The sequence below is a fragment of the Klebsiella sp. 141203 genome (assembly GCF_032601985.1).
GTDB classification, from domain to species: domain Bacteria; phylum Pseudomonadota; class Gammaproteobacteria; order Enterobacterales; family Enterobacteriaceae; genus Klebsiella; species Klebsiella aerogenes.
In genome coordinates, this window is the sequence record NZ_JAQIRL010000002.1 from 970,127 (window position 1) to 1,027,797 (window position 57,671).

The following is a 57,671-nucleotide window of genomic DNA, read 5'->3' on the forward strand; positions in this document are numbered from 1 at the left end:
CGTTCTCTTTAACTCACGCGCTTATCCCCCACGTCGCCGTTTCAGGAGGGGGAGGGCATCGCATTATCAACAGAAAAGAAAGGCTAAATGCGTAATCAGAAAACTGAAACCAAAAACCAGAACGGAGCAAGTGAAAAACAACAGGCGCACTGGGGCGGCGTGTTTGCTATGACGCTGTGCGTCTTCGCCCTAATCGCCTCCGAGTTTATGCCGGTCAGCCTTCTGACATCGATGGCGCACTCCCTAAACGTCACCGAAGGCATGGCCGGGCAGGGGATCGCTATTTCCGGCGCGTTTGCGGTGGCGACCAGCCTGTTTATTTCCCGACTGGCAGGCACGCTTAACCGGAAAAACCTGCTGCTTGGCCTGACGTGCATCATGGCACTTTCGGGGGGCGTCATTGCGATGGCACCTAATTACCTGACCTATATGACCGGCCGGGCCCTGATTGGCATCGTGGTCGGCGGGTTCTGGTCGATGTCGGCGGCGACAGCGATGCGTCTGGTGCCGGTGCACCGTGTTCCGCTGGCCCTGGCCATTTTTAACAGCGGCAATGCGCTGGCAACCGTTGTGGCCGCGCCTCTGGGCAGCTGGCTGGGTTCCGTCATCGGCTGGCGGGGAGCCTTTTTCTGCCTGTTACCCGTCGCCATCGTGGCGTTTATCTGGCAACTACTCAGCCTGCCCTCGATGCCGGTTACCCGCCAGCCAGCGGGGGCCGGCAACGTCTTCATACTGTTACGCCGTCGGGTGGTCATGCTGGGCATGCTGGGGGTGGGGATCTTCTTTATGGGGCAGTTCACGCTCTTTACCTATATCCGGCCTTTCCTTGAGACGGTCACGAAGGTAGACGCCTCAGCGGTGACTCTCATCCTGCTGGTCATCGGGATGGCGGGTTTCATCGGCACCACGCTGATTGGCCGGGTATTGAAGCGCGGATTCTACCCGACGCTAATGGCGATTCCCGTGCTGATGGCGATCGTCGCGCTGGCCCTGATCGTGTTTGGCAGCCAGGTGGCCATCGTGACGGCCTTGCTCGGGCTGTGGGGGTTTATTTCAACCGCCGCGCCCGTGGGATGGTGGGCATGGGTTCCACGCACGTTCCCGCAGAATGCCGAAGCGGGCGGCGGGCTGATGGTGGCGATGGTGCAATTGTCCATTGCGCTGGGATCCACCGTGGGGGGCGTGCTGTTCGACCATCATGGCTACCAGAGCACCTTCCTGGCCAGCGCCGCGATGTTGATTATCGCAACCGTACTGATTTTCCTGACCTCACGTGCAGACGCGTCTGCCGAGGGTTTTTCATCACACTCGTCCTGACAAGGAAACTATCATGAATAAATTTGCGTTAGCCCTGGGAATGTTCATCAGCGCATTTGCCGCCTCGGCGGCGGATATGTCCAGAGGCGCTGATAACTTTTATAAAAGCGAAAAAGTGACGCAGCAGAAAGTCACCTTTAAAAATCAGTATCAAATGAACGTGGTCGGCAGTCTGTTTATGCCGAAAACGATAAATCAGAACGCCAAAAACCCGGCGATCGTCGTAGGTCATCCAATGGGCGCGGTCAAGGAACAAAGCGCAAACCTATACGCGCAGAAGCTGGCGGAGCAGGGGTTTGTTACGCTGGCGATCGATCTCTCGTTCTGGGGAGAAAGCGAAGGCAAGCCGGGGCACCTGATTTCACCGGAAATCTACGCGGATGATTTCAGCGCGGCGGTGGATTACCTCAGTACACAATCGTTTATTGATCCAGAAAATATCGGCGTGCTGGGCATCTGCGGCAGCGGAAGTTTTGTCATCAGCGCCGCGAAAATTGACCCGCGTATGAAAGCTATCGCCACCGTCAGCATGTATGACATGGGAGCCGCCTTCCGTAATGGCCTTAACCACTCTCAGACGCTGGAACAGCGTAAGGCCTTTATCCAGTCGGCCATTGAGCAGCGGTTTGCCGAATTCAAAGGAGGAGAGAAAACTTATATTCCGGGCACTGTGAATAAGCTGGACGCTTCCACGCCGGAAATTCAGCGCGAGTTCTTTGATTTCTACCGTACCGAACGCGGCGGTTATACCCCGCAGGGCGAGGAAGAGGAACTGACGACAAAACCGATGCTGAGCAGTATCGGTAAGTTTATGAACTTCTACCCGTTCAATGATATTGAAACCATTTCGCCGCGTCCGATGCTCTTTATTACCGGTGACCAGGCCCATTCAAAAGAGTTCAGCGAGGATGCCTTTAAACGCGCCGGTCAACCTAAAGAGCTGTATGTCGTTCCGGGGGCTGGGCACGTCGATCTGTATGACCGCACGGACGTGATCCCCTTCGACAAGCTGACGAACTTTTTCCGCAACAACCTGAAATAACGCGTGGAAATGGGTTGTATCAACAGCTACCGGCCTTCGGGTCGGTAGTGGGGCGTAATTTGATCAAAAGGACAAAATGCCGCCGCATCACTGAGAGTTGAAATGTCTGTGTAGGCCAAAGGCGAACAGTTTGGTTTTTGAGCATCCAGTATGCTGCATTATTGAGCAAGAAAATAAGCGCTCAAATTATTTAGCTGAGCGATTTGGTTTTCAGTTCCAGAGGCTTGTTAAATATCGCGATAAAAATGTACGCCTGCTAATTCGTCCGAAATTCGCTATTCAGTCTTAATAAACGTTTGCTCGTCCGCTCTATGCCAGGAGTGGAAATTGGCTGAGTAGAAAGCAGCCGTGATGTGTTTTCATTAACGCTGGTTACGTTAGAATAGCCTCGATAAAAACGAGAGAGCTGGAGTAAAAATGTTTGCTGATTTTGGTATCGTGAATTTCTGGACGTATCTGCTTGGTGCGACACTGATAGTGCTTGCTCCTGGCCCTGAGACCATGTTCGTGATCAAAACAAGCATTACGAGCGGCGTCAAACGAGGCTTTGCTGCAATATTTTCCATTCTGATGAGTGACGTACTTCTGGTTCTGCTGGCATGGTGTGGGCTGGCCGCAGTCATAAGCTCAACTCCAGCCTTATTTAACGCCATCAAATACGCAGGTGCTGCCTATCTTTTCTATCTCGGTGTCCAGACGATACGCGCTATCTTTAAGCCAACTATCGAAACGAGTGAGGAAAAGAAATCTTCAGCTGATGCTAAGGGGATCATCGGGCGTGGAATGCTGGTTACGCTACTGAATCCAAAGACACTGCTGTTCTATATCTCTTTCTTCGCCCAGTTCATCAATGTTCAGGCTGAACATTCCTGGATGGCGTTTATCATTCTGGCTGCGGTGATGTTCGCGATTACTCTCCTTTATTTCGGTTTCCTTGTTTTCTGCGGCTCTTATCTGCTAAGCCGTTTGAAAGGCAACCGTAGATTATCAACCATTGGAAACGCGCTGGTGGGTATGTTCTTCATCGGATTTGCCGCACGACTCGCAAGCGCAACTTCCTAACTAGACAGCTAAACCGCCTCACCGCGGTTTTTTTACGTTCTTACGCCGGATGGGACGACCGCTGTTCGCTCACAGCAAACCTCGCAATGCTTCAGGCGGTCCGCTTAGTGCCAAAAGCGGACATTTTGAAAGCCATAAAGTCCTTAACTTGATGCCCATCGGAATTGTTTACTTTACAATATCAGCCACTAACAGCCTAAATAGAGCCAGGTGATCACGTGCACACCAACATGATTGAATACCTAAATATTTTCATCCAGGTTGTTGAGCAAGGTAGTTTCTCCAAAGCCGCTGACGTGCTTCAAATCCATCGCCCCACCGTGAGCAAAGCGATACAGCAAATTGAGCATGATCTGGGTGTAAAACTGATTAATCGCACAACCCGCAAACTTAGCATTACTGCTGAAGGAGATGAGTTTTATCATCATGCCAGGCATGTGCTGGCCGAAGTGAATGACATGATGGCTAGTTTTTCACCGACCCTTCCCCCTCGGGGGCGGCTCAGACTTGATGTCCCGCTGGCGCTGGCTCACGCCATACTGATCCCTAATCTCAAACATTTCCAGTCTCTATATCCTGATATTGACGTCGTTCTGGTTTCATCGGACAAAAAAACCGATTTGATCGCTGAAGGTGTGGACTGTCTTGTCCGCCTGGGCGAGCTTCAGGATTCGAGTTTTATCTCCAGACGTCTTGGTGACATCAGAATGGTCACCTGTGCAGCTCCATCATACCTGCAACAACATGGACGACCGGAAACACTTGCGGATCTGGAGCAGCATCGGGCAATAAATTTTTTCAGCGATCACAGTCGTGATGTAATGGAATGGAAATTTATTAGGGACGGAAAGATCGTTTCGTTGCGTCCCGTGGGCAGCATGCTGGTTGATAATTCAGATATTCTGCTCTCCTGTGGTCTGGCGGGCCTCGGCATAATCCAGGGCACCTTTAACGCCCTTGCCCCACATATTGCTTCCGGCGCTCTTGAAGAGATTCTGACGCAATACCCTTCTGTGTCTAAGCCCGTGTCGGTGGTGTATCCGGACAGGCGCTACCTTTCTCCCAAAGTACGGGTCTTTATCGACTGGTTCAGTGAAGTTCTGACCATGCAGAACCGCTGAAACCAATGGATTGTTAACAGATAATTAATACTGAAGTTCTCTGTCAGCTATTTTTGGTACGTTTATAGCAGCGTAGATTGTCAGTAAATGAACCGGGCATGTCTTCAACAATATTCTAAAGATGTGCTGATAACTGACGAGAGCTGAATATGTCTAAAGTTGTTACCTTTAACCGCACCGGTGGTCCGGAAGTTTTGGAAGTTGTCGATGTGGAGGTGCCCGCACCAGCAGCGGGTGAAGTTAAGATTCGCGTACATGCTATTGGTCTTAACCGTGCAGAAATCATGTACCGCAACGGCCAATATGTTATTGAGCCGCAATTTCCGGCACGTCTTGGTTATGAAGCGGCTGGCGTTGTGCAGGCCGTAGGTGAGAATGTTGAGGCGTTTACCACTGGAGATCTGGTCAGCGTAATCCCTTCATTTATGTTTAATGAATACGGTATGTACGGCGAAGTGGTCAATGCACCTGTGCACGCTGTTGTGAAGCATCCTGAAAATCTTTCCTTTGAGGAAGCCGCTGCAAGCTGGATGATGTATGTCACTGCATATGGCGCGCTGGTTGAATATGGCAACCTTCAGGCTGGGCAGAATGTTGTGATCCGCGCGGCATCAAGCAGCGTAGGACTGGCTGCCATACAGATAGCCAACATGCTGGGTGCTAAAGCCATTGCGCTTACCCGGACTGCCGAAAAAAGAGACATGCTTCTTAAAGCGGGTGCCGCCACTGCTATAGCTACCGCTGAGCAGGATATGGTTGGGGAAATCAATCATGCGACAGATGGCATGGGCGCCCATATTGTTTTTGATCCTGTCGGTGGTCCGGACGTGGCAAAACTGACCCAGGTGATGGCACCGCAAGGTATGTTCTTCCAGTATGGGGCGCTCGACAGCCGCGACATGCTTGTGCCTGTCTTTGATATTCTCGGTAAGCATCTCACGCTCCGTGGTTACGAGCTGTTTGAAATCACGACGGACCCTGAAAAAATGGCACGCGCAAAATCCTTCGTCACCGAAGGGTTACGTTCCGGCAAACTGAAACCTGTCATTGATAAAACATTCCCGCTTCAGGATATTGCGGATGCACAGCGCTATATGGAAGCAAATGGACAAGTTGGCAAAATCGTCGTGACCGTTGAGTAATCCTTACCGCAACATTTTATAAATGAGACTGGCGCAGCCTGGATATTTTCCAGGCTTTTTATTGTTCGTGACTTCGATGCAATGGCTCAGGCAGGTAATGGCTTCGATTTCCCTCACTTGAAAATTAAATGTCAGTTTCTCGCTCTCAGCGGACCTTCAGCTTCGTTAACACGTCCGCTTAGTGCCAGGAACGGACGTTTATGAAAAGGGTGATAGATAAACATCAGCAATTTTCTCTCCGATTACAGCACCTCAACCACTTCGAATTCTTCTGCGATCAACTCCATATCCTCAGAAAAATGACCTTCACGGATGAAAAATCGCTGATGCTCTTTCTTCCAGTATTCAAGACTTAAATCGCCTTCACCCTCTTTGCGAGCAAACTCCTCATTAATATCGCAAAAACGCACCAATTGTAGCGAAACCAGCCGGATCACGCATACCGGGACATTCTGTCCATCAAGAATTATGTTATAGCTGCCAATCCTCGGAGCAGATTCTTCCTGTTGGTAAGAGGCAAAAGATCCACAAGAGGCCGTTTTGATTCCTTTTTTAATAAGGTTAGCAAGCTCGCTTGCCAGTTCTGGACTGTCTCCCATTTGCCAGGCCCCTGCGCCTGGATATTTCATTTCTATTTCCTTAAGCTTAACCATTAATGCATCTGCCTAATCGTTGATGAAAAAAAAGTAATAATAGTATTAGCATTAATGGGTTCACCATTAACAGTAATACGTTACCTCAGATAGTGTGGTTTGCTCTTCGCTCAGACTGGAGCTTAAACTCAGTTGGTTCATCCGCGCAGTGCCAAAAATTGCCCTTGACTGCTTGTTAACCGCTCCTTCTATAGTATGGATATTTTCTGTACATCAAGATACATTGAGATAGCTATTTAATGGCTTAAACAGTAATAGACACTAAGTTCAGGAAGGAAAAGTGCTGATGCCAATACCTATACTCTATACAGAACGCTTACTGTTAAAACCATTATCCTCAGAAGATGCCTCACAAATTCAGATACTTTATCCTCGCTGGGAGATTGTTCGGTACATGGTCTCATCAGTACCGTGGCCCTATCCGGATAATGGCGCCGAGAATTATGTCAATAACGTTGCCTTGCCTGATATAGCAAATGGAATCGCTTGGATCTGGACTATTAGGCATCGTGAAACACCTGACAACATGGTAGGTTTAATCTGTCTTTATGATGTTGAGGATAACAACCGAGGATTTTGGTTAGCACCGGAGCATCAGGGCAAAGGTTTTATGCGTGAGGCCTGTAACGCAGCTACAGATTATTGGTTCAATTCCTTAAATAAGACTATATTGCGTGCGCCGAAAGCGGCTCTCAATAACCGCTCCAAACGTATCTCACAAAGCAGTGGCATGAGGCTCATTAGGACTGAAAAGAAAGCATATGTCAGCGGTCTGCTGGATTCCGAGCTATGGGAAATCACACGTGACGAATGGAATGCTCGTAAAGGTGGCTGATAAGCTGATGGCATGTCCGCTAAGCGCTCCCAGCGGACCTTCAGCTTCGTTAACACATCCGCTCCGTGCCAAAAGCGGAAGTTAACTACGGATAAAATTCAGCGCCCCACACCCAGAGCCGCTGCATAACGGCAATAAGCTACACTTGTTCATTATTTCCACAACAGGAAAGCCTTCCGCTGCTTCAACGGTGTGTGTTTGACATCGCGCAGTTGGGACATTTTGATCAACAACGAGCATGGCCCGCTAACGATGAAATTGATACTTGTTCGACACGCAGAAACAGAGTGGAATTTGGAAGGAATTATTCAGGGGCACAGCGATAGCTCCTTGACCTGTCGGGGCTTGCGTGAAACATCCGTCCTACTAGCAGCGTTTAGTGCAAGTGAGTATCAAATAGAGCATGTTTACGCTTCTCCGCTTGGACGTGCCTGGCAAATGGGGCAAAGCCTGGCTGAACACTTTCACTGTTCACTGACGGCTGAACCGGCCCTTAAAGAGCAGGCCTTTGGTCAGTTTGAAGGTATGCCGTTAGAACTACTCAGACAAAAACATCCAAACTATGCAAATGCATTATTCAGGCTTGATGCAGAGTATTGTCCACCAGGGGGGGAGTCACTGGCGCATGCTTCTCAGCGAGTTATGCGTTTTTTACAAAACCTGGAAGATACCTCATCACATCAACAAACAATATGTATTGTGTCTCACGGGCATGTCAGTCAGGGCACTCTCGCAATTCTTAAAGAAGGGACTGTCAATAGTTTCCCTCGCTATGCTCATCCCAATGCAAGTTATTCTGTTATCGACCTGATTAATGGAAAATGTATTGGCCTAAAGTGGGGGATTGCTACACATTTACGTCACCTGAATTAGTGGCTACCTTCCAGATATTGAAAACCCATCCTGCCAGAGTCATCATTATTTAAGCACAATGTCCGCTCCTCGCTCATAGCGGACCTCCAGCTCATTAACTTACCCGCGTTGTGCCGGGAGTGCGCATCGCAAACTCATGCTCTTCTGATGACGTAGGTACTTAAAATGATTGTCCAGCTATTGAAACCTGACTTTTTCACACTGACACAATCAATGATTCCAGCCTAATTTAGCTAATGGCATAATCAGGCTGGCGAAAGTGAGGGTGAAATGGATAAAAAAGATAAAAATCAGATAGTAGATAGCGACATTGCACAGTTATTACTAAAGCACAGGAAAGCTCGTAACTGGACGGTAACGGAGCTTGCTCAACGCTCAGGCGTGAGCCAGGCGATGATTAGTAAGATTGAACGAGGCGTCTCCAGTCCCAGCGCGACTATCCTTAGTCGTTTAGCGAACGCCATGAATATTACGCTATCAAAACTTTTCGCCGAGCTTGAGGAACATCAGAATTCGCTGGTTCGTTTCGCTCACCAGCAGCAGCATTGGACTGATGAACAATCAGGCATTATCCGTTGGACATTGTCCCCGGCGGGCGCCAGTCCGGAACTGATAAAAGTTGAAATCCCTGCAATGGGTCAACTGACGATCCCCGCCTCGGCTATTGAGCATCTTTGCGGGCAAACACTTTGGATGCTGAGCGGCAACCTTGATTTTAGGGTCAATCATCAGACCCATCACTTACAAGCGGGTGACTGTCTTGCTCTTACCTTTGCAGGCGAGTGCCAAATGACTAACCCGGATAGCGAACAGAGCTGTACATACATCGTTGCGTTTAGCCAAAAAAACAGATGATATTTTCCCTGCTAAACGGTTAGACGCCATTCCCTTTACTAAGGTGCAGCAGGGGATAAGGTCTTCCCTGACTATCCTGCCCGGAGCGCCCTGAAACCTGGAAACCCATATGTTGATAAAACCCGACGGCCTGTTGGTTTTGTTCATTGACGTCGACGCTTAAATCAGGATGAAGAGCAAGGGCATAGGATATCAACTGTTTTCCGACGCCAAGCCCGCGAGCAGCAGCATCTACGAACAGCGCCTCCAGATGACCATCATGTAAGAACATAAATCCGAGCGGAAGGTCTTCATCATTTGTCGCTACCCATACAGGGGTTTCTGAAAAAAAGCCGACCACCTCTTTTTCGATCTCTTGCCGGTCGTGAGCTGTCAGAAAATCGTGCGTAGCATCGACAGAACTTTTCCAAATTTGGATGATGTCTTCCGCTTCACAAGGTCGTGACATTCTGATTTTTATCATCTTTTCTGCCTTAAAGTGGACATGATTTTGGGTAATTACCTACAAAAAGAATCCACGTAATTTACTATGGTGTAATTAAATTCACAATAGTGATGATGTCGCCATGTCTATCGTTGCTAGCCTCACTTTCAGGTGCAGAATGCCACGACCGGCGCTGGCCCGATAGCGCTCAAACTGGCGTACAAGCCGTTTGAGCGTATGGAAAGCCGCGATGAGTTCCGATTTTATTGTTGTGGAGCTCACCCTATGCATGTCCTCAAGGTCACATTCACTGCCCCGGCTATGAAGCAGACTCGCTACAACTTAGTCGAGTAAGGGGCAGTTGGATAAGGCCTTTCAGGCCGATGTGTTGTACTGACTCAGAAATCTTTTTTACGGAAGCTATCGCGGATGGCGTCCCCCATCAGACAGGTCAGGTTCATCCAGGTAGGCTCGACTGCGAAATTCGCCATGTTTCCAGCCATATTGTCGAACGCTCGCTTGTTGGTGTAGAGCATGTGCCCTGGTGACATAAACTTTGCCTCCATGATCGATTTCTCAACGTTCTCGTAATTGAGTAGGTTGCCAAAGTTGCCGCGGCCAGAAACGAACGTCTTGCCTGCCTCATTTCCACCCCAGGTAAGATAGGGGTTGAGAAAAATGAAGGACGGCATGCTGTTGATGGCGACCGCACCATATTCCAGGTCAGACACCGCCTGCTCGAGTAATTTCTGATGGGCCTTTCTGGTGTCCTCATCGATAAGTATCGCGCTGGCGAGCGTGCCCAGGAGCTGGGTGTTGGCGAACTTGACGGCGCCGGGGAGAAAGTGCGCTGCATTGGCTGGCAGGTCAAGCGGCACCTCAGCGAGCACCAGGCTGAACGCTTCATGCGAAGTGGCGTAGCCACAGGGCTCAACGCCTGTTAGTAATATGACATCGGAATGCGGATACTTGCCGCCCTCGGGGCTCAGTACTTCCGCATCGGGATAGGCCTGGCGAAAACCATCCACGACCTTGTTGGCACCGGGGTAGTACATACCCATGGCTGGAGTAGTCTCCGAGATAGCGACCCGCAGCGCGTCGAGGAATTCCATGCGCTGCGGCCAGTGCTTGCTTGTCACCAGAGTCTGGGGACGACCGCAGTTCGCGCCACCATTGAACTTTGCCATGGTGGCTATCTGCACTGCCTGATGCTCAATTTCCTTCTTTGTCCATGGCCGGTCACCCGGCACGATGATGCATGGGTTATTGCCGCCGCATTCGGAGATAAGCGGCGTCTCTGTGGCTGACATAATAGCCTCGGCCGTTGCGGTTCCACCTGTAAAGTAAATCCGGGAGAGGCGGGGGTCTACTGTCAGGTCTTGTCCCCGATCGGCATCGCAGAAGCTCAGAACGCGCCGATCAATCAGCGGCTGCATGATCTTCGCCCAAATCCTGTCGGTTTCTTCGTTCAGGTGATGCTGTTTGTGTACGACCGCACAGTTCTCGAAGAAGATTGCTTTCAACACCTCGAGCGCTGAGCTGTAGTTACCGGCACCCAGCACGGCAATAATACCCGCGGGCTTTTCCATCGGATTGATTTGTTTCGGCGTGCCTTTCACACGGATGCGACTCTTCTGATCCGCGTACATCAACTTGTCCTTCCGCTCCTGCGGAAAGACATAAATGTCGTAGAGATCCTCACTCACTTTTTCCACGCTCAGCGGCTGTGGCATCTTGCCGTCGAGAATGGATTCATAAAGGATGATGGCTGCCGAGACGGTACTCGCCATAGGAACGACGGTAGCAACCTTAGACATTGGGTATGAAAAAAGAGGCGCACCGAGGATGCCATTCTTCATCTTGCTGTCGGCGAAGGCGAGGTCATCACCGTACTTCTTCAGGTTTGCACGGACTTCCTCCAGCAGACGCAAACGTTCTGCGGGAGATGTTGTGGTCCATTTTTGGGGATCCAGTTGGTCGATAGCTTCGGTAGCATTCATTGGAATTTCTCTATTGCTCAGATTGGACCGCCAGGACAGGTGGAACGTGTCCAGGCTGGTGCGATGTTTACACTCACTATAGGAAGCAAGCCGCGACAACGCTCTGGCAATCCGCGCCAATTTTAATGCGAGAGATGCCAGCACAGGGAGTGAGTCGCGAATGTTACAGGTTGGCGCAACGTGCAGTCATTGTGGCGCGGTTTGAAGGGGGTTAAGCGCACGACTGCTCTATACTCTGAGCGTCGGTTGAATGAGCAATAGTGACGGAGTTCTGAAGGTGCAAAACAAAACTTTTCCCATGGATATTGGCTGGCTGGCAATACTGAAGGACTTAGGTGTTCAGCCTGGCCATGTATTGCGTCGGGCCGGCCTTCCCGACGATTTACTCTCCCGTACAAGACAGGGGCTTTCTGGCGAAGACTATTTTTGTTTCTGGCGCGCTTTAGAGGCTGAGGCAAGTGATGCCATGTTTCCCTTACGCATTGTCGAGACTCTCTCGGCTGATTCTTTCAACCCACCACTGTTCGCTGCCCTGTGCAGCGCGAATCTGGTACAGGCTATGCAGCGCCTCGCCAAATACAAGCAACTTGTGGCGCCCATGAGCCTGGAAGTCAATACGGGTGACGCAGGCGAACTGGTCGTGACGCCTCGCTGGTTGTCGATACAAACCGAGGTACCTTACTCGCTGCAAGTGGCCGAGATTGCGTTTTTCGTGCGACTAGCCAGACTGGCTACCCGTGAGCACATTAAGGCGTATCGCGTTATCCTGCCGCGACTTCCATCCAGTCATTATCTCCGGCGTTACGAGAATTTCTTCGGCGTACCTGTGCAAAAGGGAGAGTATCCAGCAATCGCTTTCGCCGCTGTGGATGCTTTGCGTCCATTCCTGACGGTCAACGAAAGCATGTTTCACGCGTTCGAACCCGATCTTCGCCGTCGGCTCAGTGAACTCGATTCGACGGCGTCAACGGCGGAACGTGTGCGTGCTGTCTTACTGGAGCTGTTGCCTGGTAACGCGGCTACCATTGAGAAGGCCGCGGAACGACTGGGCTTAAGCAAGCGTACGCTTCAACGTCGGCTTGAGGAGGAGGGGGAAAACTTTCGCGCCCTGGTCAATATGGTGCGGGAGAGCCTTGCCCGACACTACCTGGCAAATACCACGATGTCCGGCGCAGAGATCGCTTTCCTCCTGGGATTCGAAGATCCCAATTCCTTTTATCGCGCATTCCAGGGGTGGACTGGGAAAACATCTGACAGCGTCCGTCATGCCAAAGAAGGCCTATTTTGATGTCAATCCAGACAACGTCAGATTCCAGGGAGAAGCTAATCTTCTCCCTGAATTTACCCTCAGGCGTTTGCCGCCGCCTTTAACCGCGCCTTCATCAGGCTATAGGTCGTCCAGGCGTACCGTTCCGCCCAGTCCTGGTCGGCAATAGCCTCTACCTTCACCGCGCAGTACTTGGTTTCCGGCGTTTTCGAGATAGGATCCAGATTATCCTGGGTAAGCTCATTACAGGCGCCGACCCACCACTGATAGGTCATGTACACCGCGCCGGGGTTGATCCGCTCGCTGAGATCGGCGCGAGTCATCACTTTGCCGCGCCGCGAACTCACCCATACCAGCTGACGATCGGCGATACCCGCCCGCTCGGCATCAGCAGGGTGCATTTGGATCCGGCCCGGTTCGTCCGCCAGCGACTGCAGCGCCGCGCAGTTGCCGGTCATTGAACGGCAGGAGTAATGGCCGACTTCGCGCACCGTGCAGAGCACCAGCGGGAAATCATCGTCCGGCGTTTCCGCCGGCGCGCGCCATGGCGCGGCGAACAGTTGCCCTTTGCCCGATGGGGTATCAAAGTGATTATCCTGATACAACCACGGCGTGCCGGGGTGATCGAGCGTCGGGCACGGCCACTGCACGTGGCCCATATCGCCCATTTTCTCCCAGGTTACGCCGTAGAACAGCGGGCAGAGTTCGCGCATTTCATCCCAGATTTGCTGGTTACTGGTGTAATGCATTGGATAGCCCATCTCGCTGGCCAGTAGGCTGATAATTTCCCAATCGCGTTTCACGTTACCTGTGGGCGGAATAGCCTGTTCAAAACGCTGGAAGCCGCGGTCGGCGCAGGTAAAGACGCCGCCGTGCTCGCCCCAGGATGTCGCCGGCAGGAGTACGTCAGCCACTTCCGCCGTTTTAGTCATAAAGATATCCTGCACCACCACAAAATCCAGCGCTTCCATCCCTTTGCGTACCAGACCCAGATCGGCCTCGGTTTGCAGCGGATCCTCGCCCATGATGTAGTAGGCTTTGATTTCTCCCGCCAGCGCTTTATGCGGGACTTCAGTGATACGGGTGCCGATTTGCGTATCCATTAGCGCCGGATCGATGCCCCAGGCATTGGCGAATTTGGCGCGCACCGCGGCGTCGGTGACGTCCTGATAGCCCGGGAACTGGTTGGGTAGCACCCCCATGTCGCAGGCGCCCTGGACGTTATTTTGTCCGCGCACCGGGCCGACGCCGACGTTGGCCCGTCCGAGGTTGCCGGTCAGCAGCGCGAGGCTGGCGAGACCGCGGACGACATCAACCGCCTGGCCGAACTGGGTTACGCCCATTCCCCACATAATGGTGGCGGAAGGGGCGGCGGCGAAGGTGCGCATCGCCCGGCGGATGGCCAGCGCGGGGACGCCGACCAGCGCTTCCACAGCTTCGGGAGAGTAGTCTTTCACCGCCTCGCGGTAGGCCTCCAGCCCTTCGGTATAACGCTCAACGTAATCGTGATTGTAGAGATCTTCTTCCAGCAGGACATAGGCGAAGGCGTTGACCAGCGCCATATTGCTGCCATTGTTGAGTTGCAGATGCTGGTCGGCGATGCGGGCGGTTTCAATGCGCCGCGGATCGCAGACGATGATTTTCGCGCCGTTGTCGCGGGCTCTCAGTACCCGTCTCGCCACGATAGGGTGAGAATCGGCGCAGTTATAGCCAAAGACCAGCAGACATTTTGAGTTCTCAATATCGCTTATCGAGTTGCTCATCGCGCCATTGCCGAGAGAAGCCTGTAGGCCGGCGACCGACGGCCCGTGGCAAACGCGGGCGCAGCAGTCGACGTTATTGGTATTGAGTACCGCACGGGCGAATTTCTGCATCACGTAATTGGTTTCATTACCGGTGCCGCGGGACGATCCGGTAGTCATAATGGCGCGCGGGCCATATTTGGCCTTGATCTCGCGGAGCTTAGCGGCGGTGTAGCGAATCGCTTCTTCCCAGCTGACCGGGGTGAACGGGCCGCCTTTCTGATAACGAATCATCGGCTGCTTGAGGCGAGGCGTGAGAAGCTGCGTGTCGTTGAGGAAATCCCAGCCGTAGTAGCCTTTCAGGCATAGCTGGTTTTGATTGGTGACACCGTCGGCGGCCTCAGCGCGAATGATTTTATCATTTTCGACAACCAATTTGAGTTTACAACCCGCCCCGCAATAGGGGCACACGCTGGTAATTTTATTCATCAGTAACAGACCTGTTAACAGTGAAGATAGGGCGATAGCGCGCCGGGCCCGGCAGGCTACCGTCAGCAAACGCACGACGCTGAACGTCGTGCGATGCACTTCGATTGCATAATGCGTGCCAAAGTGAAGATAGCGCTGATGACGCGGGGTGAAGGTGATGAAGACGCGGGAAAATCACTGACGTCGTCACAAGTGACGATGACGCGGGACGCCGTGGCTGACGATCGCCCCGCGGGGGCTGAGGTTAAGCGTTGACTTCCATGTTCTGCTGCAATTGGTTCAACGTCTCCTGCGACATCCCGGCCTGGCGCGCGGCGGCGCAGATCGCCTGCCAGCTACTGGCATCGAGCGGAATACCGTTTGCCAGCCGCTGCTGACGATTGGCCGCTTCCCACTCACCCGGCGCCAGAATAGGCGTATCGGCATCGTGCGGCGACTGTTTACACCAGTCGATAAAGGCCTCGGTTTCGCGCTGCATCTGCGGCGCATCGAAGGCTTCCGGGCTGAGAATAATGGTAGTCATGCAGTTGAAGATGGCGTCGACGCAGCCCTGCAGGCTATCCTGGTGGGTCGTTTGTCCGCCCGAGACCGCGCCGCCGAGCACCTCGCACAGCGTCGCCAGGGCATAGCCTTTGTGTTGGGCAAAGGTGAGCAGGGCGCCAAGCGGCGAGGTCTGCATCACCGCCGGATCGGTGGTCGGTTCGCCGCGAGAATCAATCAATGAGCCGGCAGGCACCGCTTCGCCTTTATGCCATGCGACGCGGGTTTTGCCAAAAGCGATGGCGCTGGTGGCGTAATCGAGCAGCAGCGGCGGGTGGCCTTCACGCGGGAAGACCACGCAGAGCGGGTTAGTGCCGAAGCGGCTATCTTTGCCGCGAAATGGCGCCACCATCGGGTCGCCGACGACGCTGACGAAATGAATGGATATTAACCCCTGCGCGGCGCACTGTTCCGCCCAGTAACCGATGCGCCCGATATGGTGAGCATTGCGCAGCGCCACGGCGGCCAGGCCGTGCTGTTTGGCTTTTTCAATCCCCAACTGCATGGCTTCATGGGCAACGACCTGGCCGAAACCGGCGTTGCCGTCGAGGGTGACGACGGCGCCGGCGTCTTTCATCACGCTGGCGTGACGGTTAAGTTGCAGAAACCCTTCGCTATGGGATTTTACGTAACTCGGGATCATGCCGACGCCGTGGGAATCGTGTCCGGCAAGGTTGGCTGCGATCAGGTGGTCTGCGACCAGCGCGGCTTCGGTTGGCGTACTGCCCAGCTGCGTGAACAGGGTGGTGACGAAGTGGTGTAGCTCCGTGGGGCGAAATCGATGTCCTGTAGGCACGGATAGTCTCCTCGATGTATGTTGTTGTTTTGTTGCGTTTGCCGTTCCATGCTGCGCCGCAAGGCGCAGAAGATCAAGGAGCTAGCCGTAGAATTTAGGTTTAGAGATAATAAATCGGTATACTTATTAGTGTGAAAAAATAACCGATATATCATATGGATACGATCTTCTTAGCAAAGTGTTGTTTATAGAAGAAAGTAAATAGCGATACCGCCTTTATTTATTGAGGCTTTATATCTAGAGTTATATTTGTGACGCATTAAATGCGCACCAGACATTCGCCTGTATACCAATAAATATGCTCAGAGTATTTTCTTAAAGCATGGAAAACTCACACTAATGATATTCTACCTTATCATATAGAGGTTTATTATGCCGATTTCTGCACAGCAATTATCTCAGGTTGTTATTAATGAGTGGGACAAATGGGGAACCTATCCAGGAACGCCTAATTTAAAATCGCAACATTTGGAGTCACAGGCTAAGTTCTCGCCTATTGTTCATCAATACTGGCAATCTATAGGTGCTGATTTGGACGGAACGAGCCCTTATGCATGGTCGGCTGCTTTTATTTGTTTTTGTATAAAACAGATAGGCTATACTGGCCATGATTTTCCACTAAAATCGTATCATTCCGAATATTGCGCCTATATCTATGCGGGGAAATATCCAAAATTTTCATTGTTAGATCCAGAACTTACCCCGGTGCAAGTAGGCGATATCATTTGTAAAAGACGGCCTGATGCAAATGGCAACTATCATGAGCCATTAACCTACTATAGTGCAATTTCTTTTTATAATAACATTCTTGTTGACGATAATAATAATTTTGATTCTCACAGTGATATTGTTATTGAGGTTAATGATGGTACGATTTTAGCCGTAGGGGGAAACGTTAGCGATGCAGTTGCTTCATCAACCTATGATCTGACAAGTAATGGCGGACTGAACATGAATGATGCTCCTTTTTTAGCTATTATTAGAATAAACTCATAATAGAGCTAAGATAAATGACAGGGGAACATCAATGATGTTCTCCTGGTTTATATCCTAGTTAAGTTTAGTCTCGCATTTTTTCATTTCGTTGAATAGCTCGTTGGTTTCCGCTTGGGACATATCAGAAACAGTATTTGCATTATTTCCTGTAATCACTGGAGTTGGCATTTTATATGGGTTGTTAATAATGGCGATTAATCCAGAAATATCGGGGGTGCCGAGTACCATCGAATATTGCAACTGTCTTAACTTCCCTCTGACATTAGTTAATGAGTCCAGCGCGGCGTTACGAATGGCATGATTATCAGGAAACTTACGGTCTTTGAAAGGAAATGTTGCCATATACAGACACTGCATCGCCTGAGAAGCCAAATCGTAATTATGCGATTGCACTTCAAGGCGGTATCGCTTGCTGTATAGGGTACCTGCCGCACCCACTGACGCGCCGGCAATCACCGTCTCAGGGGATTTAGTGGCTAGTCCGACAGCACTGGCCAGTAATCCGTAAAAGGTTATTTCATCTGCTGTTTGCGACTCCAGCTTTTTGGTATCGGCAACGTGTTCCCATTTTATGGCGAAGGCTTTGTATGCACCAACTACCTTTTTAAAAGAATCCAGACCATCGGCATAATTATGACATGTACGAGCGTTCTGAATACACTCTTTATCGGCATCAATAACCGGAACCGGGAGTGGTGAGCTGCAGGAGATAAGCATTGATAACCCGGACAACAGCCAGTATTTCATAGTTAATGATGCTTGGTGGGGAGTAACGGGAATCCCGGAGTGGCTTTACCGGGCCAAATTTCATACCTGACGGCGATTTCATCAATACCTCCGTGTCGCGGATTTCCGCTTACCCCTAGCGCCTCTGCTGCAGCAATACTTAATTCACCAATACCATTGCCGCTACTATCTGCAACCACGCAATTTATAGATTTATCTTTCCATGTTACTCTCGCCTGGCATCCAATCACTGTGCCTTTTGTTTGCGCGATCACTATCTTTGGTACGGCAATGTAAAGAACTGTCGCTGCATCGATATAAGCTTTGGGGTCATCTAATGAAATATGTTGATAATGTAATGATGTTTTAGATGCAATAATTCCTTGCGGAAATATTTTTGGTTGACCATTGCTTTCTAAGATGGCATTAACTCCACTTGTAGGGTTTATTTTGTGGAATACACCATTGGAATCTATTTTTAAATTAAGGCTAACTAAACGATCGCTGCCGATTTCCTTAAAATGGTCATTTATTTGGTAAGCAGCGGGAGAGCCGTTTTGCCCATTGGCGCCATCCGCATCAATACTGGCATCCGCCGTATAATAGACATATTCTCCTTCCTCACTATTTTCAAGGTGTATATCAACCGGGATTTTGTGCTCTTTATGGACGACATAAAGTGTACCGATAATAGGCATGAGATTTGCTCCAGCTTAAATAGAGATAGATGACTTGTTAAAAGTAAACGGAATTGCACTCGCTTAAAATATTCAACATCAACAGACTGATAGCCGCAAATTGCTATCAGGTGATTTATGAAAAACGGTCAACGAAAAATACGGCAGATAAAAATGTTATTGTCGATTAAAATGAGTCTGGCACAAAAGCAAGAAAATACAATGCTGGCCGTTAAAAATAATTTCGCATAGTAACTTTATGTATTTATAAGAAATTACCATGATGACTGTATAGGCTCGTGACTGAGACCCGCAGTTAGTGGCCGACTATAGGCGCTGGATAAACAGGCTTCAATACGCAGCATTAATCTGTGACCTCGCTCGCTGTTTTCACTATTCGCTGAATAAACTCCATAAACACTACTTTTTAAACTACACCATTGTCACAAAAGCCATAAAAACCCCAACCGCAGCGTTGCAGAGGGTGTTGTAGCACTATATGTTAAATTTGTGTTTAATTATTGATGCTTAAGGGTTGACTTTATGTATAAGAAAATCGGTGGTTTAGTGGTTTCACTGACGACAGTCTTCTCGTACTCCGCGCTGGCGGAGGTGCCGCAGGGCTACCCGGCAGATTATCAAAAAGTCGTTGATGCCGGGGTGAAAGAGGGTAAAGTCGTGGTTTATTCCACAACGGACACCAAAGCGGCAGGGCCGTTAATTAAAGGCTTTGAAGCGCAATATCCTGGGATTAAAGTTGAATATAACGATATGAACAGCACCGAGCTGTACAACCGTTATATTAGTGAACAAGCCGCCGGCGGCGGGAGCGGCGACGTGGTGTGGAGCTCTTCCATGGACACGGCGCTGAAATTAGCCACCGATTATGCGCAAGAGTATGCCTCGCCGGAAGTTGGCAAGCTGCCGAAATGGGCGGTCTGGCAGCAAAAAGCCTACGGCACAACCTATGAGCCGGTGGTCTTTATCTATAACAAACGGCTGATCCCACAAAATGAAGTGCCGGATTCACATACCGCATTGGCCAAACTTATCGCCGGGCAGGCTGATAAATTTAAAGGCAAAGTCACCACCTACGATATCGAGAAATCGGGGCTTGGTTTTATGCTGGCGGTGCAGGATAGCAAAGCTGACGCCAACTACTTCGCCGACCTGGCGAATATCGCCAAAGGCGGCCTGACGGTGCAATCTTCTACCGGCACCATGATGGAGCGCGTCTCCTCCGGTGAAAACCTGATCGGCTATAACATTCTGGGATCCTATGCCGAAGCGCGCGCTAAAACCGACCCGTCATTAGGCATTGCCTATCCGAAAGACTACGTGCTGGTGCTGTCCCGCGTCTCATTTATTACTGCGGAAGCAGGACACCCAAATGCGGCGAAACTGTGGTTCGACTACGTACTGTCGGAAAAAGGGCAAACGATTCTTGCCTCTCAGGGCGATATCCCGTCAATTCGCAACGACGTTGAAGGTAAAAATGATATCGACGGGATGACCAAATTACTGGGCAATGCGCTGAAGCCGATTCCGGTGGATGAAAGCCTGCTGCAATATCTGCAACCCAAACAGCGTCTGGAATTTATTAAGCAATGGCGTGCCGCTGCTGCGAAATAAAGTAATTACCTGTGAAACTCCCCCTGGAATGTATCCGGGGGAATGATCGTATCAGTATTCAGTAAATAAGTACTCATTATCTCTTCTTGATAATTTATCTCTGCACTTTGCCAGGGGAATTAAAGATGAACATTTTACGCAGAAAGTGGCAAGGGCTACCGCGTGGCATGGTGGTATTGATAGCGGCACTGGTAATTTACGTTCCGCTATTATTTATCGTGGCGCAAAGTTTTCTTTCAGCACCATTTTTTGCCCGCTCTAAAGAGTGGAGCCTCGAAGCCTTCGGTTTTATTTTTACCGACCCGGATTTTTACCTGGCCTTACGCTCTGGATTTATCCTCGCTTTTGGTCTTGTCATTATCGCGATTCCGCTGGGCGGAATTCTGGCCTTTTTAATGGTACGTACCGATTTACCCGGTAGGCGCTTTATTGAGCCGCTGATCCTGGTGCCGATTTTCGTCTCGCCGATGGTGTTGGGCTTTGGTTATGTGGTGGCCGCCGGGCCGGTCGGTTTCCTGTCGCAGTGGGCGCAGGCGTGGCTGGGTTTTGTGCCCTGGAATATCTACTCGATGTTCAGCATCGTGGTAATAGCCGGTTTAACGCACGTCCCGCATGCCTATCTTTATATCTCCTCGGCGCTACGTAGCGTCGGTTCGGATGTGGAAGAGGCGGCGCGTACCGTCGGCGCCACGCCGCTGCAGGTGATGACCTCGGTGAGCCTGCCGATGGTACGGCCGTCCATTCTCTACGCCTGCGTGCTGCTGTTCTTCCTCGGCCTGGAGGTCTTCGGCCTGATGCTGGTGCTCGGCGATCCGGAAGGCAACATGGTGCTGGCGACCTATCTCTATAAGTTGACCAATAAACTGGGAACGCCCTCTTACCATCTGATGGCGGCGGTCGCGGTGGTGTTAATCTGCATTACCATTCCGCTGGTCATGTTGCAGCGCCGGTTGATGCGTACCGCCAACCGTTTCGTGACCATGAAAGGTAAAGCATCGCAGTCGCGCGCCTTGCCGCTGGGGAAATGGCGTTGGGTCGCGGGCGCGGTCGTGGTGGCCTGGCTGACGGTGACTATTGGCGTCCCGCTGCTGGGTGTGGCGCTACGGGCCTTTATTTCCAACTGGGGCGTTGGCGTTTCACTATGGGATGAGCTGTCGCTGGCGACTTTCCGCAACATCTGGCAGCAGCCGAATCTGCTGCGGGCGATCGTCAACTCGATGGCGATCGGGATTATCGGCGGCGCGTTGGCGGTGGTGTGCTATCTGTTTGTCGGTATCGCCATGCACCGTAAACCGGATAACGTCACGCGCTTTCTCGACTACAGCGTGCTGGTACCTCGTGCGGTGCCGGGCCTGTTGGCCGGTTTGGCGTTTCTGTGGGTGTTTCTGTTTGTGCCGATGTGGCTCGATCAGTCATTGAAAAATGGCTGGCTCTCGGCGCTGCCGGTCGCCGACTGGCTGCGCGAACACCTTATCGTGCAACTGCGCGCGCTGCGCAACACCATTTTCAGCGTCTGGTTGGCCTATACGGTGGTGTGGATGGCCTACGGCCTGCGCCTTATCTCATCAACGCTGCTGCAGGTGGCGCCGGAGCTGGAGGAGGCCGCGCGCAGTACCGGCGCTTCTCGCGGACAAATCACCCGCCACGTCACCATTCCGCTGGCGCGCTACGGGCTAATCGGTTCCTGGCTGCTGATGTTCCTGATCTTTGAACGCGAGTATTCAACCGGCGTTTATTTGTTGTCGCCAGGCACCGAAACGATCGGGTCGATGCTGGTCTCGTTGTGGGCGGCGGGCGCCATTGATATCGTCGCGGCGCTATCGTTTATCAATATTCTGCTGGTGGTAGTCGGTCTGGGTATCGCCCTGCGCTTTGGAGTGAAATTACATGATTGAGTTATCGGTAGACAATTTGCATCTGACCTATGGCGACAACCCGGTGCTGAAAGGGGTGTCGATGGAGCTCAAACGCGGGGAAGTGGTGTCGCTGCTTGGCCCTTCAGGTAGCGGGAAAACCACGCTGCTACGTGCGGTCGCCGGGCTGGAGAAACCGACCGCCGGGCGGATCACCATCGGCAATAGCGTGGTTTATGACGGTAGTCCGCGTAGCGAAATCCCGGCGGAAGAGCGTAATCTCGGGCTGGTGTTCCAGTCCTACGCCCTGTGGCCGCATAAAACGGTATTCGACAACGTGGCCTATCCGCTGAAACTACGTAAAGTGGCCAGCGGCGAGATTAAACAGCGGGTGCAGAGCGTACTTGATCAGTTAGGTCTGGGACATCTGGGCAACCGGCACCCGCATCAGCTTTCCGGCGGCCAGCAGCAGCGTGTGGCGATAGGACGGGCGCTGGTCTATAACCCGCCGGTTATTCTGCTGGATGAGCCGCTATCCAACCTCGACGCCAAGCTGCGTGAAGAGGCGCGGGTATTCCTGCGCGAGCTCATTATCAAGCTGGGCCTGTCGGCGCTGATGGTCACCCACGATCAGAATGAAGCGATGGCGATCTCCGATCGCATTTTGTTGCTTAACAACGGCGTGATTGAACAGCAGGGGACGCCGCAGGAGATGTACGGCAATCCGGCCACCCTGTTCGCCGCCGAGTTTATGGGCAGTAATAACCGCCTGCACGGTAAGGTGACGGCGCTGGAGGACGGACGCGCGCGAGTTGAAGGCGCCAGCTGGGCGCTATGGGGCCGCGCGGGCGAGGGGGTCAGCGTCGGTCAGCCGGCGACGGCGGTGATCCGCGTCGAACGGCTGCGCCTTGACTGCTCGCCGCAGGATAACAGCCTGGAACTTCCGCTGCTGACCAGCATGTACCTCGGCGATCGGTGGGAATATCTGTTCCGCACCGAGGGCGATGACTTTGCCATCCGCGCCTACGGCACGGCCCTGCGTGATGCCGAACATTGTCATCTGACGCTGCCCGCGGATGATGTGTGGGTTTTTCCGCAGCGATAAACTTTGCTCAGGGCGTCAGATGACACACCGCTTCGATATTGTGTCCATCTGGCGCAATGACAAAGGCGGCGTAGTAATTGGCGTGGTAATTAGGTCGTAATCCCGGCGCGCCGTTATCCTTGCCTCCGGCGGCCAGCGCCGCGTGCCAGAAGGCATCAACCTGCTCGCGGCTGTCGGCGCAAAAGGCGATATGCAGCGGCGCGGGTTTATCTTCGCTTTGATAGAGGCATAAAGAGGCATCGTTCGCCCCGGCTAGCTCCGCGCCGTAAGCCGGCTCGCCTTCGCCTGCCAGCGTCACGCCGAGCGGCGCCAGCGCCTGTAAAAAGAATGCCTTGCTCGCGGCATAATCACTGACGCCAAATTTGACATGATCGAACATAAATTCTCCTTGTGGTTGGGAATATCTGTACGACATCACCGTGTCGTTAAATTGATAAGCGAACCAGTATCGATTTAATTAACAACGGTGATTAACTAATTTAACAGCTCGAATTGTTTAATTATTCATTAAGCGAGTATTTACAGGTGCTTAATCTGCCATGTACCATAAACAAAAAATAACAAATGTGATACATATCACCCTTTATTGGCGCTTTGGTAAAACCAAAGGCGCGTAATTTCCGCATGACTTACCGCACTCAGGTTATTAAATGCCCGATCTTATCGTGACAACCCGGTGAATATTTGCGCCATTTTCCCGCGTTGCGTTGAGAATCGTCTAATATCCAAACGATAACCCTATAAATCTTATCGCTATTGGCGATTTATTGTACGTCTTATTGGCCAGAGCCAGAGGGTCTGTTGCGTAATCGCTGAATGGTATCGGTACCAGAGCGAGATTTGCTGGGCTTGTAAGCGTCAAAACAGTAATTTAATTGACAGGAATGTGATTATGTCGAGCGAGAAAACCAACAATTCGAGGCGTGATTTTTTAGTAAAATCAATGGCCTTGATTCCAACGGTCGTCATCGGCGGCGGTAGCGTGGGCGCCATTGGCGTGGCGACGAGCGCCACGGCGCAGGCGGCTTCCGCACCCTCTGCCGGTGGCAACGCCGCATCCAGCGACTGGAAGCCGCAATTCTTCAACGATCGTGAGTGGCTGTTTATCAACGCCGCCGTCGCTCGCTTAATCCCAGCCGATGAACTCGGTCCAGGTGCTAAAGAGGCCGGTGTGCCGGAGTTTATCGACCGCCAGCTCAACACCCCTTATGCCACCGGTTCCATCTGGTATATGCAGGGGCCATTTAACCCCGACGTGCCGAAAGAGATGGGCTACCAGCTGCCGCTGGTACCAAAGCAGATTTATAACCTCGGTATCGCCGATGCCGAAGAGTGGTGTCAAAACCAGTATCACAAGAGCTTTGCTGAACTGAGCGGCGAACAGCAGGATGAGGCGCTCGGTCTGTGGGAATCCGGCAAGGCGCAGTTCAAACAGCTGCCGGCCTCGCTGTTTTTCTCCTATCTGTTGCAAAACACCCGCGAAGGCTTCTTCAGCGACCCTATCCATGGCGGCAATAAGGGCATGGTCGGCTGGACGCTGATTAATTTTCCCGGCGCGCGCGCCGACTTTATGGACTGGGTTGAACGAGGCGAACGCTATCCCTTCCCGCCGGTATCAATTAATGGGGAGAGGGCGTAATCATGGCGACCGTATTGAAAAAAACCGATGTAGCGATCGTTGGCTTCGGCTGGGTTGGCGCGATTATGGCCAAAGAGCTGACGGAAGCGGGGCTCAACGTCGTCGCGCTGGAGCGCGGCCCGATGCGCGATACCTGGCCGGACGGCGCTTATCCGCAGGTTATCGATGAGCTGACCTATAACATCCGCCGCAAGCTGTTCCAGGATCTCTCTAAAAGCACGGTGACGATTCGTCACAACACCAGCCAGCAGGCGGTACCCTATCGCCAACTGGCCGCCTTCCTGCCGGGGACCGGCGTTGGCGGCGCGGGTCTGCACTGGTCCGGCGTGCATTTCCGCGTCGATCCGATCGAACTTCGTATGCGCAGCCATTATGAAGAGCGTTACGGCAAAAACTTCATTCCCCAGGATATGATCATCCAGGATTTCGGCGTCACCTACGACGAACTGGAACCGTTCTTCGATAAAGCGGAAAAAGTCTTTGGCACCTCCGGTACCGCCTGGTCGGTTAAAGGGAAGGTTGTCGGTAAAGGCCGCGGCGGTAACGCCTTCGCGCCGGATCGCTCGGACGATTTCCCGCTGCCGGCGCAGAAAAATACCTGGTCGGCGCAGCTGTTTGAAAAAGCGGCGCTGGAAGTGGGCTATCATCCCTATAACCTGCCTTCCGCAAACACCTCCGACTCCTATACCAACCCGTATGGCGCGCAGATGGGGCCGTGTAACTTCTGCGGTTTCTGCAGCGGCTACGCCTGCTACATGTATTCGAAAGCCTCGCCGAACGTGAACATCCTGCCGGCGCTGCGCCAGGAAAAACGCTTTGAACTGCGTACCAACGCCAACGTGCTGAAGGTCAATCTGACCGACGATAAATCCCGCGCCACCGGTGTGACCTATGTCGACGGTCAGGGCCGTGAAATGGAACAGCCGGCGGATCTGGTGATTATCGGCGCCTTCCAGTTCCATAACGTGCATCTGATGCTGCTTTCCGGGATCGGTAAACCGTACAATCCTGAGACGGGCGAAGGGGTGGTCGGGCGTAACTTCGCCTATCAGAACATGACCACTATCAAGGCTATTTTCGATAAAGATACCTTCACCAACCCGTTCATCGGCGCGGGCGGCAACGGCGTCGGCGTCGATGACTTCAACGCCGATAACTTCGATCACGGCGCGGCGGGCTTCGTCGGCGGTTCGCCGTTCTGGGTCAACCAGGCGGGGACTAAACCGATCTCCGGCGTGCCGGTGCCTCCGGGTACCCCGGCGTGGGGCAGTAAATGGAAATCGGCGGTGGCCGACACCTACACCCACCACCTGTCGATGGATGCCCACGGCGCGCATCAGTCCTATCGCCAGAACTATCTCGATCTCGATCCGAACTACAAAAACGTCTTTGGTCAGCCGCTGCTGCGCATGACCTTCGACTGGCAGGAAAACGACATCAAGATGGCGCAGTTTATGTTCGATAAGATGGCACCGATCGCCAAAGCGATGAAGCCGAAATATATGCTCGGCAGCCCGAAAAACGCCAATAGCCACTTTGACACCACCAGCTACCAGACCACCCATATGAACGGCGGCGCGGTGATGGGCGAAGATCCGAAAACCAGCGCGGTGAACCGTTATCTGCAGAGCTGGGACGTGCATAACGTCTTCGTCATCGGCGCTTCCGCTTTCCCGCAGGGGCTGGGCTACAACCCGACGGGGACCGTTGCTGCGCTGGCCTACTGGTCGGCGAAGGCTATCCGCGAACAGTACCTGAGAAATCCGGGTCCATTGGTGCAGGCATAAGGGAAAGCAAATCATGAAAATGCAATGGTTATCGGCACTGGTTCTCGGTGCGTTAAGCTGCGCGGCGTTCGCCGAAGAGGCGCCTGCGGACAGTAATCTGATTAAGCAGGGCGAATATCTGGCGCGTGCCGGCGACTGCGTGGCCTGCCACACCAACGGTAAAGAGGGCAAACCTTTTGCCGGTGGTCTGCCGATGGAAACGCCGATCGGCACCATTTATTCCACCAACATCACGCCGGACAAAGCGCATGGTATTGGCGGTTATACCTTCGAAGAGTTTGACGATGCGGTGCGTAAAGGCGTGCGTAAAGACGGCTCAACGCTCTATCCGGCGATGCCGTATCCTTCCTTCGCCCGTATCAACGAAGCGGATATGCGCGCCATGTACGCCTACTTTATGCACGGCGTGGAGCCGGTTAACGTCGCCAACAAAGACACGGACATTCCGTGGCCGCTGTCGATGCGCTGGCCGCTGGCGTTCTGGCGCGGCATCTTCGCTCCGTCCCCGAGCGACTTTGTCGCCAATCCGCAGGTGGACCCGGTACTGGAGCGCGGCCGTTACCTGGTGGAAGGGCTTGGCCACTGCGGCGCCTGCCACACCCCGCGTAGCCTGACGATGCAGGAAAAAGCGCTTAGCGAAAGCGAAGGTGATAACTACCTGGCGGGTAGCAATGCGCCGATTGACGGTTGGGTGGCATCCAGCCTGCGCGGTGAAAATCGCGACGGGCTGGGAAGCTGGAGCGAAGCTGAACTGGCCGAGTTCCTGAAAACCGGGCGCAATGATAAATCCGTGGTCTTCGGCGGCATGAGCGACGTGGTTGAGCACAGCCTGCAGTATCTCTCCAATGACGATATCACCGCTATTGCCCGCTATCTGAAGTCGTTACCGCCGCGCGGCGGTAAACAGACGCCAGCTCCGGTGGAAGATAGCGTGGCGAAAGATCTGTGGAAAGGCGATGACAGCAAAACCGGCGCGGCGCTGTACGTCGATAACTGCGCTGCCTGCCACCGTACCGACGGCGTCGGTTATAAACGCGCTTTCCCGTCGTTGAAAGGCAACCCGGTGGTACAGACCGAAGATGCGACCTCGCTGATTCACATCATTCTGACCGGCAACACCACGCCGGCGGTGAAGGATGCGGTCTCGAACCTGACTATGCCGTCATTCGGCTGGCGTCTTGACGATCAACAGGTTGCGGATGTGGTCAACTTCATCCGCACCAGTTGGGGCAACAACGCGCCGCCGGTGAGCGCCAGCGATGTGGCGAAAGTACGAAAAGATAAGTCGATGATTCGCGACGAGAAGGCGTTAGGTAACGCCGACGTCTCGAAACTGCCGGCTGCTGCAGAGTAACTGGGCCGGGGCGGGGCACTGGATTCGCCCCGCCTGAGGTAAAAAACGTGATGACACCTGAACAACAGGGGACACAGCCATGATGCCGGAACTGGGCAACTACCTGCTGTGTCTGGCGGCGGGGCTGGCGCTGCTGCTAAGTATCTTTCCGCTATGGGGCGCGGCGCGTCAGGAACGATGGCTGATGGCATTAGCCCGGCCGCTGGCCTGTGCGCTGTTTATCTGCATCATCGGCGCGTTTGCGCTGCTGGTGCATGCCTTTGTAATCAATGACTTCACCATCCGCTACGTGGCGGAAAACTCCAACAGCGCGCTGCCGGTGTGGTACCGGGTGGCGGCTACCTGGGGAGCGCACGAAGGCTCTTTGCTGCTGTGGGTGCTGCTGCTCAGCGTGTGGACGTTCGCCGTCGCGATCTTCAGTCGCCAGATGCCGCCCGACGCGGTAGCGCGGGTGCTGGCGGTGATGGGGATGATCGCCTTCGGTTTCCTGCTATTTATCCTGTTCACCTCCAATCCGTTCAGCCGCAGCCTGCCGCTGTATCCCGTAGATGGCCGCGATCTCAATCCTATGCTGCAGGATATTGGGATGATTTTTCATCCACCGATCCTCTACATGGGCTACGTTGGCTTCTCGGTGGCCTTCGCCTTCGCGATTGCGTCACTGCTGGCGGGACGGCTGGATACCGCGTGGGCGCGGTGGTCGCGCCCGTGGACGCAGGCGGCGTGGATGTTCCTGACACTTGGGATCGTGCTGGGCTCGGCGTGGGCCTATTACGAACTGGGCTGGGGCGGCTGGTGGTTCTGGGACCCGGTGGAAAATGCCTCGTTTATGCCGTGGCTGGTTGGCACCGCGTTGCTGCATTCACTGGCGGTAACCGAAAAGCGCGGCAGCTTCCGCGCCTGGACCGTGCTGCTGGCGCTGGCTGCGTTTTCGCTATGCCTGTTGGGGACTTTCCTTGTGCGATCTGGCGTGCTGGTATCGGTGCACTCCTTTGCCTCCGATCCGGCGCGCGGGATGTTTATACTGGCTTTGTTGACCCTCGCGATTGGCGGCTCGCTGCTGCTGTATGCGGTGAAAGGCGGGCGAGTGCGGGCGCGAGTGGAACATACGCTCTGGTCGCGCGAGTCGTTCCTGCTTGGCAACAATATTCTGCTGATGGCTGCGATGCTGGTGGTGCTGTTAGGCACGCTGCTACCGTTGGTGCATAAAGCGTTGGGGCTGGGGACGATATCGATCGGCGAACCGTTCTTCAATACCATGTTCACCGCGCTGATGGCGCCGTTTGCACTGCTGCTGGGGCTAGGGCCGCTGATTCGTTGGCGCCGCGATGAGCCACGTAAACAGCTTAAACGACTGGCGATATCGCTTCTTGTGACGTTGTCACTTTCTCTGGTCTTACCATGGCTTCTTCAGGACCGCATCACCGCGATGGCGGTTATCGGCCTGATGATGGCGCTGTGGGTGCTTATCTTCGCGCTGATTGAAGTCCATGAACGGGCCACGCATCGCCACGGCTTCTGGCGCGGCCTGCGTACCTTAACCCGCAGCCAGTGGGGCATGGCGCTCGGCCATGTTGGCGTGGCGGTAACCGTCATTGGCATCACCTTCAGCCAGAACTATAGCATCGAGCGCGATGTCCGCATGCGGGCTGGCGACAGCCTCGATATTCATCGTTATCACTTCGTCTTCAAGGGCGTGCGTAATATCGTCGGGCCGAACTGGAGCGGCGGTGAGGGCGTGATTGCCGTCAGCCGCAATGGTCGCCCGGAAGCCATGCTGTATGCCGAAAAACGCTTTTACACCGCCAGCCGGATGATGATGACTGAAGCGGCCATCAGCGGCGGGTTTACCCGCGATCTTTACGCCGCGCTGGGTGAAGAACTGGATGATGGCAGCTGGGCGGTGCGTCTGTACTACAAACCGTTCGTACGCTGGATCTGGTACGGCGGCGTACTGATGGCGCTGGGTGGGCTGTGCTGTATGCTCGATCCGCGTTACCGCCGGTCGCGGCAACAGAAAACAGCAGTGGATCGCAATGACATTAACCGCTCGCTGTACCAGTCCCGACTGCGCGAACTGGAGCAGGAACGTACTGACGGTAATGAGGCGATGATCGTCGAGCTGCAACGTACGTTGCTGGCGGATATCTCGCAGCAGGAACCAACGCGCGTTCGGCCGCTTAGCCGCTGGTTGCTGCTACCGGGGGCGCTGTTATTGGTCTTCGTCAGCGGCGGGCTGTATCTGAAAACCAGCGATGTGGGTCAGGTGCTGCTGTGGCGACAGAGCGAGCGCCATTATCCCGCGCTGCTGGCGCAGGCGAAAGATCCGACCGCGGCGCCGCTGCGGATGGATGAGTTGGCCCAGCTGCGGCTTGGGCTGCGCAGCCATCTGCAGGCTAGCCCTGACGATCTTGCCGGCTGGCAACTGCTTGGGCGGCTTGGCCTGCTGCTAAACGATGGCGAGACGGCGATCGGCGCTTTTGGACGGGCGCATAAGCTGGCGCCGGATGACCCGGCGGCAAGTTTTGATTATGCCAGCGCGCTGGTGCGGGCGGGCGATAACGCGCAGATGCGGATGGGCGAGCTGTTGCTGCGCGATCTGCATCAGCGGCAGCCGAAAAACCTGCCGGTGCTGGAGATGCTGGCGCTCAGCGCGGTACGCAATGAAGACTATCCGCAGGCGGTAGCGGCGCTACAGCAGTTGCTGATGTTGTTGCCGGAGGGCGATGCCCGCCGCGAGGCGATTGCCCGCCAGCTGGCGCAGGCGCAGCAGCAGGCGCGGTAAATATTTGCTTTTTCTGCACAACTCCCCGGTCGCGCTGTCGCTTACCGGGGCTACAAATGGCAGTGACCGCGCGAACGGTAGGCCGGGTAAGGCGTAGCCGCCACCCGGCAAAATAACGGCGTAACAGACGAAAAAAAGCCCCTGCGAACAGGCAGGGGCAAACCATGTCAGAGCTTATTTTTTATTAATTGAATACCATCCCGCCATCGATCAGCAGCGATTGACCGGTCATATAATCGGAATCCGGGCTGGCGAGATAAGAGACGCAGGCGGCGACATCTTCTGGCTCAGACAGGCGGCCGAGGGTGATGCGTTTGGCGAATTCGGCAGTTCCGTAGCCCAGAGGTTTACCCGCCGCTTCGGATACCTGACGATCGATCTCGGCCCACATCGGGGTTTTCACAATCCCCGGGCAGTAGCCGTTAACGGTAATACCCAGCGGCGCCAGGTCGCGAGCGGCGGTTTGCGTTAAACCGCGTACGGCGAATTTGCTCGAGCTGTAGACCGCCAGTTCCGGGTTGCCGACGTGTCCGGCCTGCGAACAGGCGTTGATGATTTTGCCGCCGTGCCCCTCTTTTTTAAAGGCCTCGACTGCCGCCTGAATCCCCCAGATCACCCCTTTAACGTTGATGTTGTAGACCTTGTCGACAATCTCCGGCGTAATGGATTCGATAGGCGTTGATGGCGCGACCCCGGCGTTATTGACGATGACGTTGAATCCGCCCAGCGTTTTTCGCGCCTGTTCGACGGCGGCAAACACCTGCTCACGGTCGGAAACATCGACTTTGACCGCGATTGCTCGCCCACCGTGCTGGTTGATTTCATCCGCCACGGCTTTCGCTGTGACGTCATTGTAATCGGCGATCGCCACGGCAAAACCGTCCTTCACGAGGCGTAACGCGATAGCTTTACCAATGCCCTGACCGGCGCCGGTGACAAGTGCGACTTTTTTCATTTCCATTTCCTTTTGTGATGACTTAAAGAATTTGACTCAGGTGTAGCTGGCCCATCAGCAGCGGGTTATCGCGGTAATCCACGGGGATGGCGACCACCGCCGGGCCGTCGACGTCCATCGCCGCGCGTAGCGTCGGCTCCAGCGCCTCAGCGCTTTCCACCGCAAACCCTTTCGCGCCGAAGGATTCGGCATAGGCTTTAAAATCCATAGGACCGAACTCGACGCCGGACAGGCGTTGATATTTTTTCTCTTCCTGGATAGCGACCATGTTGTAGCCGTTATCGACCCAGATAAGATGCAGGATGTTGGCTTTCAGGCGGACCGCCGTTTCCAGCTCCATGCTGGATTGCAGAAAACCGCCATCGCCGGAGACCGAGACCACTTTGCGCTGCGGATTGACCAGCCAGGCCCCGATGGCCCACGGCAGGGCGACGCCCATGGTTTGCTGACCGTTGGAGATCATCACCTGACGGGCGCGGAAGCTGTAGAGATAGCGGGCGATCCAGATATGGAAGCTCCCCATATCGACCGTCAGCGTGACGTCGCTGTTGACGATATCCTGCATGGCGCGAACGATGCGCAGCGGATGCAGGGCAAACTGATTCAACTGCGCCCCGCGGCGATCGAGCAGTTCGCGCTGATGCTGGCGGTCGTGGAGGATTTCAGCGGCCTGCGGCGAGAGCACCAGCCGATGATCGATATTTTGCGCCAGCTTGTTCAGCGTGCCGGCGATGTCGCCCACCAGCTCGACATCCGGCGTGTAGTTACGCTCTTCATAGGCGGGCAGCACGTCGATATGTACCAGCGTCGCGTTGCCGCTGTTCCACATCGCCGGTTCGTATTCCACCGGGCTATAGCCGATGCAGATAACCAGGTCGGCCAGTTGCAATAAGCGGTCACCGGCCTGATTGTTAAACAGCCCGACGCGCCCGGCGAAGCGCGAGAAGTTATCCTGATTGACCGCCCCGGCGGCCTGATAGGTGCTGGTGACCGGAATATGGCTGGTTTCCAGCAAACGATGCAGCGCGGCGCTGTTTTCCGTCTGGCTGGCCATTAATCCAAGCAGGAACACCGGATTCTTCGCCTGGGTAATCAACTTCGCAACCTGATTGATTGCCTCGTCAGGCGCGGCGCCCATCTGCGGCGCGCTGCTGGCGGGCAGCACTTTGCCGGTCGCCGGGCCATCGACGACATCCTGCGGCAGGCTGACGAAGGCGCTGCCCGGGCGACCCTGCTCGGCGGCGCGAAAGGCATTGGAAACCACCTCGGCCAGCGCATCCGGCGAGGTCACTTCTACGGCGTATTTGGTGACCGGGCTGAACATCGCCACCGTATCCATACTCTGGTGTACCTGTTTGGCTTTATCGGCGCGTTTGACCGCGCCGCCCAGCGCCACCACCGGGTCACCTTCACTGTTAGCGGTGGCCATCCCGGTTATCAAGTTGGAACAACCGGGTCCGGAGGTCACCAGCGCGACGCCCGCTTTGCCGGTAATGCGCCCGACCGCGGCGGCCATAAAGGCGGCGTTGGCCTCGTGGCGCACCGGAATAATGCGGATTGAGGAGTCCAGTAACGAGTCGAAAACCTTATCGATTTTAGCGCCGGGGATCCCGAAGACCTGGCGTACGCCTTGCGCTTCCAGTTGGCTGACGACCAGATCGGCGCCGTGCGCCCACTGGCGCAGCGGATACTGTTTGTCCATGTGAACCTCCTAACTTTCTACTGAACGGATGGCGGCATCGAGATTATCGGGATGCAGATTGGCCTGCAGGAACGCGCTGTCGGCGGGAAGGTCGATCATCAGCTTATGAATTTCGCCGAAGGTCAATACCCCATGGTCGAGCTGGTAGTTCAGCAGGTGGCCGCCGCCCTGGCGGTCATCGGTAATGAAGTGTTCGTGATAGCCGGCGACGTTAATTCCCTGCATATGCTGCGGGGTACGAAAACCGACCAGTACGCCGTCACGCTGGTTAAAGCGGAAAACCGGCTGATCGTCGAGCACGTCGGTCATCGCCCGGTAGGGCGGCGTCTGACGCGGCACGGTGCGGGTATGGGCGTGGCGGAAATGACCATCGATTCGCAGCGCGCAGAACAGATTGTCGGAAGGAATTTGCTGGTCAATAACCTCATGCAGCTGCTGGCGGCTGACCGGATGGTCAAAGGTTTTACGGTACTGCGGCTGGAACCAGGTCATCACCGCAAACGGCGTTTTCTGTTCCGGCCGCGCTTTACGCGCGCTGCCGTCGGCACGCAGTTGATACACCTGGCTGCTAAACGCGATCAGCTCGCCGTCGAGTTCATTAAAGGTGCCGAGGCCGAAATCGCCGTGCTTCAGCAGGTCCGCAATGGTGGTGGTACCTTCGTAGACGCCGCTGAGCAGGGCGCTCATCAGCGAAGTTTGATATAGCACGCTATCGGGATGCTGGGCGGAAAACGCGCGTAGCGTTTCACACAGACTCTCTTCGCAGGTGCAATCTGAAGCATGATTCATGAGCCACTTCCTCGTTCAACAAATATAAGAAAGGTTAAATAAAGGTTGACCCGATTCAGCTCACAGTTCCAATATAGAAACCATGCTGGTTTGAGACGTTTTCGATATGGAACTTCGTTATCTACGCTATTTTGTCGCCGTCGCCCGGACGCGGCACTTCACCCGGGCAGCGAAAGAACTGGGTATCTCACAGCCACCGTTAAGTCAGCAAATTCAGCGACTTGAGCGTGAGGTTGGTACTCCGCTGTTGTGTCGGCTAACCCGCGGGGTGGAGCTGACCGAAGCCGGGGAGTCCTTTTATGAGGATGCCTGCCAAATCCTCGCGCTGAGCGATGCGGCGCTGGAAAAGGCCAAGGGCATTGCTCGCGGAATGAACGGCAGCTTGTCATTAGGCATTACCAGTTCTGATGCTTTCCATCCGCAAATCTTCACCTTGCTGCACCGTTTTCAGCTCGATCACCCAGGCGTAGTCCTCCATCAACGGGAGGGCAACATGGCGAATTTGATGGCGGCGCTGAGCGAGGCGGAGATCGATATCGCCTTTGTCCGTTTGCCGTGTGAAAGCAGTAAGGCGTTTAACTTGCGTATCATTGATGAAGAGCCAATGGTCATTGCGCTGCCGCGCGATAATCCATTGTCAGCGGAACCGACGCTGGCGCTGGAACAGTTGCGGGACGTCGCGCCGATCCTCTTCCCGCGCGAAGTGGCGCCGGGTTTGTATGAGCTGGTGTTCAATAGCTGCCTGCGCGCCGGTATCGATATGAACCGCGCCAGGCAGTCGTCGCAGATTTCATCGTCGCTGAGTATGGTTAACGCCGGATTTGGTTTCGCGCTGGTGCCGCAGTCGATGACCTGCATCGCGCTGCCCAACGTCAGCTATCAATCGATACAGGGGACGCCGGTCAAGACTGATATTGCCATCGCCTGGCGGCGCTTCGAGCGTTCGCGCACGGTGAAGCGATTTTTGGAGATGTTCTAATTCCCGGGGCGCATAGCGCGACCCAACGGAGATACGCTGATCTTTTCTCCGTTGGGTTACCCGTTACTGCGCCACCCAGCCGCCATCCATATTCCACGCCGCGCCGCGCACCTGCGCGGCGGCGTCGCTGCATAAAAATAGCGCCATTTCCCCCAGTTGCTGAGGCGTCACGAATTCTCCGGAAGGTTGTTTTTCGGCAAGCAGCTGCGCTCTGGCCTGCTCCGGGTCGGCCCCCTCAGCGATACGTTTATCGATCTGCTGCTGAACCAGCGGCGTCAGCACCCAGCCGGGGCAAATCGCGTTGCAGGTTATACCGGTACGCGCGGTCTCCAACGCCAGCGTTTTGCTAAAGCCAATCACCCCATGCTTGGCGGCAACGTAGGCGGATTTCTCTTTTGAGGCGACTAACCCATGCACGGAGGCAATATTAATAATCCGCCCCCAGTTGCGCTCGCGCATGCCCGGCAGCGCCAGGCGGCTGGTGTGGAAGACGCTGGACAGATTTATCGCCAGAATATCGTTCCATTTTTCCACCGCGAACTGCTCCACCGGCGCCACATGCTGGATACCGGCGTTATTAATCACAATATCGACGCCGCCAAATTCGCTTTCGGTATAACGCATCATCGCTTCAATTTGCCCGACGTCGCGCAGGTCGGCATCGTGATAGCCGGGAATTTTACCCAGCGCGGCCACCTCGGCACGCGCGCTCGTGCTGTCGCCAAAACCATTCAACACCAGCTGCGCGCCGGCCTGCGCCAGCACTTTGGCAATGCCTAAACCAATACCGCTGGTGGAGCCGGTGACCAGCGCTGTTTTACCGTTCAAATTCATTTCGTTACTCCTTAAATCAGGCATCAGACAATACCGGTTAAATAGAACACGGCAATGACAAACAGAACCGCGAGGCTTTTGATGAGCGTGATGGCGAAAATGCCGCCGTAAGCCTGGCGATGGCTTAAGCCGGTGATTGCCAGCAGCGTGATGACGGCGCCGTTATGCGGCAGGGTATCCATGCCGCCGCTGGCCATTGACGCGACGCGGTGCAGTACCTCAAGCGGGATATTGGCGGCGTGGGCGGCGGCCACGAAGGTATCGGACATTGCCGCCAGCGCGATGCTCATTCCGCCGGAGGCGGAGCCGGTGATCCCCGCCAGCACGGTCACGCTAATCGCCTCGTTTAACAGGGGATTGGGAATAGCGGTCAGGGCTTTCGACAACACCAGGAAACCCGGCAGGGCGGCAATCACCGCGCCGAAACCATATTCCGAGGCAGTATTCATCGCCGCGAGGATCGCGCCGCCGACCGCCGTACGGCTGCCTTCCGCCAGACGGCCGCGGATATTGCGAAATCCGAACAACAGCACCACGACGATACCGGACAGCAGCGCGGCCTCGACGGCCCAGATAGCGGTGATTTTACCGACCTCGGTGACGATGGGTTTGGCAAGCCCAGGCAGAGTCAGTTCGTGGCTGGCGCCATACCACTGCGGGATCCAGCGGGTAAACAGCAGGTTCAGCACGCCGACCAGCAGCAGCGGGGCAATGGCGATCAGCGGATGCGGCAGATTGATGTTATCCGGCGTCTGCGGCTCGTTTTGCAGATCGGTACCGTAACCCTCGCCATTCGCGAGCGCTTTACGCCGCTGTCGTTCCAGCCACAGTAAACCGAAGGTGATGATAAACAGTGAACCTATCAACCCAAGCCAGGGGGCCGCCCAGGCGTTGGTGCCAAAAAAGCTGGTGGGGATAATGTTCTGGATCTGCGGGGTGCCCGGCAGGGCATCCATGGTGAATGAGAACGCGCCCAGCGCGACGGTTGCCGGGATCAGCCGCTTCGGGATACCGCTTTGGCGAAACAGTTCGGCGGCAAAGGGATAGACCGCAAAAGCCACCACGAACAGCGAAACGCCGCCGTAGGTCAGCAGGGCGCAAACCAGCACAATCACCGGGATCGCATGTCGCCGCCCGAGAATCTGAATCGCGGCGGCGACGATGGAGCGCGAGAAGCCCGATAGTTCAATCAGCTTGCCAAAGACGGCGCCGAGCAGAAATACCGGAAAATAGAGCTTCACGAAACCGACCATTTTTTCCATAAACAGGCCGGTAAAGGTCGGGCCTACCGCGCTCGGGTCGGTAAGCAGGACCGCGCCAAGCGCGGCGATAGGGGCAAACAGGATAACGCTGTATCCACGATACGCAGCCAGCATCAGTAATGCCAACGCGGCCAGGGCAATCAACACACTCATTACGACTCCTCACTATCATTGTTATTGTCGGGGTACAAAACGAGAAGTTACGGTTTCAGGGCATAGCGCAGCTGATGTTCGCGGCGCGACTGTATTCGTTTCTGCCGGGTTTCATCCCAGCGATAAAAACCTTGCCCGCTGCGGGCGCCGGTATCGCCTTGCGCAACCTTGTCGGCGACCAGCGACATCATGTCGCTGCCCGTGGCCAGTTCCGGCAGCAGGTGCTGGCAGATATCCTGAACCGTCGCCAGACCGGTCATATCCGCGGCTTCCAGCGGGCCGACCATCGCGTAACGGCGGCCGAGCGAGGCGCGCATCACTTTGTCGACCACTTCCGGCGAAGCGATGCCGCTCTTGACGATATGCAGCGCTTCGCGCAGCAGGGCGAACTGTAGTCGGTTGCCGACGAACCCCGGCGCGGCGCGGTTGAGTACCACCGCTTCCAGCGCGCAGGAGGATAAAAAGTCGCTGACCTGGTTGGCGAGATGCGCCACGGTAGCGCTACCCGGCACCACTTCCACCAGCGGGATAAAATGCGGCGGATGCCAGAAGTGGGCGATTAACAAGCGCTCCGGATGCTGCATACCCTGCGCCAGCCGATCCGGCGGTAGTCCGCTGGTGTTGCTGGCGATGATGGCTTCGTCGGCGATCAGCGTTTCCAGTTCGCGGTATAAGGCGTGCTTGAGCGCCAGACGTTCCGGAATCGCTTCGATCAGCAAGGTCGCGTCAGCAAGATCGCCTAATGCCGTGGTGCCGGAGAGGAGCGAGAGCACCGACGCACGCTGAGCGGCGTCAAACTGCCCGCACTCTTCGAGCTCGCGCAAAATGGCGGCGGCGACGCTCTCGATCTCGCTAATGCGCGCCGGGTCGGTGTCGTAGAGGCGTACGGCGTGGCCGTGGCGGGCAAAATGGCAGGCGATGCCGACGCCCATCAGGCCAGCGCCCAGTACCGCCAGTTGTGGTGTAAACATAGTGGCTCCTGTTAACGTTCTATGGTCATCGCGATACCCTGACCACCGCCGACGCAAAGCGTCGCCAGGCCTTTGTTGACATCGCGGCGCTGCATCTCGTGCAGCAGACTAACCAGAATGCGACATCCTGAGGCGCCAATCGGGTGGCCGAGCGCGATAGCGCCGCCGTTGACGTTGACTTTCTGGCTGTCCCACTCCAGCAATTTGCCAACGGCCAGCGCCTGCACGGCAAAGGCCTCGTTGGCTTCGATGAGATCCACCTCGTCCAGCGACCAGCCGGCGCGCTGCAGCGCCTTCCTGCAAGCGCTTACCGGGCCGATACCCATCACGGACGGATCGACGCCGGCCACCGCAGAGCTGACTATTCGCGCCAGCACCGGCAACCCAAGCTGCCGCGCTTTATCGACGCTCATCAATACCACTGCCGCCGCGCCATCGTTGAGCGAAGAGGCATTGCCCGCGGTGACGCTGCCATCTTCCGTGCGGAAGGCCGGGCGTAACTGCGCGAGCTGTTGTTCGCTGGTTTCCGGGCGCGGCTGTTCGTCTGCGTCCACCATGCGCGGCGCTTTTTTACCCTGAGGGACGCTAAGCGGCACTATCTCAGCCTGAAAGCGCCCGGCGGCTATCGCGGCGGCGGCTTTGCGCTGCGAAAGGGCGGCGAAGGCATCCTGCTGGGGGCGGGAGATGTCAAAGGCGTCGGCGAGATTCTCGGCGGTGATGCCCATGTGATAGTCGTTAAACGCATCCCATAATCCGTCCTGAATCATACTGTCCTGCATACTGGCATGGCCGAAACGCAGGCCATCGCGCGCCCCCTGAACCAGATACGGAGCATTGCTCATGCTCTCCTGGCCGCCGGCGATCGCGATCTCCGCCTCGCCGCTGCGAATGGCTTGTACTGCCTGTTGCACGGCTTTCAGCCCGGAACCGCAAACCAGATTGATGGTAACGGCCGGAGTTTCAACCGGTAGCCCGGCGCGCAGCGCGGTTTGTCGCGCTGGATTCTGTCCGCAGCCGGCAGTTAATACCTGGCCAAAAATCAGTTCGTCAACGGCGCTGGCCGGTAGCTGTGTGCGTTCAAGCAAACCACGCACTACGGCGGCGCCAAGCTCGACGGCGGAAAGGGAAGATAAGGCGCCGCGAAAACTGCCGATTGGCGTACGTAGCGCGCAGACGATAGCGACTTCTTTCATATTGTCTCCTTAGTTGAAGCGCATTTCGCGGACGTCATCGGCAATGACCAGCCGTCCAGCCGTTTTATGGGCAATTTCGTCAATGCTGACGCCGGGGGCGTATTCGCGCAGAACAAAGGCGCCGTCGCTAATTTCCAGCAGCGCGAGATCGGTCAGTACCCGGCGAATACAGCCCGCGCCGGTGAGCGGCAGGGTGCACTGCGCCAGCAGCTTGGATTCGCCGTTTTTCGAGGCGTGAGTCATCACCACGATGATGTTTTGCGCGCCCGCCACCAGATCCATGGCGCCGCCCATGCCTTTCACCATTTTTCCTGGGATCATCCACGAGGCGATATTACCCGCGACATCGACTTCAAAAGCGCCAAGGACCGTGAGATCGACGTGGCCGCCGCGGATCATGGCGAAGGACTGGGCTGAGTCAAAGATAGCCGCCCCGATTTGTGCGGTAACGGTCTGCTTACCGGCGTTAATCATGTCGGCATCAAGCGTTGACTCATCGGGAAATTCGCCCATCCCCAACAGGCCGTTTTCCGACTGCAGCATCACTTCAATACCGGCGGGAATATAGTTTGCGACCAGCGTGGGAATGCCGATACCGAGATTGACATAATCGCCGTCGCGCAGTTCCTGGGCGACGCGCATCGCCATTTGTTCGCGAGTTAACATGTTCAGTTCCCTCCGGCGCGCAGCGTGCGCTGTTCAATACGTTTTTCGAATTGCCCGACGATCAGCCGGTCGACATAAATACCGGGCGTGTGGATGGCGGAAGGGGGGAGTTCGCCCGGCGCGACGATTTCTTCGACTTCCACTACCGTGATGCGCCCGGCGGTGGCCATCAACGGGTTAAAATTTTGCGCGGTATGGCGGTAGACCACGTTGCCGTACCAGTCGGCTTTCCAGCCCTTCACAAGGGCGAAATCGCCGCGAATGGCTTCTTCGAGAATGTAATTTTTACCGTCGAACTGACGCACTTCTTTGCCTTCCGCCACCGGCGTGCCGTAACCGGTCGCGGTATAGAATCCGGGGATCCCGGCGCCGCCGGCGCGAATTTTCTCGGCAAGCGTCCCTTGCGGGGTCAGTTCCACCGCCAGCTCGCCGCTCAGTACCAGGTGTTCAAAGAGGGCGTTTTCTCCCACGTAGGAAGCCACGACTTTGCGCACCTGGCGAGTTTCCAGCAGCATGCCGAGACCAAAGCCATCAACGCCGCAGTTATTAGAGACGACCGTCAGCCCCTGTACCTGGCGGCGTTTGACCTCGGCGATTAAGTTTTCCGGGATGCCGCACAGGCCGAAGCCGCCGGCCAGTAACGTCATACCATCGGTTAATCCGTCCAACGCCGCTTCATAGCTGGCGACGCGCTTATCCAGTCCTGCCATCATTTTTCTCCTGCCTTGCGATGGCTCTATCATTAAGGGCGCGGACTGATTTGATAATTTTGAATTTGTGACTCACTCATTTGGTTTTTTTATTAATTTATCGTTAACTAAATTCTTTCAATTAGTTAACAGGCAGAAAAATGAGAATGAGTGTCAAACAGTTACGCGCGTTTCTAGCGGTAGCTCACACTCTTAATTTCGCCCACGCCAGCGAGCGCCTGAACCTGTCGCAGCCGGCGCTGAGTTTGACCATTAAGGGGCTGGAAGAGGCGCTTGGCGGAGCATTGCTGCAACGCAGCACCCGCAAAGTGACCTTAACCCAGGAGGGAGAGACCTTTTTGCCGATGGCCCGCCAGCTGCTGGCGGACTGGGATAATGCCGAAGAGGCGATGCGGCAAAGTTTCACCCTGCAACGGGGAAAGATCTCCGTTGCCGCCATGCCGTCGTTTGCCGCTAACGTGCTGCCGGAAGTGCTTAAAGCCTTTCGTGACCGCTATGCGGGAGTCAACGTCACGGTGCATGACGTGATTAATGAGCAGGTCATTGAGATGGTGCGCGAAGGCCGGGTGGAGATGGGGATCGCGTTTGAGCCATCGCCCGGCAACAATCTGTTGTTTACGCCGCTGGCGGTGGATCGCTTTGTGGCGATCGTGCCAAAAACGTCGCCTTTGGCGAGCAAAAAGCAGTTGAGCTGGCGTGAACTACTGACGCTGGATTTTATTACCCTGCAGCGGCCGTCGGCGGTGCGTTTGATGTTGGAAGAAGAGCTGGCGCGTAGCGGCAGCCAGTTAGACGTGGCGCTGGAAAGTCATCAGTTGGTCACCGTCGGGCGGATGGTCGCCAGCGGTCTGGGCGGCAGCGCGGTGCCCGCGTTATGCCAGTCGCAGATGCAGTCGCTGGGAGCGGTTTGTCTACCATTAAGCGATCCGCCGATTGAAAAGTGTATTGGCGTTATTCACGCCGGACATATGCAGTTGTCGAAAGCGGCGCAGGCGCTGCTGGAAACGCTGAAGGGTTTTTTGCCCGCTTAGGTCGTTTACAGATAAAAAAAACCGGCCTCTTTAGCCGGTTTAATCATCAGATTTTGCAGGCATCGCCGCAATCATCATCGGCAACAATCGCCTGTGCTTTTTTGTCCGCTTCATCCAGGCGTTCAGCGTTACGTTCTTCCGCTTCTTCCAGGCCGCTAAACACCAGGTTGTCGAGATCAATTTCCATGAGTTACCCACTTTGCTACTGTTTTGACTGTCGGCAGAGTATAGGTCAAAACGATGGAGGGTGGCACCCCACGGCCGGAGCTATCGCACAGAGCGTTAATCGTCAGCTTGTTTCAGATAGCGGAGCGGCGGAGCATGAGTTAATAACCGCTATTATTTATAGTTGACATTATTTGTTTATTATAATGAGAGCATAAAAGGATAATTTTCAGATTGTTTCTTAAATGAAATGACAACGAACCAGTAAATAACCATTGACCCGTTTCAGATATGGTAATATGGCCGCGATTATGGATGAGTCTATGGATCTTGATCAATGGTATCGATAACAGCATCTGCCATCAAAGAATGGCGGAGAAATAATAAAGTTATTTGTCACGTTAAACTTAAATATAAAAAGGTGTTGCGTAAATGCCGCGAAATACCTTTAACAGGAGGTAAGTACAAGGAATATCAACGGCTTTGCCAGACATTCAGCTGTGCAAAATTGACCAGTGCGACGCCTGGACTGGTACATTTTGAAGATAAGCCTTTCAAGGCTTATTTAAATAAGAGAATGTCGAAAAGAGCTAAACTGAATATTGCCCATGGCGCTTTGAATTTTATTGAAAAAAGCTTTCAGGCGGAAATATTACCGCAGTTGTATAATGTGTCAGCGTTCGGTTGTTCGATGATTGCCATCCCGCTGAAGAATGGAACCAGCCTGGAAGTGAAACTTCTGGCCTCGCCGTTCCAGGAAGAGGGGGAACTGATGCTGCAGATGTTCTTTGAAAATAAACGCGTGTATAGCGTCTGTTTTTCCTGTACGGATCAGGGCAGCGCGTGGATTGGCGGTATTCAGGGCGGTAAAGACATTAGCAACGACGAAGTGAAAGCGTTGACCAAAGAGCTCTATGGCACGCGGCCAAAAAACCTGATTATCACTTTGCTGTACGGGTTCTTGCGCCACTTTAATATCCGCGAGATCTACGCCATCGACAGCGACTACCATGTGAAGAGCGACAAGGTGAAAGCCAGTTACTCAGAGTTGTGGTTAGAAATCGGCGGCGAGAAGCAGCGGCGCGGTTGGTACAAATTACCTGCGCAAGAGATTAAAAAAAGTCTTGAAGAGGTGAAAAGTAAACATCGCAGCCAGTTCATTAAACGTGAAAATTTAAAAGAGCAGGCGCAGTTGGAGCTGATCGCTGCATTACGGCAGATTAGCGTCGGTGAAAACACCACCCAACCATAATACTGGATTGCCGATTCGCCGGGGGCGGCGGGTCGGCAAGCCATGATTGATGCCAGCTCCTTCCTTGCGTCTGCGTCTAACACTGCTCACCTTTACAACCTGCTCATCTATCAAATCCAGTTTATAAATTAAAAGATTTTAAACATTTTATGCGGTTAAATTTTACATAAAATTTACATGTCCATATACTTTCTTACGTTCTTCGCCCTGGTTTGGGGCGTCCAACCAACAGGTTAACTGCGCTGTACGGCATCGCTTATCGTTCGGCGCTTTAAAATAAATGCTTTGGTTATATCGACATATGTCGAATGGGATGAAATATGGACGAACAAAAAGGTCATGGTCGAAGGATCTTCTTCACCATATACCGATTGCTTTTTGTGTTACTGAGTTTTGGCATTGGGATTTTCTTAACTATCTGGGGGGGCAAGCTGCTCTCGCTCGGCGGCAGCGCCTGGTATCTGTTAGCCGGTCTCGCTTATCTCATCATCGCCGTCGGTTACTTCACTCGTAGTCAATACGCGCTTCCTCTTGCTGTTCTTACCTTTCTGTTAACGCTGGCCTGGGCACTGTATGAAGTGCAGCTCAGCTACTGGGGCTTGATCCCCCGTCTGGTGGTTCCTGCGCTCATGCTGATGTTGGCTCTGTGGCTGGCGGCGGCGATGCCGGTGGCTCGCGTGCGTCTGGCGAACTGGAGCGCCACGGTTATCTTTATTGCGCTGCTGGCGACGCTGGTTTCGGCGTTCTACCCGCACGGCGGCATCCATAATGGCGTCGTGAAAGCGGCGAGCGGCGATAGCGCGACCCAGGCGGCAAAAAGCGATAACTGGGAGTTCTTCGGCCGCGATGCATCCGGCACCCGTTTTGCGCCGTATACCGATATTACCCCGGAAAACGTACATAAGCTGAAAGTCGCCTGGACCTACCACACAGGCCGCCGCCTGACCGGCCCGGCAATCGGCGTTGACGAAAATACGCCGCTGCAAATTGGCGATACGCTGTATTCCTGTACGCCGCTCAACGTGGTGACCGCCATTGATGCCGATACCGGTAAGGCGCGCTGGCGCTTTGACCCGCACGCGCAGACGGCGGAACATGTGACCTGCCGCGGCGTGGGTTACTATGATGTGCAGAGCGACGATACGCTCAGCGCGGAAGAAAAAGCGAGCCCGGCGCTGCAACAGTGTCCGCAGCGGATCATGGTATCGACCGTGGATGCGCGCCTGCTGGCGCTGAATGCAAAAACCGGCGAACTGTGCGATGACTTCGGCGACCACGGCAGCGTGGATCTGAAGCAGGGCATGGGCGACACCGAAAACAGCAAACGCTACCATCCGACTTCAACGCCGGTGATCATGGGGCACATTGCGGTGCTGGGCGGCTGGGTACGCGATATCGTACACGGCGAGCCATCCGGGGTCGTACGCGCATTTGACGTACGCGATGGTAAAGTCGTCTGGGCCTGGGATGTCGGCAAGCCGGAGAATATCACCGACCCGGAAAAAGGCCGCGTTTATACCCTCGAAACGCCGAACGTGTGGACCATTCCCGGCTTTGATAAAGAGCTGAATCTGGTTTATCTGCCGACCGGTAACGGGCCGCCGGACTACTGGGGCGGCGATCGGAATGAAGCGAAAGAGAAATATGGCTCCGCGGTGGTAGCGGTGGATGCCAGTACCGGTAAAACAAAATGGGTTTTCCAGACCGTCCACCACGATATCTGGGATTATGACCTGCCATCGCAGCCGGTACTGTTCCACATGAAAAACGAGCAGGGCGAGGACGTCCCGGTTCTGATCCAGACCACCAAAACCGGTCAGATATATGTGCTCGACCGCCGCACCGGCAAACCGGTGACCCGCGTCGAAGAACTGCCGGTCGCTCATCAGGGGGCGGAGGGCGAACATCTGTCTGCCACCCAGCCGTTCTCCACCGGCATGCCGCAGTTAGGCGTCGAGCCGCTGAGCGAAAAATCAATGTGGGGCGTAACGCCGTTCGACCAACTGATGTGCCGTATCGATTTTAAAGAGTCGACCTACCTTGGCATGTATACGCCGCCGTCGGAGAAACCGTATATCGAGTGGCCAAGCCTGCTCGGCGGCATGAACTGGGGCGGCATCACCATCGATGAACGTACCGGTACGCTGTTCGTCAACGATATGCGTATGCCGTTGCGGATGTCGCTGGTGCGCAAGGAAGAGATGGCGAAATACAAAGTCTCCACCGACGAAGTCCCTGGCTTTATGGGCACCGTTCGCCCGCAAGTTGCCGGGCCTTACGGCGGCGTGCGTATCGACATCCTGCAGTCCGCGCTGGGCGTGCCCTGTAATACCCCGCCGTTTGGTACCATGAGCGCTATTGACCTGAATAGCCGTCAGCTCCTGTGGCAGGTGCCGATGGGCTCGGTGGAAGATACCGGGCCGCTGGGGATGAAAACTCATCTGCATATCCCGCTGGGAATGCCGACGTTGGGCGGCCCAACCTCTACCGCTTCTGGCCTGGTGTTCTTCGCCGGCACCCAGGATAACTACCTGCGGGCGCTGGATTCCGCCAGCGGTAAAGAGCTGTGGCGCGCTCGCTTGCCGGTTGGCGCGGTAGCGGCGCCGTTGGTCTACAAATCGCCGAAAACCGGCAAAGAGTACGTGCTGATTTCCGCCGGCGGCGCCAGCCACTCACCGGACGTCGGTGACGATATCATCGCCTACGCGCTGGAGGAATAACCTCCCTACACGAAACAGGTCCCGGAAACGGGACCTGTTACTGGCTGACAGCCCGCGCGTTGCAGGGGTCAATCCTGGACTTTTACTATCTGAACATCGCTCTGCGCAATACGCTGCCCTGCGGCATTGACGTAGGCCAGAGACACCGGCGCACCGGTGGTTTTATCGACTAACTGGATATGCGGCGACGTATGCAGGAGTTGCTGATGTCCCCATTCCATCAGGGCAAAAAGGACCGGCGCCAGGCTGCGGCTCTTTTCGGTGAGCGTATATTCATAACGCTCGCGCGCACCTGCTTCGCGATAGGGGAGCTTGCGTAGTAGCCCCACATCAACCATCAATTTTAAACGCTGAGTTAACGTCTGTTTGCTCATTCCGGTATGAGCGCGAATCGTTTCGAAACGCGTCACGCCGTAAAACGCCTCTCTTAAAATCAATAAAATCCATTGATCGCCAACAATTTTAGCGCTCTCCGCCAGCCCGCAAAGTTCCGCAGGCAGATAGGGGGATGAATTATCTTTTGACATGATTTAGGTTATCTCCTAACCTGAGTTTGAAATATAGACTCAGTTAATCAGGAGAATACTGTGCCTTTTGTTAATGTGCAAACGATTAAAGGGATCATGACCGCAGAGCAGAAGAATGAACTACTGCGTCGCATGACTGACCTCATGGTGGAAATTGAAGGCCGGGGCGATCCGCAATTCCGCCAGTCCGTCTGGGTCCGCATTGATGAACACGAGCCGGAACAGTGGAGCCTCGGAGGAATACAGCCAACGTCAGAGATGATAGCGGCAAAATTTGCCGCTAAACGATGATTTTATTGCCGTTATTGTTATGCGATAACCACGCGTGACTCAGCCTCAATTTCATGACAGGCGACCTTGTGGCCCGGCGCGATTTCGCGAAGACGCGGCGGCTCGCGACGGCAACGGTCGTTTGCCAACGGGCAGCGAGACGAAAAACGGCAGCCTGCAGGCGGTCGGGAAGGGTCGGGAATTTCCCCCTGAACGACCGCCTGCGGTTCGCTTTCGGGATCGAGTGTGGGTACCGCGGCCAGCAGCGCCTGGGTATAGGGATGAAGAGGGCGGCTAAACAGCGCATCGCGGCTGGCGGTTTCCACCAGTTGACCGAGGTACATCACCGCCACGTCGTCGCACAAATGCTCTACAACTCCAAGGTCATGGGAGATGAATAGAAAGGTGACCCCACGCTCGTCGCGCAGGTCGGCAAACAGATTGATAATCTGCGCCTGAATCGACACATCGAGTGCGGAAATGGGTTCATCGGCGACGATAAAGTCCGGATTGAGGATAAGCGCGCGGGCGATGCCGATGCGCTGCCGCTGACCGCCGGAAAACTCATGCGGAAAACGGTGGTAATGCTGAGGCGCCAGCCCGCATATCTTCATCACCGCAATGACTTTCTCATAGAGTTCAGCGCGCGTGCACAGTTTATGCTGCAACATCGCTTCGCCAATCGCCTCGCCAACGCGGATGCGTGGATTTAGCGAGCTATAGGGATCCTGAAACACCAGCTGAATTTTTGGCCGTAGGGCCTGTATTGCGGCCGCTGGCAGTTCGGATAACTCCTGACCGCGGAATTTAATGCTGCCGGCGGTTTTGTCATACAGGCCAAGCAAGGTACGGCCAACGGTCGTTTTGCCGCTACCGGATTCTCCGACGAGACCGAAAATCGTTCCCGGACGAATATTAAAACTGACGTCATCAACCGCGCGCAGTTCACCTGTCTGTTGGCCGAACAGGCCGTCGCGCAGCGGGAAATACTTTTTCAAACCATTAACTTCAATGATATAGGGCTGATTCATGCCACCGACTCCGCGAATTCACTATAAAAACAGGCCGCCTGGTGAGAAGACCCCAAAAGAGGTGGTGTGTCCTGACGGCAGCGCGCGGTTGCCTGTTGGCAGCGGTCGGCAAACGCGCAGCCTGCAGGCAGTTGCGCGAGATCCGGCACTTGGCCGGGAATGGAGTACAGCCGCCGGCGCCGCGCGCCAGGCACTGGGCGAGAGGCGATAAGCCCGCGGGTATAGGGATGCTGGGGCTGGCGTAGTACCTCGGCAGTGGTTCCCTGTTCGACGATCCGCCCGGCATACATCACCACTACCCGTTCGGCCATCTGTGCGATCACTCCCAGATCGTGGGTGATCAGCAGCATCGCCATCTGGCTTTCGCGCGCGCGGTCACGCAGCAGGCGCAGGATCTGCGCCTGTACGGTAACATCCAGCGCGGTCGTCGGTTCATCTGCTATTAATAATTGTGGCCCGCAGCTCAACGCCATGGCGATCATCACCCGTTGCAGCATACCGCCGGAAAGCTGGTGCGGATAATTCGCCATCAGGCTTTCGCTGCGTGCCAGCCCCACCTCGTTTAACAGCCGTATTGCGCGCTGCCAGGCGGCTTTCGGCGAGTCGCCGCGATGGCGGATGAGCGGCTCGCAGAGCTGTTCGCCTATGGTCAGTACCGGGTTGAGCGCCGACATCGGCTCCTGGAAGATCATCGCCAACTGGTTACCGCGCAGATCGGCCATTTGACGGGCTTTCAGCTTGAGCAGATCGCGTTCTTCGAAAAGGATCTCGCCGCCGTCAATACGCGCGGCATGGGGAGGCAGCAGGCCCATTAGCGACATCGCGGTCACGCTTTTGCCGCAGCCGGATTCACCGACGATACCTACCGTTTGCCCGGCCTGAATCGAGAAAGAGATCTCCTGTACCGCGCGTACCCGGCTACCTTCAGCAGCAAAAGAGACAGAAAGTTGCTTAAAAGAAATTAATGGTGCGCTCATTTCAGCCTCTGTTTCATTTTCGGGTCCATCGCGTCGCGCAGGCCGTCGCCCAGCACATTAATGGCAATCACGGTAATAAAGATGGCAATACCCGGAGGCATCCACAGCCACGGTCGCCGCTGAAAATCAATCAAGCTGTTAGCGGCATCCATCATATTGCCCCACGATGGCGTCGGCGGTACTACGCCGAGACCGAGATAGCTCAGCGCCGATTCGCTCAGAATGGCGTTAGCGACCGCCATTGTCGCCATTACCACCAGAATCGGGATGGTATTGGGCAGCAGGTGACCGAACAGCCGGCGACGCGCCGACAGTCCCAGTACCTGCGTCGCCAGCATAAAATCGCGTTCGCGTAGCGACAGGCACTGCCCGCGTACCAACCGCGCCAGCTTCGGCCACTCCAGCAGGCTGAGCATAATCACCACCATCCAGATGCGGGAATCCGCTGAAAAGTCGAGCTCGGAGAGCATCGCGCCTGCAACGATTAACAACGGCAGGCCGGGTATCGTCATCACCAGGTCGGCCAGACGCATAATCAGTTTATCGGTGACGCCGCCGACATAGCCCGATAGCGCTCCCAGTAGATAGCCAAGGGTAACCGACAGCAGCATAGTCAGCAGGCCGATTATCAGTGAAATGCGCCCGGCCAGCAGCAAACGTGTATAGATATCGCGGCCAAGAAAATCGGTACCCAACCAGTGTTCGGCGCCTGGCGGCTTGTTGATCATCAGCGCATCGGTGGCGTCATCTTTCCATGGCGACCATATCGGCCCGAGTACGCACCACAGGGCCATCACCACAAGCAGGATTAAACACAGCATCGCCATCCGGTTGCGGCGTAGCTGGCGCCAGGCCTGATACCATGGAGAGGGCGTTATTTGCGCAAGCGCGGGGATTGTCGCCTGGCGCAGGCGGCGACGGTGACCAAATAGGGAAGTTATCATTATTATCTCACTCGAATGCGCGGATCGGCCCACGCGTAGAGCACATCGGCCAGTAAATTACCGATGATCGTCAGTACCGCCAGAAATAGGGTAAACCCCATCAGTACCGGATAATCGCGGGCGGCCAGCGAATCGATATGAATGTGCCCGGCACCCGGCCAGTTAAATACTTTCTCGGTAATGATGGCGCCAGAGAACAATCCCGGCAGTTCGAAGCCAAGCAGGGTGATGACCGGCAGTAACGCATTGCGTAGCGCGTGTTTCATAATAACCGTGCGTTCTCGCAGCCCTTTAGCACGGGCGGTACGAATGAAATCCATCTTCACCACGTCAAGCATGCTGGCGCGAAAATAGCGCGTCAGGCTGCCGGCCTGCAGCATTACCAGCGCCAGTACCGGCAGTACCAGATGAGCGGCGACCTGCAGCACGTACCGCCAGCCGCTATCGTCGCTACCGGTATTGGTCATCCCGCCTACCGGCAGCCAGTGCAGGTCGACGGCAAACCACTTAATCAGCAGCAGGCAGAGGAAAAAGGTGGGAAAGGACATGGCGGCAAACACCGCGATACTCACCAGATGATCGAACCATGAATTAGGTCTGAGCGCGGAGACCACGCCAACCGTCAGGCCGATCCCCCAGTAGAAGACCAGCGCCACGCTTGCCAGCAGGAAGGAGTTCCAGATGTACTGGTTCAGTAACTGGCTGACCGGGATCTGGTATTGCAGCGAGAAACCTAAATCCCCGCGCAGCAGTTGCCCCAGCCAGTGAAGGTAGCGGGTAAAAAGCGGTTGGTCGAGGCCGTATATCGCCTTCAGTTCGGCGGCACGGGCGGCCGTCAGGGTGATGTTGCCATCGATAAAATCGCCGGGGGTTTTAGCAAAGAGCATAAAAATGATAAAGGAGGCCAGCAGCAGCATCGGCAGCGTTTGCAATATGCGCCTCAGGATGAAATTTTTCATAACATTCTCACATCAGCCGCCGGGTGGCCGGCGGCTGGGGGATTTACTTCACGATTTTCACGTCCGGCAAACTGCCGGTGAGGCCGTTATAGATATCCGGCTTAAAGCCGGTCACCCGGGCGCTGCTGGCGGAAAGAATTTCCCGGTATCCAAGCAGGATAACCGGCGGATCCTCGGCCAGCACCTGGTACAGCTGGTGATAGATAGGCTTGCGTTGTTCGACATCCAGCACCGCGTTGCCCGCATTGATAAGCTTATCGACTTCAGCATTGTGGTAGCCCGACTCTTTGGCTTCGCTGCTGTAGAAGTCCCACACGCCGTCATGTGGATCGTTGAGAGTGCTGGTGCTAAACGACGCCAGATCGTAATTACCCGCTTTGCGCTGCGCCATCAGCGCGTTGAAATCAACCACCTGCGGTTTCAGCAACACGCCGATCTGCCGCCAGTTCTCTTTGGCAATCGGGATCAGCGCATCGTTAATGACTTTTTTGCTCGCAAGCAAGGTCAATTCCAGCCGTTTTCCGTCTTTCACGCGGATGCCATCGGCGCCAGGCAGCCAGCCCGCTTCATCGAGCAGTTTTTTCGCCTGCGCCGGATCGTAATGGTAGGGGTTGACGCCTTGCGCGTTGAAGGCCCAGGAGATAGGCGCGATCGGTTCAATGGCTACCTTGCCGTACCCCTGATATACCACGTCGATTAACTTCTGCCGGTCAAGCCCGTAAATCAGCGCCTGACGCACTTTTTTATCCTGCAGCGCCGGGCGATGGACGTTGAACTCCACCTGGCTGTAGTCGCTGGAACCGTAGAGGTTAATATTGGCAAAACCGAGCATCTTAAGCTGCTCAATATCATCCGGGCGCGAGGTGAAGGCGTCGTAGTCGGTTTCGCCGGTCTGGAATAACTGGAAATTGGTAGACGGATTGGTCACGCGATAGATAAAGCGCGGCGTGGGCGGCGTACCGCGGTAAAAATGCGTGTTGGCGTGGAAGCGAATCTCCTGACCGGGAATATATTTATCGTAGACATAAGGGCCGTTACCGAGCGGTTTTCCGTGCAGAGAACGCAGATAATCCAGATTTCCGCGTTGATACCCTTTACCGTACCAGGCTTTCGATAATACCGGACCGCCGATTTTCGCCAGCGTTGTCGCGCCCGGCTGGGTGGTAGTAACCTGCAGGGTCAGCGGATCGATAACTTTCAGGCCGCTCACGCTATCGGCTTTACCGGCTTTATATTCCGCGCCGCCGGCGATATTAGCCAGAGTAATATCGGTGTCGCCGTCATATTTCGGGTCGAGCAGAACGGTCAGCGTAAAGGCGACATCTTCCGCGGTGAGCGGCGATCCGTCGCTGAAGGTCAGGTTAGGGCGCAATTTGATGGTATAAACTTTGTTATCCGCGCTCACCGTCCAGCTCTCAGCTAGCCCCGGCACCAGCTTACCCTGACTGTCCCAGTCAATCAGGCGCGAGAAAATAACGTTGGTGACGTTCTCATCCCAGCCGTTGACGAAGAAGTAAGGGTTAAAGATCCCCTGCGGTTCGGAAATGCCGGCCACCACCGTGTCTTTACGCAGTTTGGCGCTGGCCGGGATCTGGCTGGCATCGGTTGCGGGAGTGATCCCTTCTTTGAGAATATCGTCGGCGTTGGCGACAGAAGAAAATGCCACCATGCTACCGAGTAGCGCCACTTTCAACGCCAGCGCGAAGCGCGTTTGTCTGGTTTTTAATCCTTGCCGTAATCTGGACAAAAGTGCTACCTCATCAAATGATTGCGTTGTTATTTACAATTCATGACGAAGATAAGAGGCGCGTTGAATACTGTCTAACAACGAAACGCTATGGTTTATAGCCATTTCGCATTAGCAAAAAACCGGCAATATAATGCCGGTTTTCGGGGAAGTCATAGTGGATTGTTCTTTATGCCGCGGCAGCTACTCGCGGGCCTCAACCGGCAGCCACAGGGCCTGCGGGTTAGCGAAATAATATTCGACTTCGGCATAAAAACGGCTGGCGTGCAGGCCATCCACAAAAGCGTGATTAAATCGGCCGGCAACCGGAATGATGCCATTTTTCAGTTTTCCCCACGTCAGGGCGGGCACCGCCGCGCCAACGTAGTATTCCGCATGGGTCATGGCGCTAAAGTGCAGCCACGGTAGGCAACTGGCGCAAAAGAAATTTTCTTCTTCCACAATAAGCGGTGAGGGATTGGTGCTTCTTGCGGCCTCAATGCGCGGCGTCGCGGCGGCGCTAAACGCGGGGAAATCAGCGGCGTTATCGCACCATACCTGGCGAAAACCTTCGCTGGCCGTCATGATCGGCGTCATCACCGAGATGGCGTCATATTCGATGATATCGTCGTTGCGCAAGCGCTGTTTTAGCTGCGGTACGGCGTTGGCCGCGCGCAACAGGCCGAATAATGCTAGTTGGAAGAAGGAGACGCCCCGGTCCTTCGCGCAGGTGTACAACTGTTGCGCTTCTACCGGTACGCACAGATTGAAGCTGGGATTGGCAAAGGTACGGTAGAACGTAAAATGATCCAGGCGAGGCCAGCTCGCTTTATCAATGACGCGATAATGTGCCACGGTCGACTCCTTCATGTGGATTTGCCTTACTATGCGACGATTTCCACCAGGTTTCCATCAGGGTCTTTAATAACCGCCTCATAATAGCCATCGCCGGTAGTGCGCGGGGCAGAGACTAAAATGCCCGCCATTTCAGCGCGTTTGGCTAACGCATTAACCTGATCGACGCCGCCGACGGCGATCGCCAGATGCGCCCACCCCGTATGGTTGTTATCGCGGGGCGAGTCCTGTAAGCCGGGTTTGCTCATTAACTCAATTGCCACGTCAGAGCCAATTTTTACAAAGTAGGATTCAAAACCAGGATTGGTTTTACTGCGGTACTTTTCGTTGATTTCGCCAGCAAAAAATTCCACCCAAAAGCGTGCTTGCTGCTCAAGATGACGGGTCCAGAGGGCGATATGGGCAACTTTCATGGTTTACCTCGTAAAGGGTCGGGTTGACAGCATGCGCATGAGTGAATGATTATGCTCTTTGCTGCTCGTTATGTTTATTTAAAGGAGTTATTGTGCTCGATTATGCTGCTTTCCCTCAGCAACGACAAGCGCTGATTTGTCAGATCCTGCAGGAGGACGGTAGGGTCGTCTGCGCCGATCTGGCCCAGCGCTTACAGGTCTCTGAACACACTATTCGCCGCGATCTTCATGAGCTAAGCAAAGACGGATATTGTAAGAAAGTCTACGGCGGTGCGGTGATGACCCTGCCGGAATCCATGGAGTACAACGAACGTAAAGAGAAAAATAGGGCAACAAAGAGCAGGATCGCTCAGAAATGCGCACAGCTAGTGAAACCGGGCGGCTGTATTTTTATTGATACCGGCACCACCAATCTGGCAATGGCGGAAGCGCTACCGGGCGAACTGGCCTTAACCGTGGTTACCAATTCCCCGGAAATTGCGGCGGTTCTGCTTAAAAAACCGCTTTATGAGGTAGTGATGCTTGGCGGTCTGGTGCAACGCGCGGCTGGCGGTTGTGTCGGCGCATCGGCGGTGGCCCAGGTGCAGGGGATCCTCTTCGATCAGGGATTTATTGGCGGCTGCGCGATGGCTCCGGAGTCAGGTTTAACCGGCTTTGATCACGCCGATTGTGAATTTAAGAAAGCGGTTATCAAACAGTGCAGTGAAATTATCGTTGGCTTAACCTCAGATAAAATCCCCGCCGTCGCGCGTTTTGTGGTAGCTGAAAGCAGCGCCATTGACGTGCTGGTCGTGGAGGAAAACATCAGCCGTAAATACCGGGATGCTTTCCGTGAACACGAGATCCGTATCTATACCGTCTAGCACACGGGCAAATTATTAATTTGAGAAAACCGGGCTATCACTTTGATAAAAATGGCGGCGAAATGTTACTGACCTGCGAGCCGCGGCCTCAGCAGCGCTATTTTCTCCGCACTTTAGCCGCATTTTGCGCGGCGACTCACAAAAACGAAGCTCAAGCAGCACCTCATTGATTTCTGGCACAAATCTTGGATTTGTTATCGCTGATGTGGCTTTTCCCATGGGTTTTGGATAGCGCGACGTTTAGCGAACCCGGGATTGCCCGCAACGGATAATCATTGAGGGGACTGTTATGTGTGCTTCACCTTCAGCGCCGCTACGGCGCGTGGATGGACTGGCGAAAGTCAAAGGAACGGCCGTTTATGGCGACGATATTACCTTACCGGGCATGCTGTATGGCGTTTGCCGTTTTGCGGATATACCCGCCGGGAAAATCGAGGCGATAGATCTCAGCGAGGCGCTGAATGTTGCAGGCGTGGTAAAAATCGCCACCTGGCAGGATATTCCCGGTACGCCGGTCGTGGGGATTATCGTCAAAGATTATCTGCCCATCGTCAAAGACGAGGTGGTCTTCCACGGCGATGTCGTCGCCGTGGTGGCGGCAACCAGTTATGAAGCTGCCTGCGAAGCGGCGGATAAAATACATGTGCGCTACACGCCTTATGAGCCGCTAACGGATGTAGAAGCCGCTCTGGCGTCGGATGCCCGGCGAATTCACCCGGAGCGCAGCGATAATATCGCCGCTCATCACCACACCGTTAAGGGCGACATCGCCAAAGGTTTCGCCGAAGCTAGCCACGTGATTGAACGTGAATATGAAGTGGGCTTCCAGGAACATGCCTACATCGAACCGGAAGTCGTACTGACCTGGCTTGACCCCACCGATGGCAGCCTGATTATCTCCGGCTCTATTCAGAACCCGCACCGCGTACGCAGCTTCGTGGCTAAGTTTATGGGCTGCCCGCAAAGCCAGATTAACGTCAAACGCGCGGTGATGGGCGGCTCGTTCGGCGGCAAAGATGACATCATCGATCATCTGGCCTGCCGTTCCGCATTGATGACGCGCCTGACCGGTCGCCCGGTGAAATTTGCCTACACTCGCGAGCAGTCCATTATCGAAAGCTGTAAGCGCCACCCTTATAAAATGAAGTATCGGGCCGGGGTGGACGATAACGGACGCATTCTGGCGATCAAAATCGATATTCTTGCCGACAGCGGCGGCTATGCGGCGTCCTCCCCGTTCGTCACCTGGCGCTCTTCGGTACAAGCTGCCGGGCCGTATAATATTGATAACGTCCATATTGACGTCAAAGCCGTCTATACCAACAACAGCTATACCTCTGCGATGCGTGGTTTTGGCTCACCACAGGTGGTTTACGCGAATGAATCCTTTATGGATGAAATTGCCGAAGCGCTCAATCTCTCGCCGGTGGCGGTGCGTGAAGTGAACGCGCTGCGTCAGGGCGATACCTCGGTCACCGGCCAGCGGTTTGATAAACACACCGTCTCGGCGATTGAAGTCCTGAGCAAGGCGGTGAATGCCTCGGAATTTGCGGCAAAACGCCAGCACTATCGTGAATTGAACCAACAAGGCGATGTTTATCGATATGGTATTGGCCTGGCGCTGAGCTACCGCGGTTGTTCCATCGGCGCGGAAGGGGTAGATACCTCGACGGCGCTCATTCAGGTGAATGAAGACGGTAGCGTCAATCTGGCGACATCGGTATCGGAAAACGGTCAGGGTCTGCAAACCGCGATGTCGCTAATCGCCGCGGAAGCCTTTGGTATTCCTCTATCGGAACTGCATTTTATGGAACCGCCGACCTCGGTTATCGGCGACGGCGGATCGACGGCGGCCACCCGCGGAACGATGGTCGGCGGCGGGGCGATTCTTGACGCCGCCGACAAGATAAAGCGCCGTATTCTCAGCGTCGTCGGCGACAGCATCGGCACCCGCGAGTTGGAAGAAACCCTGTGGCAGGATGGCTTTATCATCAACGCCCAGGACAGTGAACGGCGTATTGACTTCAAAACCGCGGTCAATAGGACCAAATGGGCCAGCGTCAGCCTGACCGAGTACGGCTGGTTTGTGCCGCCGCCCATTCACTGGGATGAAGAAAAAGGCTGCGGCAGCCCGTATTTTACCTGGGTCTACGGCTGCCAGGTGGCTGAGGTACGGGTGAACACCAGCACTGGTAAAACCGATTTGCTGCACGTTACCGCCGCCCATGACGTGGGCCGGGTACTCAACCCGGTGGGTTTTGAAGGCCAGGTTTACGGTGGGGTGGCGCAGGGTTTCGGCTATGCGCTGCTGGAAGACTTCAACATTGAAAACGGCCAGGTCAAATCGGAAAACTTCGACAGCTACCTGCTGCCGACGATGAAAGACATTCCGCCGATGACGATTATCGGCGTAGAAAACCCGGATATCGCCGGGCCTCTGGGGGCGAAGGGGATCGGCGAACCAGCCACTGAACTCGCGGCGGCGGCTATCAACAACGCGGTGAGTTTTGCCCTCGAGACGCGGTTTAATAAATTACCGTTGACCCTCGAACAGGTGATCCTCGGCTACAACCTGAAGAAGCCGGTTCGCCAAAGCGAAATGATGCTGGAGGCGGAAAACAAGAAGCAGGTGCTGCGCCTCACTGACGTGGAAGTGACCCGAGCGAAAAGCCTGCAGGAGGCGTTAACCCTGCTGGCGCAAGAGGGCGTGACGGCTATCGCCGGCGGTACCGATGTGATTGTGCAGGGGCGTTTGCAAACCCGCGCGATGCGGTTGGTTGATATTTCCCGTCTGCCGGAGTTGACGCAGGTGAGCGAGGATCCGGTCAGCCATGAGGTCATCATTGGCGGAGCGATGACCTTTAACCGTATTACCGATCATCCGCTGCTGCGCGAACGTTACCCGCTGCTGGTGCAGGCCTGTCATACCGTCGGTTCGCACCAGATCCGCAACCGCGCCACCATCGGCGGCAATATCGTCAACGCCGCGCCCTGCGGCGATTCCATTCCGCC

50 protein-coding genes and 1 pseudogene (1 of these 51 cut by a window edge) are annotated in these 57,671 nt (G+C 54.9%); 25 read left to right on the plus strand and 26 right to left on the minus strand.

Annotated features, from left to right (window positions below; genetic code table 11):
• Nucleotides 1-87 precede the first annotated feature (87 nt).
• The 5 genes from PGR29_RS12310 to PGR29_RS12330 all read left to right on the plus strand — a co-directional run bounded on the left by PGR29_RS12310 (nucleotide 88) and on the right by PGR29_RS12330 (nucleotide 5,684).
• Nucleotides 88-1,317 (plus strand): MFS transporter, encoded by a 1,230-nt coding sequence (locus PGR29_RS12310; protein ID WP_316424610.1) that lies wholly within the window; start codon nucleotides 88-90, stop codon nucleotides 1,315-1,317.
• A gap of 13 nt (nucleotides 1,318-1,330) precedes the next feature.
• Complete coding sequence (locus tag PGR29_RS12315) at nucleotides 1,331-2,359, plus strand: alpha/beta hydrolase (RefSeq protein ID WP_316424611.1); 1,029 nt, start codon at nucleotides 1,331-1,333, stop codon at nucleotides 2,357-2,359.
• Between the two features lie 417 nt (nucleotides 2,360-2,776).
• The gene (gene leuE, locus PGR29_RS12320) at nucleotides 2,777-3,421 is read left to right on the plus strand and encodes a leucine efflux protein LeuE (RefSeq protein WP_316424613.1); all 645 of its coding nucleotides are present in this window, start codon (nucleotides 2,777-2,779) and stop codon (nucleotides 3,419-3,421) included.
• A gap of 230 nt (nucleotides 3,422-3,651) precedes the next feature.
• Entirely contained in the window at nucleotides 3,652-4,542 is an 891-nt protein-coding gene (locus PGR29_RS12325; RefSeq protein ID WP_316424658.1) for a LysR family transcriptional regulator, read from the plus strand.
• 149 nt (nucleotides 4,543-4,691) lie between these two features.
• On the plus strand, nucleotides 4,692-5,684 hold the full coding sequence (locus tag PGR29_RS12330) for a zinc-dependent alcohol dehydrogenase family protein (protein WP_316424614.1): 993 nt from the start codon (nucleotides 4,692-4,694) through the stop codon (nucleotides 5,682-5,684).
• Between the two features lie 242 nt (nucleotides 5,685-5,926).
• On the opposite strand, the gene PGR29_RS12335 is transcribed toward PGR29_RS12330, so the two are convergent.
• Complete coding sequence (locus PGR29_RS12335; RefSeq protein ID WP_161798772.1) at nucleotides 5,927-6,283, minus strand: ASCH domain-containing protein; 357 nt, start codon at nucleotides 6,281-6,283, stop codon at nucleotides 5,927-5,929.
• Nucleotides 6,284-6,623: 340 nt separating this feature from the next.
• Between PGR29_RS12335 and PGR29_RS12340 the strand changes: the two genes are divergently transcribed.
• From PGR29_RS12340 to PGR29_RS12350, 3 genes are all read left to right on the plus strand, one after another.
• A complete protein-coding gene (locus PGR29_RS12340; RefSeq protein WP_015705173.1) occupies nucleotides 6,624-7,172 on the plus strand; it encodes a GNAT family N-acetyltransferase in 549 nt (182 codons plus the stop codon).
• A gap of 252 nt (nucleotides 7,173-7,424) precedes the next feature.
• Entirely contained in the window at nucleotides 7,425-8,045 is a 621-nt protein-coding gene (locus PGR29_RS12345) for a histidine phosphatase family protein (protein ID WP_316424615.1), read from the plus strand.
• A 270-nt stretch (nucleotides 8,046-8,315) separates the two neighbouring features.
• Nucleotides 8,316-8,900 (plus strand): helix-turn-helix domain-containing protein, encoded by a 585-nt coding sequence (locus tag PGR29_RS12350; protein WP_316424616.1) that lies wholly within the window; start codon nucleotides 8,316-8,318, stop codon nucleotides 8,898-8,900.
• A gap of 19 nt (nucleotides 8,901-8,919) precedes the next feature.
• Here the strand turns inward: PGR29_RS12350 and PGR29_RS12355 are convergent, their stop codons facing one another.
• Nucleotides 8,920-9,363, minus strand: a complete 444-nt coding sequence (locus PGR29_RS12355) for an acetyltransferase (protein ID WP_316424617.1) — start codon at nucleotides 9,361-9,363, stop codon at nucleotides 8,920-8,922.
• A gap of 359 nt (nucleotides 9,364-9,722) precedes the next feature.
• Nucleotides 9,723-11,324, minus strand: a complete 1,602-nt coding sequence (locus PGR29_RS12360) for an aldehyde dehydrogenase family protein (protein ID WP_316424618.1) — start codon at nucleotides 11,322-11,324, stop codon at nucleotides 9,723-9,725.
• Nucleotides 11,325-11,601: 277 nt separating this feature from the next.
• On the opposite strand from PGR29_RS12360, the gene PGR29_RS12365 reads away from it, so the two are divergent.
• Nucleotides 11,602-12,612: an AraC family transcriptional regulator gene (locus PGR29_RS12365; RefSeq protein WP_213793734.1), complete on the plus strand. Its 1,011-nt coding sequence runs from the start codon at nucleotides 11,602-11,604 to the stop codon at nucleotides 12,610-12,612.
• Between the two features lie 59 nt (nucleotides 12,613-12,671).
• Here the strand turns inward: PGR29_RS12365 and fdhF are convergent, their stop codons facing one another.
• Both fdhF and PGR29_RS12375 read right to left on the minus strand, forming a co-directional pair.
• Nucleotides 12,672-14,822, minus strand: a complete 2,151-nt coding sequence (gene fdhF, locus PGR29_RS12370; protein WP_113375016.1) for a formate dehydrogenase subunit alpha — start codon at nucleotides 14,820-14,822, stop codon at nucleotides 12,672-12,674.
• Between the two features lie 244 nt (nucleotides 14,823-15,066).
• A complete protein-coding gene (locus PGR29_RS12375; RefSeq protein WP_015705181.1) occupies nucleotides 15,067-16,158 on the minus strand; it encodes a malate/lactate/ureidoglycolate dehydrogenase in 1,092 nt (363 codons plus the stop codon).
• A gap of 372 nt (nucleotides 16,159-16,530) precedes the next feature.
• Between PGR29_RS12375 and PGR29_RS12380 the strand changes: the two genes are divergently transcribed.
• A complete protein-coding gene (locus PGR29_RS12380; RefSeq protein ID WP_316424619.1) occupies nucleotides 16,531-17,154 on the plus strand; it encodes a DUF2272 domain-containing protein in 624 nt (207 codons plus the stop codon).
• 54 nt (nucleotides 17,155-17,208) lie between these two features.
• On the opposite strand, the gene PGR29_RS12385 is transcribed toward PGR29_RS12380, so the two are convergent.
• The gene (locus PGR29_RS12385; RefSeq protein ID WP_213316787.1) at nucleotides 17,209-17,901 is read right to left on the minus strand and encodes a hypothetical protein; all 693 of its coding nucleotides are present in this window, start codon (nucleotides 17,899-17,901) and stop codon (nucleotides 17,209-17,211) included.
• A gap of 2 nt (nucleotides 17,902-17,903) precedes the next feature.
• Nucleotides 17,904-18,578: a hypothetical protein gene (locus tag PGR29_RS12390; protein WP_271031846.1), complete on the minus strand. Its 675-nt coding sequence runs from the start codon at nucleotides 18,576-18,578 to the stop codon at nucleotides 17,904-17,906.
• Nucleotides 18,579-19,100: 522 nt separating this feature from the next.
• Between PGR29_RS12390 and PGR29_RS12395 the strand changes: the two genes are divergently transcribed.
• From PGR29_RS12395 to PGR29_RS12405, 3 genes are all read left to right on the plus strand, one after another.
• Nucleotides 19,101-20,189 carry an ABC transporter substrate-binding protein gene (locus tag PGR29_RS12395; protein WP_316424621.1) on the plus strand — a complete coding sequence of 363 codons (1,089 nt, stop codon included), beginning with the start codon at nucleotides 19,101-19,103 and terminating at the stop codon, nucleotides 20,187-20,189.
• Between the two features lie 125 nt (nucleotides 20,190-20,314).
• Nucleotides 20,315-22,084, plus strand: coding sequence for an ABC transporter permease (locus tag PGR29_RS12400; RefSeq protein ID WP_316424622.1), 1,770 nt, complete (start codon nucleotides 20,315-20,317; stop codon nucleotides 22,082-22,084).
• Nucleotides 22,077-23,147, plus strand: a complete 1,071-nt coding sequence (locus tag PGR29_RS12405; RefSeq protein WP_316424624.1) for an ABC transporter ATP-binding protein — start codon at nucleotides 22,077-22,079, stop codon at nucleotides 23,145-23,147. The genes PGR29_RS12400 and PGR29_RS12405 overlap by 8 nt, the downstream gene beginning before the upstream one ends.
• Before the next feature lie 7 nt (nucleotides 23,148-23,154).
• On the opposite strand, the gene PGR29_RS12410 is transcribed toward PGR29_RS12405, so the two are convergent.
• The gene (locus PGR29_RS12410; protein ID WP_063402548.1) at nucleotides 23,155-23,526 is read right to left on the minus strand and encodes a VOC family protein; all 372 of its coding nucleotides are present in this window, start codon (nucleotides 23,524-23,526) and stop codon (nucleotides 23,155-23,157) included.
• Between the two features lie 510 nt (nucleotides 23,527-24,036).
• Between PGR29_RS12410 and PGR29_RS12415 the strand changes: the two genes are divergently transcribed.
• The 5 genes and pseudogenes from PGR29_RS12415 (at nucleotide 24,037) to PGR29_RS24985 (ending at nucleotide 30,712) form a co-directional block, all read left to right on the plus strand.
• Nucleotides 24,037-24,786, plus strand: a complete 750-nt coding sequence (locus tag PGR29_RS12415) for a gluconate 2-dehydrogenase subunit 3 family protein (RefSeq protein WP_183269031.1) — start codon at nucleotides 24,037-24,039, stop codon at nucleotides 24,784-24,786.
• A 2-nt stretch (nucleotides 24,787-24,788) separates the two neighbouring features.
• On the plus strand, nucleotides 24,789-26,573 hold the full coding sequence (locus tag PGR29_RS12420; protein ID WP_015366945.1) for a GMC family oxidoreductase: 1,785 nt from the start codon (nucleotides 24,789-24,791) through the stop codon (nucleotides 26,571-26,573).
• A gap of 10 nt (nucleotides 26,574-26,583) precedes the next feature.
• Complete coding sequence (locus PGR29_RS12425) at nucleotides 26,584-27,927, plus strand: c-type cytochrome (protein ID WP_164513135.1); 1,344 nt, start codon at nucleotides 26,584-26,586, stop codon at nucleotides 27,925-27,927.
• Nucleotides 27,928-28,006: 79 nt separating this feature from the next.
• Nucleotides 28,007-30,166: pseudogene (gene ccmI, locus PGR29_RS12430) on the plus strand (c-type cytochrome biogenesis protein CcmI); the annotation flags it as partial.
• Nucleotides 30,167-30,193: 27 nt separating this feature from the next.
• Nucleotides 30,194-30,712, plus strand: coding sequence for a tetratricopeptide repeat protein (locus tag PGR29_RS24985; protein WP_419471476.1), 519 nt, complete (start codon nucleotides 30,194-30,196; stop codon nucleotides 30,710-30,712).
• A 184-nt stretch (nucleotides 30,713-30,896) separates the two neighbouring features.
• Here the strand turns inward: PGR29_RS24985 and PGR29_RS12435 are convergent, their stop codons facing one another.
• From PGR29_RS12435 to budA, 3 genes are read right to left on the minus strand one after another with little or no spacing between them, the layout of a single operon-like run.
• Nucleotides 30,897-31,667 (minus strand): (S)-acetoin forming diacetyl reductase, encoded by a 771-nt coding sequence (locus PGR29_RS12435; RefSeq protein ID WP_015366942.1) that lies wholly within the window; start codon nucleotides 31,665-31,667, stop codon nucleotides 30,897-30,899.
• Nucleotides 31,668-31,689: 22 nt separating this feature from the next.
• Nucleotides 31,690-33,369, minus strand: a complete 1,680-nt coding sequence (gene alsS, locus PGR29_RS12440; protein ID WP_316424627.1) for an acetolactate synthase AlsS — start codon at nucleotides 33,367-33,369, stop codon at nucleotides 31,690-31,692.
• Between the two features lie 9 nt (nucleotides 33,370-33,378).
• Nucleotides 33,379-34,158 carry an acetolactate decarboxylase gene (budA, locus tag PGR29_RS12445; protein ID WP_316424628.1) on the minus strand — a complete coding sequence of 260 codons (780 nt, stop codon included), beginning with the start codon at nucleotides 34,156-34,158 and terminating at the stop codon, nucleotides 33,379-33,381.
• A 106-nt stretch (nucleotides 34,159-34,264) separates the two neighbouring features.
• Here budA and PGR29_RS12450 point away from each other — a divergent pair, with 106 nt between their 5' ends.
• On the plus strand, nucleotides 34,265-35,137 hold the full coding sequence (locus PGR29_RS12450) for a LysR family transcriptional regulator (protein ID WP_316424629.1): 873 nt from the start codon (nucleotides 34,265-34,267) through the stop codon (nucleotides 35,135-35,137).
• Nucleotides 35,138-35,200: 63 nt separating this feature from the next.
• Here PGR29_RS12450 and PGR29_RS12455 read toward each other — a convergent pair whose 3' ends face one another.
• Genes PGR29_RS12455 through PGR29_RS12480 form a run of 6 tightly spaced genes read right to left on the minus strand, consistent with a single transcriptional unit; the run spans nucleotide 35,201 to nucleotide 40,926 of the window.
• On the minus strand, nucleotides 35,201-35,971 hold the full coding sequence (locus tag PGR29_RS12455) for a 3-hydroxybutyrate dehydrogenase (RefSeq protein WP_015366937.1): 771 nt from the start codon (nucleotides 35,969-35,971) through the stop codon (nucleotides 35,201-35,203).
• Between the two features lie 23 nt (nucleotides 35,972-35,994).
• Nucleotides 35,995-37,386 (minus strand): GntP family permease, encoded by a 1,392-nt coding sequence (locus tag PGR29_RS12460; RefSeq protein WP_045397687.1) that lies wholly within the window; start codon nucleotides 37,384-37,386, stop codon nucleotides 35,995-35,997.
• Nucleotides 37,387-37,433: 47 nt separating this feature from the next.
• On the minus strand, nucleotides 37,434-38,357 hold the full coding sequence (locus PGR29_RS12465; protein WP_087857863.1) for a 3-hydroxyacyl-CoA dehydrogenase family protein: 924 nt from the start codon (nucleotides 38,355-38,357) through the stop codon (nucleotides 37,434-37,436).
• An 11-nt stretch (nucleotides 38,358-38,368) separates the two neighbouring features.
• Complete coding sequence (locus tag PGR29_RS12470; protein WP_087857862.1) at nucleotides 38,369-39,550, minus strand: acetyl-CoA C-acetyltransferase; 1,182 nt, start codon at nucleotides 39,548-39,550, stop codon at nucleotides 38,369-38,371.
• Between the two features lie 9 nt (nucleotides 39,551-39,559).
• Nucleotides 39,560-40,216 carry a CoA transferase subunit B gene (locus PGR29_RS12475; protein ID WP_087857861.1) on the minus strand — a complete coding sequence of 219 codons (657 nt, stop codon included), beginning with the start codon at nucleotides 40,214-40,216 and terminating at the stop codon, nucleotides 39,560-39,562.
• Nucleotides 40,217-40,218: 2 nt separating this feature from the next.
• Complete coding sequence (locus PGR29_RS12480) at nucleotides 40,219-40,926, minus strand: CoA transferase subunit A (protein WP_087857860.1); 708 nt, start codon at nucleotides 40,924-40,926, stop codon at nucleotides 40,219-40,221.
• Between the two features lie 140 nt (nucleotides 40,927-41,066).
• On the opposite strand from PGR29_RS12480, the gene PGR29_RS12485 reads away from it, so the two are divergent.
• Nucleotides 41,067-41,957 (plus strand): LysR family transcriptional regulator, encoded by an 891-nt coding sequence (locus tag PGR29_RS12485; RefSeq protein WP_020079025.1) that lies wholly within the window; start codon nucleotides 41,067-41,069, stop codon nucleotides 41,955-41,957.
• 46 nt (nucleotides 41,958-42,003) lie between these two features.
• Here PGR29_RS12485 and PGR29_RS12490 read toward each other — a convergent pair whose 3' ends face one another.
• Nucleotides 42,004-42,144, minus strand: a complete 141-nt coding sequence (locus PGR29_RS12490) for a hypothetical protein (protein ID WP_015705194.1) — start codon at nucleotides 42,142-42,144, stop codon at nucleotides 42,004-42,006.
• A 315-nt stretch (nucleotides 42,145-42,459) separates the two neighbouring features.
• Between PGR29_RS12490 and PGR29_RS12495 the strand changes: the two genes are divergently transcribed.
• Both PGR29_RS12495 and PGR29_RS12500 read left to right on the plus strand, forming a co-directional pair.
• On the plus strand, nucleotides 42,460-43,374 hold the full coding sequence (locus tag PGR29_RS12495; RefSeq protein WP_087857858.1) for a DUF535 family protein: 915 nt from the start codon (nucleotides 42,460-42,462) through the stop codon (nucleotides 43,372-43,374).
• Nucleotides 43,375-43,694: 320 nt separating this feature from the next.
• On the plus strand, nucleotides 43,695-46,094 hold the full coding sequence (locus PGR29_RS12500) for a membrane-bound PQQ-dependent dehydrogenase, glucose/quinate/shikimate family (protein ID WP_316424631.1): 2,400 nt from the start codon (nucleotides 43,695-43,697) through the stop codon (nucleotides 46,092-46,094).
• A gap of 68 nt (nucleotides 46,095-46,162) precedes the next feature.
• Here the strand turns inward: PGR29_RS12500 and PGR29_RS12505 are convergent, their stop codons facing one another.
• Nucleotides 46,163-46,621: a winged helix-turn-helix transcriptional regulator gene (locus tag PGR29_RS12505; RefSeq protein WP_087857856.1), complete on the minus strand. Its 459-nt coding sequence runs from the start codon at nucleotides 46,619-46,621 to the stop codon at nucleotides 46,163-46,165.
• 60 nt (nucleotides 46,622-46,681) lie between these two features.
• Here PGR29_RS12505 and PGR29_RS12510 point away from each other — a divergent pair, with 60 nt between their 5' ends.
• A complete protein-coding gene (locus tag PGR29_RS12510; RefSeq protein WP_213793714.1) occupies nucleotides 46,682-46,912 on the plus strand; it encodes a tautomerase family protein in 231 nt (76 codons plus the stop codon).
• Nucleotides 46,913-46,929: 17 nt separating this feature from the next.
• Here PGR29_RS12510 and PGR29_RS12515 read toward each other — a convergent pair whose 3' ends face one another.
• The 7 genes from PGR29_RS12515 to PGR29_RS12545 all read right to left on the minus strand — a co-directional run bounded on the left by PGR29_RS12515 (nucleotide 46,930) and on the right by PGR29_RS12545 (nucleotide 53,796).
• A complete protein-coding gene (locus tag PGR29_RS12515; protein ID WP_113375028.1) occupies nucleotides 46,930-47,922 on the minus strand; it encodes an ABC transporter ATP-binding protein in 993 nt (330 codons plus the stop codon).
• Entirely contained in the window at nucleotides 47,919-48,899 is a 981-nt protein-coding gene (locus PGR29_RS12520) for an ABC transporter ATP-binding protein (protein ID WP_113375029.1), read from the minus strand. Before PGR29_RS12520 ends, PGR29_RS12515 begins: the two co-directional genes overlap by 4 nt.
• Nucleotides 48,896-49,843, minus strand: coding sequence for an oligopeptide ABC transporter permease (gene opp4C, locus PGR29_RS12525; RefSeq protein ID WP_183269029.1), 948 nt, complete (start codon nucleotides 49,841-49,843; stop codon nucleotides 48,896-48,898). The genes PGR29_RS12520 and opp4C overlap by 4 nt, the downstream gene beginning before the upstream one ends.
• Before the next feature lie 2 nt (nucleotides 49,844-49,845).
• Complete coding sequence (locus PGR29_RS12530; RefSeq protein WP_271031829.1) at nucleotides 49,846-50,802, minus strand: ABC transporter permease; 957 nt, start codon at nucleotides 50,800-50,802, stop codon at nucleotides 49,846-49,848.
• Between the two features lie 43 nt (nucleotides 50,803-50,845).
• On the minus strand, nucleotides 50,846-52,549 hold the full coding sequence (locus PGR29_RS12535) for an ABC transporter substrate-binding protein (protein WP_308958422.1): 1,704 nt from the start codon (nucleotides 52,547-52,549) through the stop codon (nucleotides 50,846-50,848).
• A gap of 183 nt (nucleotides 52,550-52,732) precedes the next feature.
• Nucleotides 52,733-53,383, minus strand: a complete 651-nt coding sequence (locus PGR29_RS12540) for a CatA-like O-acetyltransferase, family 1 (protein ID WP_316424632.1) — start codon at nucleotides 53,381-53,383, stop codon at nucleotides 52,733-52,735.
• A gap of 29 nt (nucleotides 53,384-53,412) precedes the next feature.
• A complete protein-coding gene (locus tag PGR29_RS12545) occupies nucleotides 53,413-53,796 on the minus strand; it encodes a VOC family protein (protein ID WP_113375034.1) in 384 nt (127 codons plus the stop codon).
• Nucleotides 53,797-53,888: 92 nt separating this feature from the next.
• Between PGR29_RS12545 and PGR29_RS12550 the strand changes: the two genes are divergently transcribed.
• Complete coding sequence (locus PGR29_RS12550) at nucleotides 53,889-54,659, plus strand: DeoR/GlpR family DNA-binding transcription regulator (protein WP_015705204.1); 771 nt, start codon at nucleotides 53,889-53,891, stop codon at nucleotides 54,657-54,659.
• A gap of 289 nt (nucleotides 54,660-54,948) precedes the next feature.
• Nucleotides 54,949-57,671: the 5' portion of a molybdopterin cofactor-binding domain-containing protein gene (locus PGR29_RS12555; protein ID WP_316424634.1), read on the plus strand. It continues 493 nt past the right edge of the window; only the first 2,723 of its 3,216 coding nucleotides appear in the window; its start codon is at nucleotides 54,949-54,951; its stop codon lies off the right edge, out of view.

Bases quoted from the DNA above. Each gene is read 5' to 3' on its own strand.
- PGR29_RS12400 (WP_316424622.1), top strand. From the start codon at position 20,315: ATGAACATTTTACGCAGAAAGTGGCAAGGGCTACCGCGTGGCATGGTG.
- PGR29_RS12450 (WP_316424629.1), top strand. From the start codon at position 34,265: ATGGAACTTCGTTATCTACGCTATTTTGTCGCCGTCGCCCGGACGCGG.
- PGR29_RS12350 (WP_316424616.1), top strand. From the start codon at position 8,316: ATGGATAAAAAAGATAAAAATCAGATAGTAGATAGCGACATTGCACAG.
- PGR29_RS12345 (WP_316424615.1), top strand. From the start codon at position 7,425: ATGAAATTGATACTTGTTCGACACGCAGAAACAGAGTGGAATTTGGAA.
- PGR29_RS12395 (WP_316424621.1), top strand. From the start codon at position 19,101: ATGTATAAGAAAATCGGTGGTTTAGTGGTTTCACTGACGACAGTCTTC.
- PGR29_RS12380 (WP_316424619.1), top strand. From the start codon at position 16,531: ATGCCGATTTCTGCACAGCAATTATCTCAGGTTGTTATTAATGAGTGG.
- budA (WP_316424628.1), bottom strand. From the start codon at position 34,158: ATGAATCATGCTTCAGATTGCACCTGCGAAGAGAGTCTGTGTGAAACG.
- PGR29_RS12520 (WP_113375029.1), bottom strand. From the start codon at position 48,899: ATGAGCGCACCATTAATTTCTTTTAAGCAACTTTCTGTCTCTTTTGCT.
- PGR29_RS12335 (WP_161798772.1), bottom strand. From the start codon at position 6,283: ATGGGAGACAGTCCAGAACTGGCAAGCGAGCTTGCTAACCTTATTAAA.
- PGR29_RS12435 (WP_015366942.1), bottom strand. From the start codon at position 31,667: ATGAAAAAAGTCGCACTTGTCACCGGCGCCGGTCAGGGCATTGGTAAA.
- PGR29_RS12310 (WP_316424610.1), top strand. From the start codon at position 88: ATGCGTAATCAGAAAACTGAAACCAAAAACCAGAACGGAGCAAGTGAA.
- PGR29_RS12545 (WP_113375034.1), bottom strand. From the start codon at position 53,796: ATGAAAGTTGCCCATATCGCCCTCTGGACCCGTCATCTTGAGCAGCAA.
- PGR29_RS12420 (WP_015366945.1), top strand. From the start codon at position 24,789: ATGGCGACCGTATTGAAAAAAACCGATGTAGCGATCGTTGGCTTCGGC.
- leuE (WP_316424613.1), top strand. From the start codon at position 2,777: ATGTTTGCTGATTTTGGTATCGTGAATTTCTGGACGTATCTGCTTGGT.
- alsS (WP_316424627.1), bottom strand. From the start codon at position 33,369: ATGGACAAACAGTATCCGCTGCGCCAGTGGGCGCACGGCGCCGATCTG.
- PGR29_RS12500 (WP_316424631.1), top strand. From the start codon at position 43,695: ATGGACGAACAAAAAGGTCATGGTCGAAGGATCTTCTTCACCATATAC.
- PGR29_RS12490 (WP_015705194.1), bottom strand. From the start codon at position 42,144: ATGGAAATTGATCTCGACAACCTGGTGTTTAGCGGCCTGGAAGAAGCG.
- PGR29_RS12505 (WP_087857856.1), bottom strand. From the start codon at position 46,621: ATGTCAAAAGATAATTCATCCCCCTATCTGCCTGCGGAACTTTGCGGG.
- PGR29_RS12495 (WP_087857858.1), top strand. From the start codon at position 42,460: ATGGTATCGATAACAGCATCTGCCATCAAAGAATGGCGGAGAAATAAT.
- PGR29_RS12325 (WP_316424658.1), top strand. From the start codon at position 3,652: ATGATTGAATACCTAAATATTTTCATCCAGGTTGTTGAGCAAGGTAGT.
- PGR29_RS12410 (WP_063402548.1), bottom strand. From the start codon at position 23,526: ATGTTCGATCATGTCAAATTTGGCGTCAGTGATTATGCCGCGAGCAAG.
- PGR29_RS12465 (WP_087857863.1), bottom strand. From the start codon at position 38,357: ATGTTTACACCACAACTGGCGGTACTGGGCGCTGGCCTGATGGGCGTC.
- fdhF (WP_113375016.1), bottom strand. From the start codon at position 14,822: ATGAATAAAATTACCAGCGTGTGCCCCTATTGCGGGGCGGGTTGTAAA.
- PGR29_RS12470 (WP_087857862.1), bottom strand. From the start codon at position 39,550: ATGAAAGAAGTCGCTATCGTCTGCGCGCTACGTACGCCAATCGGCAGT.
- PGR29_RS12340 (WP_015705173.1), top strand. From the start codon at position 6,624: ATGCCAATACCTATACTCTATACAGAACGCTTACTGTTAAAACCATTA.
- PGR29_RS12480 (WP_087857860.1), bottom strand. From the start codon at position 40,926: ATGGCAGGACTGGATAAGCGCGTCGCCAGCTATGAAGCGGCGTTGGAC.
- PGR29_RS12355 (WP_316424617.1), bottom strand. From the start codon at position 9,363: ATGATAAAAATCAGAATGTCACGACCTTGTGAAGCGGAAGACATCATC.
- PGR29_RS12475 (WP_087857861.1), bottom strand. From the start codon at position 40,216: ATGTTAACTCGCGAACAAATGGCGATGCGCGTCGCCCAGGAACTGCGC.
- PGR29_RS12485 (WP_020079025.1), top strand. From the start codon at position 41,067: ATGAGAATGAGTGTCAAACAGTTACGCGCGTTTCTAGCGGTAGCTCAC.
- PGR29_RS12330 (WP_316424614.1), top strand. From the start codon at position 4,692: ATGTCTAAAGTTGTTACCTTTAACCGCACCGGTGGTCCGGAAGTTTTG.
- PGR29_RS12390 (WP_271031846.1), bottom strand. From the start codon at position 18,578: ATGCCTATTATCGGTACACTTTATGTCGTCCATAAAGAGCACAAAATC.
- PGR29_RS12530 (WP_271031829.1), bottom strand. From the start codon at position 50,802: ATGAAAAATTTCATCCTGAGGCGCATATTGCAAACGCTGCCGATGCTG.
- PGR29_RS12385 (WP_213316787.1), bottom strand. From the start codon at position 17,901: ATGAAATACTGGCTGTTGTCCGGGTTATCAATGCTTATCTCCTGCAGC.
- PGR29_RS12515 (WP_113375028.1), bottom strand. From the start codon at position 47,922: ATGAATCAGCCCTATATCATTGAAGTTAATGGTTTGAAAAAGTATTTC.
- PGR29_RS12460 (WP_045397687.1), bottom strand. From the start codon at position 37,386: ATGAGTGTGTTGATTGCCCTGGCCGCGTTGGCATTACTGATGCTGGCT.
- PGR29_RS12360 (WP_316424618.1), bottom strand. From the start codon at position 11,324: ATGAATGCTACCGAAGCTATCGACCAACTGGATCCCCAAAAATGGACC.
- opp4C (WP_183269029.1), bottom strand. From the start codon at position 49,843: ATGATAACTTCCCTATTTGGTCACCGTCGCCGCCTGCGCCAGGCGACA.
- PGR29_RS12405 (WP_316424624.1), top strand. From the start codon at position 22,077: ATGATTGAGTTATCGGTAGACAATTTGCATCTGACCTATGGCGACAAC.
- PGR29_RS12455 (WP_015366937.1), bottom strand. From the start codon at position 35,971: ATGAATTTGAACGGTAAAACAGCGCTGGTCACCGGCTCCACCAGCGGT.
- PGR29_RS12315 (WP_316424611.1), top strand. From the start codon at position 1,331: ATGAATAAATTTGCGTTAGCCCTGGGAATGTTCATCAGCGCATTTGCC.